This window comes from Streptomyces sp. NPDC004667 (genome assembly GCF_040609475.1).
In the GTDB taxonomy this organism is placed as follows: Bacteria; Actinomycetota; Actinomycetes; order Streptomycetales; family Streptomycetaceae; genus Streptomyces.
Genome location: NZ_JBEXKC010000056.1, coordinates 1 through 51,632, shown reverse-complemented (window position 1 = coordinate 51,632; position 51,632 = coordinate 1). Strand labels below are relative to the sequence as shown.

48 protein-coding genes are annotated in these 51,632 nt (G+C 72.4%); 22 read left to right on the top strand and 26 right to left on the bottom strand.

The window, feature by feature from the left end:
* Positions 1-126 precede the first annotated feature (126 nt).
* The gene (locus tag ABZW32_RS27010; RefSeq protein WP_356220412.1) at positions 127-972 is read right to left on the bottom strand and encodes a DUF3626 domain-containing protein; all 846 of its coding nucleotides are present in this window, start codon (positions 970-972) and stop codon (positions 127-129) included.
* 49 nt (positions 973-1,021) lie between these two features.
* Between ABZW32_RS27010 and ABZW32_RS27005 the strand changes: the two genes are divergently transcribed.
* Positions 1,022-1,579 (top strand): GNAT family N-acetyltransferase, encoded by a 558-nt coding sequence (locus ABZW32_RS27005; protein ID WP_356220410.1) that lies wholly within the window; start codon positions 1,022-1,024, stop codon positions 1,577-1,579.
* A gap of 7 nt (positions 1,580-1,586) precedes the next feature.
* On the opposite strand, the gene ABZW32_RS27000 is transcribed toward ABZW32_RS27005, so the two are convergent.
* The 6 genes from ABZW32_RS27000 to ABZW32_RS26975 form a co-directional block, all read right to left on the bottom strand.
* Positions 1,587-3,257, bottom strand: a complete 1,671-nt coding sequence (locus tag ABZW32_RS27000) for a type VI secretion protein (RefSeq protein ID WP_356220407.1) — start codon at positions 3,255-3,257, stop codon at positions 1,587-1,589.
* A 2-nt stretch (positions 3,258-3,259) separates the two neighbouring features.
* Positions 3,260-4,678: an ATP-binding protein gene (locus tag ABZW32_RS26995; RefSeq protein WP_356220405.1), complete on the bottom strand. Its 1,419-nt coding sequence runs from the start codon at positions 4,676-4,678 to the stop codon at positions 3,260-3,262.
* Between the two features lie 20 nt (positions 4,679-4,698).
* Positions 4,699-6,261, bottom strand: a complete 1,563-nt coding sequence (locus ABZW32_RS26990) for an SCO6880 family protein (RefSeq protein WP_356220402.1) — start codon at positions 6,259-6,261, stop codon at positions 4,699-4,701.
* Complete coding sequence (locus ABZW32_RS26985) at positions 6,258-7,586, bottom strand: hypothetical protein (protein WP_356220400.1); 1,329 nt, start codon at positions 7,584-7,586, stop codon at positions 6,258-6,260. Before ABZW32_RS26985 ends, ABZW32_RS26990 begins: the two co-directional genes overlap by 4 nt.
* Complete coding sequence (locus tag ABZW32_RS26980; RefSeq protein ID WP_356220398.1) at positions 7,576-8,400, bottom strand: hypothetical protein; 825 nt, start codon at positions 8,398-8,400, stop codon at positions 7,576-7,578. The genes ABZW32_RS26985 and ABZW32_RS26980 overlap by 11 nt, the downstream gene beginning before the upstream one ends.
* Positions 8,401-8,502: 102 nt before the next feature.
* Positions 8,503-8,811: a hypothetical protein gene (locus tag ABZW32_RS26975; protein WP_008742356.1), complete on the bottom strand. Its 309-nt coding sequence runs from the start codon at positions 8,809-8,811 to the stop codon at positions 8,503-8,505.
* 377 nt (positions 8,812-9,188) lie between these two features.
* Here ABZW32_RS26975 and ABZW32_RS26970 point away from each other — a divergent pair, with 377 nt between their 5' ends.
* A complete protein-coding gene (locus ABZW32_RS26970) occupies positions 9,189-9,758 on the top strand; it encodes a hypothetical protein (RefSeq protein WP_356220395.1) in 570 nt (189 codons plus the stop codon).
* Between the two features lie 241 nt (positions 9,759-9,999).
* Here ABZW32_RS26970 and ABZW32_RS26965 read toward each other — a convergent pair whose 3' ends face one another.
* Entirely contained in the window at positions 10,000-10,830 is an 831-nt protein-coding gene (locus ABZW32_RS26965) for a pentapeptide repeat-containing protein (RefSeq protein ID WP_356220393.1), read from the bottom strand.
* A 112-nt stretch (positions 10,831-10,942) separates the two neighbouring features.
* On the opposite strand from ABZW32_RS26965, the gene ABZW32_RS26960 reads away from it, so the two are divergent.
* From ABZW32_RS26960 to ABZW32_RS26940, 5 genes are all read left to right on the top strand, one after another.
* Complete coding sequence (locus ABZW32_RS26960; RefSeq protein ID WP_356220390.1) at positions 10,943-11,551, top strand: LysE family transporter; 609 nt, start codon at positions 10,943-10,945, stop codon at positions 11,549-11,551.
* Positions 11,552-11,657: 106 nt separating this feature from the next.
* A complete protein-coding gene (locus ABZW32_RS26955; RefSeq protein WP_356220387.1) occupies positions 11,658-12,452 on the top strand; it encodes a thioesterase family protein in 795 nt (264 codons plus the stop codon).
* 106 nt (positions 12,453-12,558) lie between these two features.
* Positions 12,559-14,247: a serine/threonine-protein kinase gene (locus ABZW32_RS26950; protein WP_356220385.1), complete on the top strand. Its 1,689-nt coding sequence runs from the start codon at positions 12,559-12,561 to the stop codon at positions 14,245-14,247.
* A gap of 61 nt (positions 14,248-14,308) precedes the next feature.
* A complete protein-coding gene (locus tag ABZW32_RS26945) occupies positions 14,309-15,331 on the top strand; it encodes a bifunctional lytic transglycosylase/C40 family peptidase (protein WP_356220382.1) in 1,023 nt (340 codons plus the stop codon).
* Between the two features lie 201 nt (positions 15,332-15,532).
* Positions 15,533-16,231, top strand: coding sequence for a phosphatase PAP2 family protein (locus tag ABZW32_RS26940; protein ID WP_356220379.1), 699 nt, complete (start codon positions 15,533-15,535; stop codon positions 16,229-16,231).
* Positions 16,232-16,371: 140 nt separating this feature from the next.
* On the opposite strand, the gene ABZW32_RS26935 is transcribed toward ABZW32_RS26940, so the two are convergent.
* Positions 16,372-16,623, bottom strand: a complete 252-nt coding sequence (locus ABZW32_RS26935; RefSeq protein WP_356220377.1) for a hypothetical protein — start codon at positions 16,621-16,623, stop codon at positions 16,372-16,374.
* Positions 16,624-16,841: 218 nt separating this feature from the next.
* Positions 16,842-16,994, bottom strand: a complete 153-nt coding sequence (locus ABZW32_RS26930; protein WP_356220375.1) for a hypothetical protein — start codon at positions 16,992-16,994, stop codon at positions 16,842-16,844.
* 264 nt (positions 16,995-17,258) lie between these two features.
* Between ABZW32_RS26930 and ABZW32_RS26925 the strand changes: the two genes are divergently transcribed.
* Together ABZW32_RS26925 and ABZW32_RS26920 are read left to right on the top strand one after the other, a co-directional pair.
* On the top strand, positions 17,259-18,071 hold the full coding sequence (locus tag ABZW32_RS26925; RefSeq protein WP_356220373.1) for a hypothetical protein: 813 nt from the start codon (positions 17,259-17,261) through the stop codon (positions 18,069-18,071).
* Between the two features lie 147 nt (positions 18,072-18,218).
* Positions 18,219-18,371, top strand: coding sequence for a hypothetical protein (locus ABZW32_RS26920; RefSeq protein WP_167456795.1), 153 nt, complete (start codon positions 18,219-18,221; stop codon positions 18,369-18,371).
* 90 nt (positions 18,372-18,461) lie between these two features.
* Here ABZW32_RS26920 and ABZW32_RS26915 read toward each other — a convergent pair whose 3' ends face one another.
* Entirely contained in the window at positions 18,462-18,821 is a 360-nt protein-coding gene (locus tag ABZW32_RS26915; RefSeq protein WP_356220371.1) for a metal-sensitive transcriptional regulator, read from the bottom strand.
* Between the two features lie 196 nt (positions 18,822-19,017).
* Here ABZW32_RS26915 and ABZW32_RS26910 point away from each other — a divergent pair, with 196 nt between their 5' ends.
* Together ABZW32_RS26910 and ABZW32_RS26905 are read left to right on the top strand one after the other, a co-directional pair.
* Positions 19,018-19,638: a DUF47 family protein gene (locus tag ABZW32_RS26910; RefSeq protein WP_030240555.1), complete on the top strand. Its 621-nt coding sequence runs from the start codon at positions 19,018-19,020 to the stop codon at positions 19,636-19,638.
* Positions 19,639-19,643: 5 nt separating this feature from the next.
* Positions 19,644-20,642, top strand: a complete 999-nt coding sequence (locus ABZW32_RS26905; protein ID WP_356220368.1) for an inorganic phosphate transporter — start codon at positions 19,644-19,646, stop codon at positions 20,640-20,642.
* A 143-nt stretch (positions 20,643-20,785) separates the two neighbouring features.
* Here the strand turns inward: ABZW32_RS26905 and pstB are convergent, their stop codons facing one another.
* The 6 genes from pstB to ABZW32_RS26875 form a co-directional block, all read right to left on the bottom strand.
* Positions 20,786-21,562: a phosphate ABC transporter ATP-binding protein PstB gene (pstB, locus tag ABZW32_RS26900; RefSeq protein WP_266840607.1), complete on the bottom strand. Its 777-nt coding sequence runs from the start codon at positions 21,560-21,562 to the stop codon at positions 20,786-20,788.
* 30 nt (positions 21,563-21,592) lie between these two features.
* Positions 21,593-22,675, bottom strand: coding sequence for a phosphate ABC transporter permease PstA (pstA, locus tag ABZW32_RS26895; RefSeq protein WP_356220366.1), 1,083 nt, complete (start codon positions 22,673-22,675; stop codon positions 21,593-21,595).
* Positions 22,675-23,664, bottom strand: coding sequence for a phosphate ABC transporter permease subunit PstC (pstC, locus tag ABZW32_RS26890; protein WP_356220364.1), 990 nt, complete (start codon positions 23,662-23,664; stop codon positions 22,675-22,677). Before pstC ends, pstA begins: the two co-directional genes overlap by 1 nt.
* A 128-nt stretch (positions 23,665-23,792) precedes the next feature.
* On the bottom strand, positions 23,793-24,935 hold the full coding sequence (pstS, locus tag ABZW32_RS26885) for a phosphate ABC transporter substrate-binding protein PstS (RefSeq protein ID WP_356220362.1): 1,143 nt from the start codon (positions 24,933-24,935) through the stop codon (positions 23,793-23,795).
* A gap of 676 nt (positions 24,936-25,611) precedes the next feature.
* On the bottom strand, positions 25,612-26,556 hold the full coding sequence (locus ABZW32_RS26880; protein ID WP_356220360.1) for a CHAD domain-containing protein: 945 nt from the start codon (positions 26,554-26,556) through the stop codon (positions 25,612-25,614).
* On the bottom strand, positions 26,537-28,897 hold the full coding sequence (locus ABZW32_RS26875) for an RNA degradosome polyphosphate kinase (RefSeq protein WP_356220359.1): 2,361 nt from the start codon (positions 28,895-28,897) through the stop codon (positions 26,537-26,539). Before ABZW32_RS26875 ends, ABZW32_RS26880 begins: the two co-directional genes overlap by 20 nt.
* 1,472 nt (positions 28,898-30,369) lie before the next feature.
* On the opposite strand from ABZW32_RS26875, the gene ABZW32_RS26870 reads away from it, so the two are divergent.
* The gene (locus tag ABZW32_RS26870) at positions 30,370-31,458 is read left to right on the top strand and encodes an alpha/beta hydrolase (RefSeq protein WP_356220356.1); all 1,089 of its coding nucleotides are present in this window, start codon (positions 30,370-30,372) and stop codon (positions 31,456-31,458) included.
* A gap of 16 nt (positions 31,459-31,474) precedes the next feature.
* Here ABZW32_RS26870 and ABZW32_RS26865 read toward each other — a convergent pair whose 3' ends face one another.
* The 3 genes from ABZW32_RS26865 to ABZW32_RS26855 form a co-directional block, all read right to left on the bottom strand.
* The gene (locus tag ABZW32_RS26865; protein ID WP_356220354.1) at positions 31,475-31,891 is read right to left on the bottom strand and encodes a PIN domain nuclease; all 417 of its coding nucleotides are present in this window, start codon (positions 31,889-31,891) and stop codon (positions 31,475-31,477) included.
* A complete protein-coding gene (locus tag ABZW32_RS26860) occupies positions 31,888-32,139 on the bottom strand; it encodes a type II toxin-antitoxin system VapB family antitoxin (RefSeq protein WP_356220352.1) in 252 nt (83 codons plus the stop codon). The genes ABZW32_RS26865 and ABZW32_RS26860 overlap by 4 nt, the downstream gene beginning before the upstream one ends.
* Positions 32,140-32,261: 122 nt before the next feature.
* The gene (locus ABZW32_RS26855; protein ID WP_356220350.1) at positions 32,262-33,482 is read right to left on the bottom strand and encodes an amidohydrolase family protein; all 1,221 of its coding nucleotides are present in this window, start codon (positions 33,480-33,482) and stop codon (positions 32,262-32,264) included.
* A 155-nt stretch (positions 33,483-33,637) separates the two neighbouring features.
* On the opposite strand from ABZW32_RS26855, the gene ABZW32_RS26850 reads away from it, so the two are divergent.
* From ABZW32_RS26850 to ABZW32_RS26840, 3 genes are all read left to right on the top strand, one after another.
* Complete coding sequence (locus tag ABZW32_RS26850) at positions 33,638-36,733, top strand: BTAD domain-containing putative transcriptional regulator (RefSeq protein ID WP_356220346.1); 3,096 nt, start codon at positions 33,638-33,640, stop codon at positions 36,731-36,733.
* A gap of 207 nt (positions 36,734-36,940) precedes the next feature.
* Complete coding sequence (locus ABZW32_RS26845) at positions 36,941-37,141, top strand: hypothetical protein (RefSeq protein ID WP_356220344.1); 201 nt, start codon at positions 36,941-36,943, stop codon at positions 37,139-37,141.
* A gap of 401 nt (positions 37,142-37,542) precedes the next feature.
* Complete coding sequence (locus ABZW32_RS26840; protein WP_356220343.1) at positions 37,543-38,277, top strand: class I SAM-dependent methyltransferase; 735 nt, start codon at positions 37,543-37,545, stop codon at positions 38,275-38,277.
* On the opposite strand, the gene ABZW32_RS26835 is transcribed toward ABZW32_RS26840, so the two are convergent.
* Entirely contained in the window at positions 38,278-40,230 is a 1,953-nt protein-coding gene (locus ABZW32_RS26835; protein WP_356220340.1) for a sialidase family protein, read from the bottom strand. It abuts the gene before it with no gap.
* A 179-nt stretch (positions 40,231-40,409) separates the two neighbouring features.
* Here ABZW32_RS26835 and ABZW32_RS26830 point away from each other — a divergent pair, with 179 nt between their 5' ends.
* Positions 40,410-41,588, top strand: a complete 1,179-nt coding sequence (locus ABZW32_RS26830; protein ID WP_356220338.1) for an alpha/beta hydrolase — start codon at positions 40,410-40,412, stop codon at positions 41,586-41,588.
* Between the two features lie 15 nt (positions 41,589-41,603).
* Here ABZW32_RS26830 and ABZW32_RS26825 read toward each other — a convergent pair whose 3' ends face one another.
* The gene (locus tag ABZW32_RS26825; RefSeq protein WP_356220336.1) at positions 41,604-43,235 is read right to left on the bottom strand and encodes a FadD3 family acyl-CoA ligase; all 1,632 of its coding nucleotides are present in this window, start codon (positions 43,233-43,235) and stop codon (positions 41,604-41,606) included.
* 436 nt (positions 43,236-43,671) lie between these two features.
* On the opposite strand from ABZW32_RS26825, the gene ABZW32_RS26820 reads away from it, so the two are divergent.
* Genes ABZW32_RS26820 through ABZW32_RS26810 form a run of 3 tightly spaced genes read left to right on the top strand, consistent with a single transcriptional unit; the run spans position 43,672 to position 46,059 of the window.
* Positions 43,672-44,823: a lipid-transfer protein gene (locus tag ABZW32_RS26820; RefSeq protein WP_356220333.1), complete on the top strand. Its 1,152-nt coding sequence runs from the start codon at positions 43,672-43,674 to the stop codon at positions 44,821-44,823.
* Between the two features lie 10 nt (positions 44,824-44,833).
* Positions 44,834-45,286 carry an OB-fold domain-containing protein gene (locus ABZW32_RS26815; protein WP_356220331.1) on the top strand — a complete coding sequence of 151 codons (453 nt, stop codon included), beginning with the start codon at positions 44,834-44,836 and terminating at the stop codon, positions 45,284-45,286.
* Positions 45,283-46,059: an enoyl-CoA hydratase/isomerase family protein gene (locus ABZW32_RS26810; protein ID WP_356220329.1), complete on the top strand. Its 777-nt coding sequence runs from the start codon at positions 45,283-45,285 to the stop codon at positions 46,057-46,059. Before ABZW32_RS26815 ends, ABZW32_RS26810 begins: the two co-directional genes overlap by 4 nt.
* Here the strand turns inward: ABZW32_RS26810 and ABZW32_RS26805 are convergent, their stop codons facing one another.
* Entirely contained in the window at positions 46,060-46,692 is a 633-nt protein-coding gene (locus ABZW32_RS26805) for a hypothetical protein (RefSeq protein ID WP_356220327.1), read from the bottom strand. It lies immediately after the preceding gene.
* Between the two features lie 271 nt (positions 46,693-46,963).
* Between ABZW32_RS26805 and ABZW32_RS26800 the strand changes: the two genes are divergently transcribed.
* The gene (locus ABZW32_RS26800; RefSeq protein ID WP_356220324.1) at positions 46,964-47,407 is read left to right on the top strand and encodes an SRPBCC domain-containing protein; all 444 of its coding nucleotides are present in this window, start codon (positions 46,964-46,966) and stop codon (positions 47,405-47,407) included.
* Positions 47,408-47,416: 9 nt separating this feature from the next.
* Here ABZW32_RS26800 and ABZW32_RS26795 read toward each other — a convergent pair whose 3' ends face one another.
* Positions 47,417-48,232, bottom strand: a complete 816-nt coding sequence (locus ABZW32_RS26795; protein WP_356220321.1) for a class I SAM-dependent methyltransferase — start codon at positions 48,230-48,232, stop codon at positions 47,417-47,419.
* A gap of 86 nt (positions 48,233-48,318) precedes the next feature.
* Here ABZW32_RS26795 and ABZW32_RS26790 point away from each other — a divergent pair, with 86 nt between their 5' ends.
* The gene (locus tag ABZW32_RS26790; RefSeq protein WP_356220318.1) at positions 48,319-49,047 is read left to right on the top strand and encodes a GntR family transcriptional regulator; all 729 of its coding nucleotides are present in this window, start codon (positions 48,319-48,321) and stop codon (positions 49,045-49,047) included.
* A 100-nt stretch (positions 49,048-49,147) separates the two neighbouring features.
* Positions 49,148-49,570, top strand: a complete 423-nt coding sequence (locus ABZW32_RS26785; RefSeq protein WP_356220316.1) for an ATP-binding protein — start codon at positions 49,148-49,150, stop codon at positions 49,568-49,570.
* A gap of 116 nt (positions 49,571-49,686) precedes the next feature.
* Here ABZW32_RS26785 and ABZW32_RS26780 read toward each other — a convergent pair whose 3' ends face one another.
* Both ABZW32_RS26780 and ABZW32_RS26775 read right to left on the bottom strand, forming a co-directional pair.
* Positions 49,687-50,184: a peptidylprolyl isomerase gene (locus tag ABZW32_RS26780; RefSeq protein WP_356220415.1), complete on the bottom strand. Its 498-nt coding sequence runs from the start codon at positions 50,182-50,184 to the stop codon at positions 49,687-49,689.
* Between the two features lie 89 nt (positions 50,185-50,273).
* Positions 50,274-51,632: PQQ-binding-like beta-propeller repeat protein (locus ABZW32_RS26775; RefSeq protein WP_356220313.1), on the bottom strand; the 1,359-nt coding region annotated here is incomplete at its 5' end.

Here is a 51,632-nt window from a genome sequence, read left to right as displayed (position 1 = left end):
GGTACTGCAGGGGGGACCCTGTGGGAGAGTAGGACGCCGCCGAACAATCATTGTGGGAAAGCCCCGCACCTTATGGTGCGGGGCTTTTCTGCGTTTACGGGCCGGTTATCAGGTTCAGTTTCAGGTTCAGTTTGAGTTTTGGCAGAGGCCGAAGCGGGCCAGGTAGTGCCAGACGCGCTTCAGGGCCTGCTCGTCGTGGTCGCCGGTACGGGCCGCCTCGCCGAGGATGCGGGGGGTCAGGACGCCGGCCACCGCGATGGATTCGCCGAGGTCGACGAATTCCTGGCCGCGGTAGTCGGGGTGCCGCCGTAGTTCCGTGACGGTCAGGCGGAAGCCCGGATGCCATTCCGTGGGGCAGGGGAGGGCCGCCGCTGCCGCCTCGATCTCGGTGTCGCGGTAACTGGGGTCCAGTACGAGGGCGGAGACGTCGCGGTCCAGCCGGACCGGGGTGTGTACCTGGGCTTCGACGTAGTCGTCCAGGGCGTCCTGGTCGTCGGCTTCGGCCAAGGCGATCAGGGACATGCGGGTGGCGACCCCGAACGATTCCGGCTCCAGATAGCTGTCCGGGTAGCAGAAGGTGGTCCGGGAGAGGGTTTCCGGGGCGAGGCGGAAGTGGGCCGAGCCGAAGCGGGGGGCGGCGCCGGCCGCGGAGTGGCGGAAGTTGAGGGCGCCGTACACCGGGCGGGCCTCGGCCGGCGCGGCGTCGTAGGCGCCGCCGAATATGCGGCTCTCCCACTGCCAGCGCGCTCCGCCGGGATGGGCGGTGAGTCCGCCGTTGCTGGTGCCCGTGACGAACTGGGAGCGGTACACGCCGTCTTCGGCCAGGGCCGTGAGCACCGGACGGTCGTTCAGGGAACGGTCCGGGTGGAAGTTCAGGGTGACCGTGAGCCTCGGGTCCAGGGCGGGGCCCGAGGCGAGCGCGGTGACGTGCGCGATCGCGCGGGTGTGGGGTTCGGGGTGTGGCTGGTGCATGGGTGCAGTCTGCAACAGCCCTGTGGGGGTGGGTGGTTAGGATCCGGCCATGACACAGCATGCGATACGTACGGTGCGGGCCGATGAGTGGGAGAAGGCCAAGGAGCTGAGGATCTCCGCATTGCGGGATCCGGCGGCTCCGGTGGCCTTCCTGGACACGCTGGAGGACGCGCGGGCCCGGCCCGACGAGTACTGGCAGGGGCGGGTCGCGGGGGCGGCGAGCGGGCGGGCGGCCCGGCAGTTCGTCGCCGAGGCGGCCGACGGGCGATGGGACGGCTCCGTCACCGTGCTGGTCGAGGAGGGCGGGACGGCCGACTTCTTCGGGAACCCCGTCGAGGCCTCGCAGGGGCATCTGGTGGGGGTCTTCGTACGGGAGGAGCAGCGCGGGACCGGGCTGACCGAGGCCCTGTTCACGGCCGCGCTGGAGTGGGCCTGGTCGTTGGAGGGGCCCGAGCTGGCCCGCGTACGGCTCTTCGTGCACGAGGAGAACGCGCGGGCCGGGGCGTTCTACCGGCGCTACGGGTTCGAGGCGAGCGGGCTGACCGTGCCGGTGCCCGGGGACTCCGGGGCGCGGGAGCTGGAGTACGGGGTCGCGCGGCCGGCGTAGCGGCGGTTCAGGGGAGGTCGGCCCGGGGCCAGTGGGCCCGGGCCTGTTCGCGGCTGCGGCACAGGGCGAGGAGCGGGAGCGTCTCGTCCGTCAGCAGTTCCGGGAGCTGGGGTACGGGCGCCACGGCCGCGACGTCCTCCAGGACCAGGGTCAGTGGTGGGTCGAGCCGACCGGCGGATGACCGTACGGCCACGCGCCGGCCGTGCTCGACCACGCTGGAGGCGAGTGCGGTCAGCAGGGGCATCGCACCCGGGCGGGTCCGGGGGTCTTCGAGGGGTTCGCCCACCACGTACAGGCTGCCCCCTTCGGCGAGGAACGATGCGAGGGTGAGGGCATCCGTGCGGTTCGGGGTGCAGGCCTCGCGGATGTGGATCGAGGTCAGGCAGGACAGGGCCCGGGCGGTGAGGTACTGGGCCTGTTCACGGCGTTCGGGGTGCCCGGTGAGGGCGCTTTCGAGTTCGCCGGCGGCTCCGGGGGCGGCCTGGAGGTGGGTGCGCAGGATGCGGACGGGGTCCTGGGCGGAGTTGCCCTGGGCCCAGCGGTGCAGCTGCTTGAAGGGGCGCTCGTCGAGGGCGGCCGCCTGGAGCCAGCTGCGCAGGAGGGTCTCGGCGGTGTCTGCGACGGCCGCGTCCAGGCGGGCCTGGGGGCGTACGGGGGCCAGCAGGGCGATCGCGCGTGCGGCGGCGGTGTCGCGGTCGGCGCAGCCTTCTGCGGGGTTCCAGTGCATGCGGGCCGGGGTGTCGCACAGGTGCGAGGGGTCGTAGAGCAGGACCGGTCCGAGTTTCGCCCGTGCGTCCTTGGTATCCGACCAGAGGGCGGGGGACGAGGTGACGACGAGGACGGCGCCCTCGGCGGAAGCGATGGCCTGCGCGGCGAGGCGGTGGCGTTCCGCGGGGGTGGCGTAGGTGAGGCGGGCGGGGGTGGTGTGCGGGGTGGGTGAGGTGGGTGTGGTGGGTGCGGTGAGGTGGCCGGTCGGTGCCGGTGCCGGGGCCGCGGGCTTCGGGGCGTAGCCGAAGCCGTAGCGGTAGGCCTCGTCGACGGGGGCGGGGCGGGGCCGGGTCGGTGGGACGCCGGCCTCGGGCACGGGGATGGGTGCGGGCTCCTGGGCCGGGAACGGATCCGGAGTCGCGATCGGTGCCGGGGCCTGGGCCGGCGCTGGAGCGTGGGTCGGGGTGTGGATCGGGGTGTGGGCTTGGGCCGGAGCCGGGGTGTGAGCCGCGAGTGGATCCGGAGCCGGGATCGGGATCGGGGCCTGGGCCTGGGCCTGGGTCTTGAGGTCGGGGTGCGGGGGTGCTGCTGTGGTGGGGGCCGGGTTGTGGCGGCGGGCCTTGGTGCGGGCGACCACGCCCAGGGTGAAGATCGTGAGGACCAGCATCACGAGCAGCTGGCTGATGAACAGGCCCCAGAACAGGCCCCACCCGGACAGCGCCGCCGGGGCGGTGTCGGGCCAGGCCGCCGCGATGTCGTGGGGTTGCGCTATCAGGGCGCGGACGGCCCCCGGGGTGCGGGTGAAGGTGACCGTGGACGGCCAGGCGCCCTTCGAGAAGAGGGCGGCCAGGCCGGTGGCCGACCAGACCAGGACGGCGAGGCCGAGGAGGAAGGCCAGGAGGCCGACCAGGACTCCGTCGGGGATGCCGCCGGCTCGCGCCGGGGGCTCCGTACGTCTGGGGTCGGGCACGGTCAGGCCACCGTGGCGGCCGAGCCGGGGCCGGCGCCCCGCTGGCGCTCGATGTACAGGGCGCGTTCCTCCGCTTCGAGTTCGGCGGCCAGCAGGTCCTCGGGGAGCTGCTGGGGGGTGGAGGACTCGGTCATCGCGCGGTCGGTGTAGACGAGGGGGCGTTCGGTTTCGGTGATCAGGTGTTTGACGACCTGGACGTTGCCGTTGACGTCCCAGACGGCGATGCCGGGGGTGAGGGTGGGGATGATCTCCACCGCCCATCGGGGGAGGCCGAGGACCCGGCCGGTGGCGCGGGCCTCGTCGGCCTTCTGGGCGTAGATGGTGCGGGTCGAGGCCATCTTGAGGATGGCCGCGGCTTCGCGTGCGGCGGCGCCGTCGACGACGTCCGAGAGGTGGTGGACGACGGCGACGAAGGACAGGCCGAGGCGGCGGCCGAACTTGAGGAGGCGCTGGAACAGCTGGGCGACGAAGGGGCTGTTGATGATGTGCCAGGCCTCTTCGACCAGGAAGATCCGTTTTTTCCGGTCCGGGCGGATCCAGGTGTGTTCCAGCCACACGCCGACGATCGCCATGAGGATGGGCATGGCGATGGAGTTGCGGTCGATGTGGGAGAGGTCGAAGACGATCAGGGGCGCGTCGAGGTCGATGCCGACGGTGGTGGGGCCGTCGAACATGCCGCGCAGGTCGCCGTCGACGAGGCGGTCGATGACGAGGGCCACGTCGAGGCCCCAGGCCCGGACGTCGTCTATGTCGACGTTCATGGCGAGGGCGGATTCGGCTTCGGGGTGGCGCAGTTGTTCCACGATGTCGGTCAGGACGGGCTGGCGGTCCCGGATGCTGTCCACGACGTAGGCGTGGGCGACCTTGAGGGCGAAGCCGGAGCGTTCGTCGAGGCCGTGGCCCATGGCGACTTCGATGATGGTCCGGAGCAGCGCGAGCTGGCCGGTCGTCGTGATCGCCGGGTCGAGGGGGTTGAGGCGGATCCCGTCGTCGTTGGCGGCGATGGGGTCCAGGCGGATGGGGGTTATCCCCAGCTGCTGGGCGATCAGGTTCCACTCGCCCACGCCGTCCTCGCCCTGGGCGTCGAGGACGACGACCTGGCGGTCGCGGAAGCGGAGCTGGCGCAGGACGTACGTCTTTTCGAGCGCCGACTTGCCGTTGCCGGATTCGCCGAGGACCAGCCAGTGGGGGGCCGGGAGTTGCTGGCCGTAGAGCTGGAAGGGGTCGTAGATGTAGCCCTTGCCGCTGTAGACCTCGCGGCCGATGATGACGCCGGAGTCGCCGAGTCCGGGGGCGGCGGTGGGCAGGTAGACGGCCTGCGCCTGGCCGGTGGAGGTACGGACGGGCAGGCGGGTGGTTTCGACCTTGCCGAAGAGGAAGCTGGTGAAGGCGTCCGTCAGGGCGGACATGGGATCTCGCATGGGGCGGCCGTTCCCTCCAGCTAGCGTCGGATGCCGGTGGCGAACGGCAAGGTGTTGACGAAGGCGCGGTGGTGCTCGCGGTCGCACCATTCGAGTTTCAGGTAGGACTTGCCTGCGGAGGCGCGGATGGTGCGCTTGTCGCGGGCGAGGGCTTCCGGTGAACGCGAGGACACCGTGATGTACCCGACGAGGTTGACTCCGGCAGCGCCGCTGGCCAGATCTTCACCCCTCTGGTCGAGCCGGCCGTGGGCGGCGATGTCGCGCGGGTCGACGGTGCGGTTCATCTTGGCGGCGCGGCTCGCGTCGGCCTCGTCGTTGGTCTTCTCGGTGAGCATCCGCTCGATGGCGACTTCGGTGGGTTCCAGGTCCATGGTGACGGCGACCGTGCGGATGACGTCGGGGGTGTGGACGAGGAGGGGGGCGAGGAAGTTCACGCCGACCGGGGTCATAGGCCATTCCTTGACCCACGCGGTGGCGTGGCACCAGGGGGCGCGGGTGGAGGACTCGCGGGTCTTGGCCTGGAGGTAGGTCGGTTCGACGGCGTCGAGTTCGGCGGGCCAGGCGTTGCGCTTGGTCATGGCCTGGATGTGGTCGATGGGGTGGTCCGGGTCGTACATGGAGTGCACGAGGGAGGAGAGGCGGCCCTGGCCGAGGGGTTGGCGGACGCGGATGTCGGCCTCGGCGAGGCGGGCGCAGATGTCGGTGAGCTCGCGGGCCATGACGATGGCGAGGCCGGCGTCGCGGTCGAGCTTGCGGCCCTTGTGGGGGGTCGAGGCGCGGGCGATGGCGACGGCTTCGGCGGCCAGGTCGCGGGTGAAGTGCATGCAGGCGACGAGGTAGGCGCGGTGCTGCTCGGAGGAGGTGGAGACCATCGACTGGAGCTGGTCGTAGGAGTCGCGCAGCCAGCCGGGGGCCAGGGTGTCTCCGCGCTGGGCGACGTCCTTGGCGTGGGCGTCGGGGTCGGCGGGGAGGGTGCGGGCGAGCATCTGGAGGCGGGTGACGAAGCCGTCGCCGTTGGCGACGTGCTTGAGGAGGGTGCCGAAGCGGTCGACGAGGGCTTCCTGGTCCTCGCTGTCGCGCAGGCCGACGCCGGGGCCCTCGATCTCGATGGCGGCGGTGACGGTGCGGCGGTCGGCGTGGAGGAGTACGGCGATCTCGTCGGGGCCGAAGGGGGCGGCGAGCCAGTTGATGCGGCCGATGCCGGGGGGCGGGCCGACCTCGACCTCGCGGCCGTCGGCGGCGCGGGTGCCGGATTCCATGACGGCGGAGCGGTAGGTGGTGCCGCGGCGCAGGGTGCGCTTGTAGCTGCGGCTGATCTCGAACCACCGGTAGAAGGTGCGGCCCTTGTAGGGGACGTACACGGCGGCGAGGGCGAGCATGGGGAAGCCGGCGAGGCTCACGATGCGCAGGGTGAGGTCGGGGACGAGCAGTCCGCTCATCATGCCGAAGAACGCGCCGACGATGATCAGGGCGATCTCGCCGGTTTCGCGGTTCTTGCCGACGATCGCGTTCGGCCTGGCGCGGCCGATGAGATACGTGCGGCGGGGCGCGATCGGGTGGAGCTGGTGGGACTGGGTCGTCAACGCCCGTCACCTCCTGTGTTTCCTGAGTTCCTCGTACTCGAGCCAGTGCGGGGCGGGGGTGCGGCGGAGGGGACGGTTCCGCCGCCGGACCCGCTGCCGGAGCCGCGACTGCTGTGGGCGGCCATGCCTCCGGAGATCTGGTTGGCGTCGCCTCCGGTGGAGCCGCCGGAGGCGCGGTGGGCGCCACCGCCGCGGCTGCTGTGGGTCTTGATGCCCTGGGAGACGAGGGAGGCCGGGGAGCTGATGACGGCGGCGGCCTGGGCGCCGTCGGTGGCCTTGGAGCGGTTGCTGCGGGCGGAGGCGATCTCGTCGCCGAAGCCGGGGACGAAGCGGTAGATCATCGCGGAGGCGAAGATCGCCAGGAGGATGATGGCGAGGCCGGAGACGACGGCGGAGAAGGCGTCGGGGCCCTTCTCGCCGGCGAGGGCTCCGGCGAGGCCGAGGACGATGACGATGACCGGCTTGACGAGGATGACGGCGATCATGATGCCGGCCCAGCGGCGGACGTGGCCCCACATGTTGCGGTCGACGAGTCCGGCGTAGACGACGGTGCCGAGGAGGGCGCCGACGTAGAGCAGGGCGGCGCGGATGACGAGCTCCAGCCAGAGCACTCCGGCGGCGAGGACGGTGACGAGGGCGACGACGATCAGCATGATCGGGCCGCCGCCGATGTCGCTGCCCTTCTTGAGGGCTTCGGAGAAGGAGCCGAAGAAGACGTCGGTCTGGCTGCCGGTGGCGGAGGCGATGACCTCGGTGACGCCGTCGGTGGCGGAGACGACGGTGTAGAGGATCAGGGGGGTGAAGGCGGAGGCGAGGACCGTGAGCCAGAGGAAGCCGATGGCTTCGGAGAGGGCGGTGGTGAGGGGGACGCCGCGGACGGCGCGCTTGGCCACGGCGAGGAGCCAGAGGACGAGGGTGAGGATGGTGGAGGCGGCGAAGACGACGGCGTACTGCTTGAGGAAGGCGGGGTTGGTGAAGTCAACGTTGGCGGTGCTTTTGACGGCTTCGCTGAGCTTGTTGACGATCCAGGCGGCGGCGTCGGCGCAGCCCTTGGCCAGGGAGGCGAGGGGGTTGAGGGCGTCGGTGGGGTCGTTGCTCAGTCCGGGCTTGGAGCCGCCCGAGGCGCCGTCGCCCTTCTCGCAGTAGTCCTTGGCCGACCCGATGAGGAGCTTGCAGTCCTCATTGGCCCGTGTTGTCGCCGAGGGGCTTGGCGACGGGGAAACCGGCGGGCTGGGCGCGGCGTAGGAGCGGGTGGCAAGTGCTGCGACGGCCAGGTGGGCGGACGCGATGACTCCGGCCGTCCGGAGCCGGAGGCTAGCGGGCATAGGTGAACCCTCCGAACTCCTTGGTGGCCTTGCTGATGTCGTCGGCGGATGAGGCGGCGACGTCGCCGGGGACCGGGGCCGGGCCGTCCTGCTGGCTGTCGGCCGTGACCTTCCAGTCCTCACCGGACCAGGCGAGCTCGAAGGTCCAGGTCTTCCAGGTGGTGCGGACCGGGTCGGTGGACTTCTCGCCGGACATGCCGATCAGGCCCGTCGCCCAGACCGAGATCTTCGCCGTGGTCGCCGAGTAGCTGTCCACGCGGGTGCCGACGGGCACGGTGCGGCTGATGAAAGTGTTCCCCTGCGGCGGGTTGCCGTTGGCGTCGAGCCCGAGCTTGGAGAGGAACGCCGTCGAGTACGCGGAGTCCTGGGGCCCCTTGAGTCGGTTTGCCGCCTCGGGCGTGTACACGGAGTCGGTGATCGCGTGCCGGGCGTCCTTTTTGAACATGCCGTCGGAGCCCATCACGGTGGCGTAGTTCGCCGCCGCCGACTGCGCGCCCTGTTCGTCGTGGGCGAAGCCCTTGGGGATGCCCGCGGTCTTGGTGGTGACCGGGGACGTGCCCGTCGGGGCCGTGGACGTGGTGGTCGGGGGTTTGTCCGAGGAGGCGTTGCCGCCCGGGGAGTCCGAGGACTGGTTCGCGAACGCGATGGCGGCGACGAGCAGGACCACGACGCCGACCACCGTCACCAGGCCGCGGGAGGCGCGGGGGGTGCGGCGGGGGGTGCCGTAGGGGTCGGAGGGGGAGTCGGGGAGGCGGGTGCGGGTCTGGCCCGTGCCGCCGACGTCGCCGCCGCCGTAATGGTCGTCGTTGCTCATTGCGTGTCCGCCCCCTCCGCGTCGTACGACGGTAGCGCTCGTTCCCGCTCAGGCGCGGTGTGGTGATTCGTCATCAGGGTGCGGCCGGCCGCGCCGGTTCGGCTAGACGGCCATTCCGTAGACGATCGTGAAGAGGGTGCCGAGGGAGCCGATGATGAAGACTCCGGTGAGGCCGGCCACGATCAGGCCCTTGCCCTGTTCCGCGCTGAAGGTGTCGCGCAGTGCGGTCGCGCCGATGCGCTGCTTGGCCGCGCCCCAGATGGCGATGCCGAGGCAGAGGAGGATCGCTACGGCCATGACCACTTCGATCATGACCTTCGCTTCGTTGCCGAGACTGCCGAACGGCCCCCAGTTCGGGGCGATTCCGCCGATGATGGTGGTGATGTCGCCCTTTTCGGCTGCCAGGATCATGTAACTCACCGCCCCTGTATGGGTAGTTCCGGTAGCCCGTGCCCGACGGCAGGGGTCACGCACTATCTTCGCTGATGAAACCGCCGCCGTCGTCGACTTGGCGGCTCTCTTTACCCGATCTCCTGGCGTGCGCCCCTCCCGCGCGCCCTGACCTGGTCACTCTGTGTATCACGGTGGGTGACCCCGGGCAATGATTGTCCGCCCGGCGTGCGCGGGGCCGGGTGAGGGGCGGCCGTTCGGCGCAGTGGGGCGCGTGTCGTTGGGCCGTCCCGCTGATATTTGTCCGACATTCCGTCAGTCTTTCCATCTTTGCGGCGGGTTGGGGGGAGGCTCGCGGTCGTTGGCCGTGACGACGTGACGATGTGAGGAGGAGCCTGATGGGTTCCGCGATGGAGCCGGGCCGCAGGGCCCGGCTGGCCGCCGGGGTGGCCGTGGCGTTGCTGTGCGGGCTGGTGGCCGTACCGGTGCAGGCGGTGGCCGCGGAGGCCGGGCCTGAGTACGGGTACGAGTACGAGTACGGGCACGGGTGCGGGAAGGACGACGACCGGGCCTTCAGGGGCGGGGGGTGTACCGGGCCGCGCGGGCCCAAGGGGCCGAAGGGCGACCGGGGTCCGAGGGGTGAACGGGGTCCGGCCGGGCCGCACGGGCCGTGTGCGGACGTCGACACCGCTTCGGGGCCGGGGACCTCGGAGTTCAGTGCCGTGCTGAGCCGGGGGAGGGCGTACCTCGGGGCGAGGGCCACGCCGACGGCCCCCTACTACTGGCAGGACCTGACGCGGGCCAGGACGCCGGGCTTCCCGCGCGACGCGTGCGGGGTGTCGGTGCGGGTGGGCGGTCCGCGGGTGTACGTGAAGGTGCTCACCACGGGCGGGGACATCTACGAGAACTCGTGCACGACGGCGTTGGTCTGCACGCTGGGCTGGACGGCGGTGGTCCGGCCCTACTGACGCCGGCCGTCCCGGGGGCGGCGCCGTGACCGGAGTCGGGGCCGGGCGCGGCGCCGTTCGGTGTCGCTGGGCGTCGCTGGGCTGGGCGGAGGCGTAGTGGAGTGTCGGCTTCCGGTTGGGTCGCTCACCGTACGGGGGCAAGGGCGGGCGGGAGCGCGAGGGGCGCACGCGCGCACGGCGGGAGCCGGGCGCGGCGTCGGGTGCGGTTCCGGGCGTCGGCCGCTGCGCCGGGTCGGCCGGTCTACTGCCAGTGGGACGGGCGGGTGAGGGACGGGGGGATGCGGGTGGCGGCGTCGCCCCGGGCGGCGTTCAGCTGGGCCTGGGTCAGGAAGAGGGCGTCGCGCAGGTCGGCTCCGCGGAGGTTCGTGTCGCGGAAGTCGGCGCCGATCAGGTCGGCGGTGCGCAGGTCGGCGCGGCCGAGGTCGGCGGCGATCAGGTAGGCGCCGCGCAGGTTGGCGCCGCGCAGGTCGGCTCCCGCGAGGCGGGCGCCCATCAGGTCGGCCCCGCGGTGGTTCTTGCGGCGGCCCGGGGCCTTGGCGCGCACCAGCTCGCTCGCCTTGAGGAGGAGGGGGTTGATGTCCTGGCGCAGGCTGCCTACGTCGAGGCCGGTCAGCTCCTCGGCGTCGGCCCGGGTGAGGGCCTCGGTCCGGGCCAGGGCCGTGCGCAGGTCCGGGTGGACGGGGGCCGCGGCGGGGAGGGCGAGCGCTTCGGCGACGTAGAAGAGCAGCTCGTGCAGCTGCCGCATGACGGGGAAGACCTCGAACATCTCGGTCCGGGTCCCGGGGTGTGCGCGCCAGTCGCGGCCGCCGAAGGTGACCTGGGAGACCTGCTGGCCCGCGCCGAAGCAGTCGAACACGGTGCAGCCCTGGAAGCCCTGGTCGCGCAGCCGGGTGTGGATGCCGCAGCGGAAGTCCTGCCGGAGGTTCGCGCAGGGGGTCCCGGCGGACTTGTTCACGGCGAAGTCGTTGGACTTGGCGAAGGGCAGGGCGACGCAGCACAGCGCGAAGCAGTTGCCGCAGTCGGCCTGCAGGACGGGGAGCGGGGGGTGCGCGGGGCGGGGGGTGGCGGACACCCCTCCATTGTCACCGCAGGGGAGGGCGCGGCGTGCCGGGGAGTCGGGCGGGGCGGCCGGTTCGTGGCCGGAGTGCCTTGATCCGCGGGGCGGTGGCGGTGAGCATCTGTACATGACAGAAGTGATCGCAGTTGCCGTCATCACCCTGCTCGCGGTGATCAGTCCGGGCGCGGACTTCGCCATGGTGGTCAGGAACAGCTACCTGTACGGCCGGCCCACCGGGCTGTTTGCGGCGGCCGGGGTCGCGGCCGGCGTGCTGGTGCACGTCTCGTACACGATGCTGGGCGTCGGGCTGCTGATCGCCTCGTCGACCGCCCTGTTCACGGCCATCAAGCTGGCGGGTGCCGCGTACCTGGTGTGGATCGGGATCCGTACCTTCCGGGCGCCGGACACGCTGACCGTGGACCTCGAGTCGAAGCCGGGGCTGAGTCCGCTGGGTGCGCTGCGGTCCGGGTTCCTGACGAACGTGCTGAATCCGAAGACGACGTTGTTCGTGGTGTCGACGTTCACGCAGGTGGTCGATCCGGGGACGTCGGCGTGGCAGCAGGTGGGATACGGGCTGTTCATGTCGGCCGCGCACCTGGTGTGGTTCGGGGCGGTGGCGCTGTTCTTCTCGGACTCGCGGCTGCGCGACCGGATGCTGAAGGCGCAGAAGGCACTGAACCGGGCGATCGGGTCGGTGCTGGTGGGGCTGGGGGTGGGGCTGGGCTTCGCGCGCTGAGCGAACGCCGGGCGCATGCCGGGCGAACGCCGAGCGGGCGCTGAGCGGGCGCCGGGCGGGCGCGGGGCTGGTGCCCCGGGGTTACCTGTGGGTAGCGTGCAGCGGCATGGACGCTGAGGACGGGTTCTACGAGCGGATCGGTGCGGGGCGGTTCGTGGCGGGCGAGGCCACGCGCGGGCCGTGGGACGCGGGCGCGCAGCACGCCGGGCCGCCGGCCGCGCTGCTGGCGCGGGAGATCGACGAGCGGGCGGGCGCCCGGGAGGACATGCGGATCGCGCGCGTCACGTACGAGATCCTGCGGCCGGTGCCGATCGGCGCCCTGGAGATCACCACGAGCGTGCTGCGGGCGGGCCGCAACACCGAGCTGGTCGAGGCGGCCCTGACGCCCGAGGGCGCCTCCGGCCCGGTGATGCTGGCGCGGGCACTGCGGATCAGGGTGGCCGGGGAGCCGGTGCCCGCGGTGGTCCCGGGGGCGGTGGTGCCGACTCCGGGGGAGGCGGTGGCGTCGCCGTTCTTCCCGGTGCCGTGGGAGACGGGCTACCACTCCTCGGTGGAGGCCCGCTTCACCGACGGGGCCTTCACCGAGCCGGGGCCGGGGACCTGCTGGATGCGGATGCGGGTGCCGCTGGTGGCGGGGGAGGCGGTCCGGCCGCTGGACCGGGTGCTGGTGGCCGCCGATTCGGGCAACGGCATCAGCGCGGTGATGGACTTCGGCCGGTTCGTGTTCGTCAACGGCGACCTCACCGTGCACGTGCACCGGCACCCGGTGGGGGAGTGGGTCTGCGTGGAGTCGCGGACCAGCGTGGACGCGGCGGGGATCGGCCTGGCCGACGCCCGGCTGCACGACGAGAAGGGGCCGATCGGGCGGGGCGCGCAGAGCCTGTTCGTGGCGGAGCGCTGACCTCGACCCCACCGGGCCGTTGCGGGCCGGGCTCGGGTCGGCGCATCCCGGTCCGAGTGCCAACCCGGCTTCTGCGCACGGGAGTCGGTGTGGCAATCTCGGTCGGATGGAGGCGCTCAGAGAGACCGACCCCGCGTACGTCGGCGCGCACGCGCTGCTGGCCCGCCTCGGGGCGGGCGGGATGGGGCAGGTGTACCTCGGGCGGTCGCCCGGCGGGCGGCTGGTGGCCGTCAAGGTCATCCGTGACGAGATCACCGGGCATCCCGAGGCGCTCGCCCGGTTCCGCCGGGAGGCGGAGACGGTCCGCGCGGTGCGCTCCGCGTACACGGCGAACCTGATCGACGCCTCGCTGGCGGCGCCGCCGTTCTGGCTGGCCACCGAGTACGTGGCGGGCCCGACGCTCGGCCACGCGATCGGCGCGCGGGGTGCGTTGCCCCCGCAGACCTGCCGGCGCCTGGGCGCGGCACTGGCCGAGGGCCTGGCGAGCGTGCACGCGTACGGGGTCACGCACCGGGACCTCAAGCCGCAGAACGTCATCCTGGGGGCGCAGGGGCCCCAGCTCATCGACTTCGGCATCGCGCGCGGGGTCGGCGCGACCGCCCTCACCCAGGACGGCCAGGCACCGGGGACCCCCGGGTACACGGCTCCCGAGGTGCTGCTGGGCGGAGAGACGGGAGCGGCGGCTGACGTCTTCGCCCTGGGCGCGACGCTGGCGTACGCGGCCACCGGGCGCCCGCCGTTCGGCACCGGGGTGGCGTCGACCGTGGGCTACCGCGCGGTGCACGAGCCGGTCGACGTGGCCGGTGTGGAGCCGGGACTGGCTGCGCTGATCGAGGCCTGTGTGGCGAAGGATCCCGCCGCGCGCCCGGATCCGGCGGAGCTGATCCGGCGCTGCGACGTGCGGGACGCCCTGGTGGACGACCCGGTGTACATGGCGCTGGGGGCGCTCGGCGAGCCCGTGCCGTTGCACGAGATGCGGACGCAGGGGCCCGGGTACCCCTACGTCCCCACGCAGTCGGTCGGGCCGGCGGTGCCGGCCCGCAAGGCCGGCCGACGTGTCGGGCTGTGGGCGGCCGGAGGCACGGCCGTGCTCGTCGCGCTTTCCCTGGCGGCCTGGAGGCTGCTCCCGCTCGACGGGACCGGGGGCCGGGAGGGCGGGGGCCGGAGCGGGGGAGCGGCAGGTGCGTCCACGTCCGCGCCACAGAGCCCGGCGGCCTCCGCGGGCAGCGGCGCGGCCACGCCCGCCGCGTCCAAGGGAACCGTCAAGCCCCCGGCCCAGTACATCGAGGGCAACCAGATCTCGCACTACTTCTGGAAGCCTTCGACCGACCCCGACCTGGCCGCCCACGGGCAGGGGCAGTGCAACCAGCCCGCGGAGCAGAAGGCGCCCGGCGCGGACATGCAGACGAGTACCGCGGTTTCCGGGAAGTCCGTGGCGATCGAGATGCGGATCAAGTACGGGGACATGAGCCAGACCAGGCCCGAGCCGTACTACGTGTCCGTGGCCGTCCGCTCCCCGCACGACACGGACCCGGAGACGGGCATGCCCTTCAAGGTGGACAACAAGAGCGTCGGTTTCACGAGCAAGCCGGTCGACATCTACGGCAAGTGGCCTTCGGGGGAGTTCCTGACCCTCAGGTACCCGGAGGATTTCGCGGAGCACGTGGGGGGCAGGACGTACCCCGGCGTGCCCCTCGCCAACGACCCGGGGGACTGGACGCTGGTCTTCTATCACGTCGAGGATGACCCGACGAAGTACACGAGCATCAACTGCTCGGGCTTCCGAGTGGGGTAGTCGTATCGGCGACACGAGCGAATCACCCATGAAAGTGACGGGGATGGGGGAGTGTTGACGGATGCGCAGATTCTGGATGGCTGGCGGAATCGGGTTCGGGCTCTGTCTGGGCTTCCTCGTGATCATCGTTGTGGGTACGTACTCGGCCGCGGCGGGGCTTTCGGGGGCGGCGGGCGGCGGCCGGCCGCTGGGGCTGGCGAAGGGTGCCGTGCCCGCGAAGTACCAGGACCTGGTGCAGAAGTGGGGCGCCCTGTGCCCGGCGCTCACGCCCGCGCTGCTCGCCGCGCAGCTGTACTCCGAGAGCGGGTGGGACCCGAGGGCCGTCAGCCCGGCCGACGCGCGGGGGATCGCACAGTTCATCCCCGGAACCTGGGCCGGCCACGGTATCGACGGTGACGGCGACGGCGACCGGGACATCTGGGATCCCAATGACGCGATCCCGTCGGCGGCCTCGTACGACTGCCAACTGGCCAAGGACGTCGCCGGGGTTCCCGGTGACGCCACGTCCAACATGTTCGCCGCCTACAACGCGGGCGCGTACGCGGTCATCAAGTACGGCGGGGTGCCCCCGTACAAGGAGACCGAGGGGTACGTGAAGTCGATCACCGATCTGGCGAAGAGCTTCGCCCGGCCCGTCGGCCGGGTGGCGCCGTCGCAGCAGGCCGCCGGGGCCATCTACTTCGCGCAGAAGCAGCTCGGGACGCCCTATCTGTGGGGTGGCAACGGGACGCCCGATCAGAACGGGCGGTTCGACTGTTCCGGGTTGACCAAGGCGGCGTACGAGACCGTGGGGATCGAGCTGCCGCGCGTGGCCAACGACCAGTACAACGCCGGTTCGCACCCCTCGCGGGCCGAACTGCTGCCCGGTGATCTCGTGTTCTTCTCCGACGATCTGACGAACTCTCGCGAGATCCGGCACGTCGGCATGTACGTGGGCGGCGGGTACATGATCAACGCCCCGTACACCGGCGCGGTCATCCGCTTCGACAAGATCGACACTCCCGACTACTTCGGTGCCACGCGGGTGACCAAGGACGGGGCCGCGGCCCTTCCGGAGCGGGCGGCGGCCACTCCGGCGGCCTAGCGACACTCCGTGAACCGCAGGCCTTGAGCTGCGACGACGAATCACTCTTGGATAACGTTGGAGTGATCATTCGGTGGAGAGTGGAACGTACCTGCCAGAACGGGCGTTCCATGAGCACGAGACTTGATCGGCGGGGGGTTTGGAGGGGCGCACACCGGCGTGCGCCCACAGGGGACCTAGGCAAGCAAGGGGCCGCGTCGCATGGCTGGACTCACAACAGGTGGGCCGAATGTGGATGTCAGCCTGCTGTACGAGATCAACGCCCTGGCCCGGCACGCCCCGGGCTGGTTCGACCGGGGCGTCGCGCTCGTCGGCGGGTACGGGCTGCCGCTGGCCATGGTCCTGCTGGTGCTGTGGTGTTGGCGCGGGGCCCGGCGGCAGGACGAGACGACGGCCGCCGATTCCTTCGCCGCGCTCGTCTGGGCACCGCTCGCCGCCGCCATCGCCCTGCTCGTGAACGTTCCGCTGCGCGGGTTCGTCGCGCGCCCGAGGCCCTTCGTCCAGCACGAGGGGCTGGAGGTGCTCGGCGGGATGACCGGCGGGCCGGGAGCCGGTTACTCCTTCGTCAGCGGCCACGCCACCCTGATGATGGCCCTCGGCGTCGGGGTGTTCCTGGCCAACCGCCGGCTCGGGCTCGTCGGCATCGGGCTCGCGCTCGCCGAGGGACTGTGCCGGGTCTACCTCGGCGTGCACTACCCGACCGACGTCATCGGCGGGTTCGCGCTCGGCACCGCCGTCGTGCTGCTCCTCGCGCCCCTCGCCATGGCCGCGCTGACCCCGCTGGTACGGGCGCTCGCGCGCGCGCCGCGGGCGGGGCGGCTCGTCCGGGCCGGGGAACGGGTCGTGGCGCGGCCGGTGGAGCTCGCGCAGCGGCCGGCCGAGAGCGACCTCGCCGCGTAGCGGGGGCAGCGGCGGCGGAAGCGGGCGCGGTCAGCCCGCGTACGCGTTCCACAGCGCGAGCAGGACCGCGGCCAGCAGGCACAGGACCGCCGCCCCGAAGCACAGCCGCACCGCGGCCGGCCGGGGGCGGGGGCGGGGACTCACCGGTCGCCGTCCCCGGCGCCCCCGTTCCCGCGGCCCGCGCCGGAATCCTCCGGGTCGTCACGGCGGTAGCGGGACCGCAGCCACAGCCCGGTGGCCACGGCCGCGGCGGTGGTGACCCCGATCGCCAGCGCCACGTCCCCCGGGCCGTCCGCCGTGCCCACGGGGCGGGCCCAGGCCGCCGCGGCCGGGGTGAGCGCGATCAGCAGGGCCCAGAGGAGGGCCGCGAGGCGGGGTGCGGTTCCTGGCATGACTCCAGGGCAGCCGGTCCCGGGCCACCCGGCCACCCGGGCAGTCCGAACGGGCGACACACCCGGAGAGCACGACATACGCGGAGACGCGAGACACCCGGAGAGCACTACACACCCGGAGACGCCAGACACCCGGAGACGCGAGACACCCGGACGCCAGACACCCCGACGCGGGGCGCCCGCGCGACGTCGGGCCCGGCGCCCCACCCCGCCCGGGTCTACTCCGCGCTGTGCCGGGTGGCGTCCCTGCGGGCCAGGTCGCGGGAGCGGCGGGCCGGGCCGGTCCAGCCGCAGCTGCAGACGGCCAGGCAGAAGGAACCGCGTTCCGCGGTGCTGGTGATGTGGCCGGGGGTCGGCTGCACGGAGTCCACGCGGTCCACGGGGTGACGCGGAGCCGGCGCAGCGGTAAACGGAGGGACCTCAGTCGCCTGGGTGTGCGGATCCACGTTCCCACGGTACCCGGTCGAACCGTGCCCGGTACGGGTCTCGGCCAGTGCCCGGCCGTGACGGGAAACCCTGGACCTCGTTAACCGGAGCGGGTGGGGGCCTCGGGCAAACAGCGGTCACGCGTTGGGGGTTGGCAGGCGATGGTGGTGCACCAGCACAGGCGGCGGCGAAGGCGTGCGGGTGGGGCGGTGCTCGCGGTCTGCGTGGCGGTGACCGTCGCCGCCCTCGGCGGATGCGGGGCCGCGAGCGGTACGGGAACCGGAACCGCGGCCGCGGCCGGCGACGACCGGCCGCCGGGGGATCCCGGCGCGGCCGTCCGCGGGGCCGCCGACGCGCTCGTGGCCACCGGCAGCGCCCGGGCCCGTACGGCCATGGAGATGGCCACCGGCGGCACCCGGGTCACCATCCGCGGCGAGGGCGGCGTCGACTTCAGGAAGCGGATGGGGCAGCTGCTGGTGATGCTCCCCGCCGACGTGACCGGCAAGCCCGAGCACCGGCCCATCACCGAGCTGCTCGTCCCCGGCGCGCTCTACATGAAGAACCGGGGCGCCGGGGTGCCCGACGACAAGTGGGTCCGGCTCGACACGTCCGCGCTCTCCGACGGGAACCTCGTCACGGGCGGGGCCACCGATCCGCTGGCCGCCGCCGAGCTGCTGCGCGGCGCGCGGGAGGTGACGTACGTCGGCCTCACCGAGGTGTCGGGCACCAAGGTGCGGCACTACCGGGGTACGACGGACATCGGGCGGGCGGCGCAGAGCGCCTCGCCGGGGGTCAAGGGAGCCTTGGAGGCGGCGGCGAAAGGGTTCGGCAAGGACAGCGTGCCCTTCGACGCCTACCTGGACGAGGAGGGGCGCCTGCGGCAGGTCAGGCACCGTTTCACGTACGTCAAGAATGGCGTGATCGATGTCTCCTCGACCACGCTGCTGTACGGGTTCGGTACGCCGGTGACCGTCGTATTGCCCGCAAGCGGGGACATTTATGACGGGAAGATCGCCGACTAGCCGGTCCGGCGGGCCCGGACCGTGCGTCCGGGCCATGACCCCGCTATCCGGAAATGGTCCATCCGTGTCATGTGCGGCACGACGTGCGGTCCCTACGCTGGGAAGCCGAGCGCCGACGGGCGAGGGCGGCAGAGAGAGGTGACACGCGTGACTCCCGCGGGCGGTACGACGGTGCAGGACCACGTGGCACTCGCCGAGATCGAGCTGTGCGGTGAGCTGATCATCGCGGCCTCGACGGCCGTGGAGGAACGACTGAGTCAGGACCGGATCGACGAGGTTCTGATGGGTATCTGTCTCTAGTCCCCCATACCCGGCCCCATACCCGGCCCCATACCCGGCCCCGGTCCCCGGAGCCCGGCGGAGCCGCGGGTGCGGCGCCGCCGCCGGGGGTCAGGTGCGCAGGAGGCGGGCGATGGCCTTCGTGGCCTCTTCCACCTTCGCGTCGATCTCGGTGCCGCCCTTGACGGCCGCGTCCGCGACGCAGTGGCGCAGGTGCTCCTCCAGCAGCTGGAGGGCGAAGGACTGGAGGGCCTTCGTGCTCGCCGAGACCTGCGTGAGTATGTCGATGCAGTAGACGTCCTCGTCGACGAGCCGCTGGAGGCCGCGGATCTGGCCCTCGATGCGGCGCAGCCGCTTGAGGTGCTCGTCCTTCTGGTGGTGGTAGCCGTGGACGGCTCCGCCCTCGTGGGTCAGGGTGCCGGGGGCGGTGCCCGTCTCGGCTCCGGAGCCCTCCACCTCGATGGTCGTCATGGGTCCTCCCGTGGTCCGGAATGAGGGGTGCATACCCCTCATGGGTATAGGGTACTTCGCCCCTGTCCGAGGGACAGGGGTCCATCTCGCCCACTGTGCCCGATGGAGGACACTGGGGAACCGCGCCGGTTAGCCGTGGCCGGGGGATACGCCTAGCATCAGCCTGACCGAATCCAATGCATCCCGAGGACCTCACGTGCGATTTCGTCTGACCCCCAGGGAGACGAGCTTCTACGACATGTTCGCCGCATCCGCGGACAACATCGTCACGGGCTCCAAGCTCCTGATGGAACTGCTCGGAGCGGATCCCTCCGCCCGGGCCGAGATCGCGGAGCGGATGCGGGCGGCGGAGCACGCGGGGGACGACGCGACGCACGCGATCTTCCACCAGCTGAACTCCTCCTTCATCACCCCGTTCGACCGTGAGGACATCTACAACCTCGCGTCGAGCCTCGACGACATCATGGACTTCATGGAGGAGGCCGTCGACCTGGTCGTCCTCTACAACGTGGAGGAGCTCCCCAAGGGCGTCGAGCAGCAGATCGAGGTGCTGGCGCGGGCGGCCGAGCTGACCGCGGAGGCCATGCCGCACCTGCGGACCATGGACAACCTCACCGAGTACTGGATCGAGGTCAACCGGCTGGAGAACCAGGCGGACCAGATCCACCGCAAGCTGCTCGCCCAGCTCTTCAACGGCAAGTACGACGCCATCGAGGTGCTGAAGCTGAAGCAGATCGTCGATGTGCTCGAAGAGGCCGCCGACGCGTTCGAGCACGTCGCGAACACGGTGGAGACCATCGCGGTCAAGGAGTCCTGAACCACGTGGACACCTTTGCTCTGATCGTGACCATCGGTGTCGCGCTCGGCTTCACCTATACGAACGGCTTCCACGACTCGGCGAACGCGATCGCCACCTCCGTCTCGACGCGGGCCCTGACGCCGCGCGCGGCGCTGGCGATGGCCGCGGTGATGAACCTCGCCGGTGCCTTCCTGGGCAGTGGCGTGGCCAAGACGGTCAGTGAGGGCCTGATCGAGACGCCCCACGGCAACCGGGGCATGTGGATCCTCTTCTCCGCGCTGGTCGGCGCGATCGTCTGGAACCTGATCACCTGGTACTTCGGCCTGCCCTCGTCCTCCTCGCACGCGCTGTTCGGCGGGATGGTGGGCGCGGCCCTGGCCGGCGGGACCGAGGTCATCTGGTCCGGGGTGATCGACAAGGTCGTCATCCCGATGTTCGTCTCGCCCGTGGTCGGCCTCGTCGTCGGTTACCTGGTCATGGTCGCCATCCTGTGGATGTTCCGCCGGGCCAACCCGCACAAGGCCAAGCGGGGCTTCCGCATAGCGCAGACGGTGTCGGCGGCCGGCATGGCGCTGGGCCACGGCCTCCAGGACGCCCAGAAGACGATGGGCATCGTGGTGATGGCCCTGGTCATCGCCGATGTGCAGAGCGCGGGCGCGCCGATCCCGATCTGGGTCAAGGTCGTCTGCGCCGTGATGCTGTCGCTGGGCACCTACGCGGGCGGCTGGCGCATCATGCGCACCCTCGGCCGCAAGATCATCGAGCTGGACCCGCCGCAGGGCTTCGCGGCGGAGACCACCGGTGCCTCGATCATGTTCGGCTCGGCCTTCCTCTTCCACGCGCCGATCTCCACGACCCACGTGATCACCTCGGCGATCATGGGCGTGGGCGCGACCAAGCGCGTCAACGCGGTCCGCTGGGGCGTGGCCAAGAACATCATCCTGGGCTGGTTCATCACCATGCCGGCCGCCGCCCTGGTGGCGGCGCTCAGCTTCTGGATCGTGGACCTCGCCCTGCTGTAGTCGCGGCGCGCGGGTACGAAAGCGGGCCGGCTCCCCCCACCCAGGGGGAGCCGGCCCTTTTCTTTCGCCTTGCGGTGGCACCGCCATGCAGCACCGCAGGACGTACGGGTCACGCGGCGGAGCCGCGTGAGGTCTGGTCCGGTCTAGCCGAAGCGGCCGGAGATGTAGTCCTCGGTCGCCTGGACGGACGGGTTGGAGAAGATCCGGTCCGTGTCGTCGATCTCGATCAGCTTGCCCGGCTGGCCGACGGCGGCCAGGTTGAAGAAGGCGGTGCGGTCCGAGACGCGGGCGGCCTGCTGCATGTTGTGCGTCACGATGACGATCGTGAAGCGCTCCTTCAGCTCGCCGATCAGGTCCTCGATCGCGAGGGTGGAGATCGGGTCCAGGGCCGAGCAGGGCTCGTCCATCAGCAGGACCTGGGGCTCGACCGCGATGGCGCGGGCGATGCACAGACGCTGCTGCTGACCGCCGGAGAGGCCGGAGCCCGGCTTGTTCAGGCGGTCCTTGACCTCGTTCCAGAGGTTGGCGCCCTGGAGGGACTTCTCCACGATGTCGGTCAGCTCGGACTTCTTGTAGCGGCCGTTCAGGCGCAGGCCCGCCGCCACGTTGTCGAAGATCGACATGGTGGGGAACGGGTTCGGGCGCTGGAAGACCATGCCGACCGTGCGGCGGACCGCGACGGGGTCCACGCCGGTGCCGTAGAGGTTCTCGTCGTCCAGCAGCACCTTGCCCTCGACGCGGCCACCGGGGGTGACCTCGTGCATGCGGTTCAGGGTGCGCAGGAAGGTGGACTTGCCGCAGCCGGAGGGGCCGATGAAGGCGGTCACGGAGCGCGGCTCCACGGTCATCGAGATGTCATCGATGGCCTTGTGGGTGCCGTAGAAGGCGGACAGTCCGCTGACGTCGATTCGCTTCGCCATGAGGGGTCACTTCGCTTTCAGGGGGTCGCGTCAGCGACCGGTCTTCGGGGCCTTCCAGCGGGCGATGCCGCGGGCCACCAGATTGAGGATCATGACGAAGGCGATCAGGACGAGCGCTGCGGCCCAGGCCCGGTCGTAGGAGGCGTCACTGCCGACCTTGTACTGCTCCCAGATGTAGAGGGGGAGCGAGGACTGGGCACCTTCGAAGGGGTTGCCGTTGATCAGCTGGGTACCGAAGACCAGCAGCATGATCGGGGCGGTCTCGCCGGCGATGCGGGCGACGGCCAGCATGAGGCCGGTGGCGATGCCGCCGATGGCGGTGGGGAGCACGACCTTGAGGATCACGCGCCACTTCGGTACACCGAGGGCCAGGGCGGCCTCGCGCAGCTCGTTCGGGACGAGCTTGAGCATCTCCTCGGTGGAGCGGACCACGACGGGCATCATCAGGATCGACAGAGCCATCGCGCCGGCGAAGCCGGAGGGGCCGAAGCCGAGCGCCAGGTTCCAGGTCGTCAGGATGAACAGGCCCGCGACGATGGAGGGGATGCCGGTCATGACGTCGACGAAGAAGGTCACGGCCTTGGCGAGCTTGCCCTTGCCGTACTCCACCAGGTAGACGGCGGTCAGCAGGCCGATCGGCGCGGCGATCAGGGCGGCCAGGGCGACCTGCTCGATGGTGCCGAGCAGCGCGTGGTAGACGCCGCCGCCCGGCTCGAAGCTGGTGACGCCGTTCATCGAGTGCGTGAGGAAGTCGGCGCTGAACGCCTTCAGACCCCGGCTGACGGTGATCCAGATCAGCGAGAGCAGCGGGATGACCGCGAGGACGAACGAGACCCACACGAGGGAGGTCGCGATCCGGTCCTTGGCCTGGCGGCGGTTCTCGACCACCGCGCTGGCGGTGTACGTGATCACGACGAACAGGATCGAGGCGATCAGGCCCCACTGGACCTTGCTTTCGAGGCCGGCGACGGCACCGATGCCGCAGCCGAGGGCGATCGAGAGGGCCGCGATGCCGGCCGGGGCCCAGCGGGGCAGGCCGCCGCGGGTCAGGCGGGCGGGAGCGGCGGACTTGTGGGCCGGTGCCGGCCGCTGGTCCTGGAGTGCGTGGCTCATCAGGCGTTCGCCCCCGAGAAGTCCTTGCGTCGGGCGATGATCAGCCGGGCTGCGCCGTTGACCAGCAGGGTGAGCAGGAAGAGCACCAGGCCGGAGGCGATCAGCGCGTCGCGGCCGAACTCGTTGGCCTCGTCGAACTTCGCGGCGATGTTCTGCGCGAACGTGCCGCCGCCCGGGTCGAGGATGTGGCCGGAGATCAGGAAGCTCGGGGAGAGGACCGTGGCGACGGCCATGGTCTCGCCGAGGGCGCGGCCGAGGCCGAGCATCGAGGCGGAGATGACGCCGGAGCGGCCGAAGGGCAGCACCGACATGCGGATGACCTCCCAGCGGGTCGCGCCGAGGGCCAGGGCGGCCTCCTCGTTCATGCGCGGGACCTGGAGGAAGACCTCGCGGCTGACGCTGGTCACGATCGGCAGGATCATGATCGCGAGCAGGATGCCGACGGTGAAGAGCGAGCGGGCGACGCCGACCTGGGTCTTGTCGAAGACGTAGGTCCAGCCGAGGTACTCGTCGAGCCAGAGGTTCAGCCCGTTCAGCTGCGGCACCAGGAAGAGGGCGCCCCAGATGCCGTAGATGATCGACGGCACGGCGGCCAGCAGGTCGACCACGTACGCGATGGGGGCGGCCAGCTTGCGCGGCGCGTAGTGCGAGATGAACAGGGCGATGCCGACGGCGATCGGAACCGCGATGGCCATCGCGATGATCGAGCTGACGACGGTGCCGAAGAGCAGGACGGCGATGCCGAAGACGGGAGGGTTCGCCGACGCGTTCCAGTCGAAGGTGGTGAGGAAGTTCCCCTCGTTCTTCGACAGGGCGATCGAGGCGCGGTAGGTGAGGAAACCGGCGATCGACGCCATGATCACCAGGAGCAGGATGCCGGAGCCCTTGGAGAGCCCCGCGAAGATCTTGTCACCGGCGCGGCCGGTGGACCTTCCGCTCTTGGTGACCGGCGGAGCCTGGTCTATCTGCGTGGGTGTGGTGGAAGCCATGGTCTTTCCGGTCTGGGTGGGGGGCAATGCCCCCTGGCGGCGGTGCACCGGATCCCCTGGGTGGAGGGGAGGGTCCTCCGGGCCGGGCCGATCGGACGGGATCGGCCCGGGCCCTGAGGCTCAGTGGTTCAGGACAGCGAGTTGATGGCCTCGCGGACCTTGGTGATGATCTCGGCCGGGATCGGCGCGTAGCCGTTGTCGGAGAGGACCTTCTGGCCCGCGTCCGAGGCGGTGTAGTTCAGGAAGGACTTCACGGTCGGCAGGGTCTCGGCCTTGTTGCCCTTGTCGCAGACGACCTCGTACGTGACCAGGACGATCGGGTACGCACCGTCGGCCTTGGTGGTGTAGTCGAGCTTCAGGGCCAGGTCGGAGCCGGTGCCGGCGATCTTGGCGGCGGCGATGGCCTTGGAGGCGCTCTCGGAGGAGGCCTTCACCGGGGCGGCCGCGCCGGTGTTGATGTCGACGGTCTTGATGTTCTGCGAGCTGGCGTAGGAGAGCTCGAAGTAGCCGATCGCGCCGTCAACGGCCTTGACCTGCGAGGCGACACCGGCGGAGCCGGAGGCGGCCTGGCCACCGGGGGCCGGCCACTTCTTGGCGGCCTCGTACGTCCAGGCGTCGGGGGCGGCGGCCTTGAGGTACTTGCCCAGGTTCTCGGTGGTGCCCGAGTCCTCGGAGCGGTGGAACGCCTGGATCGCGGTGGAGGGAAGCGTGACGCCGGGGTTCAGCTTCTTGATCGCCTCGTCGTCCCACTTCTTGATCTTGTCGTTGAAGATGTTGGCGATCGTGGCGGCGTCGAGGTTCAGCTTGTCCACGCCGGCGACGTTGAAGCCGAGCGCGATCGGGCCGCCGACCATCGGCAGGTCGATGCCCTGACCGCCGGTGCAGACCTTCTTCGACTCCTCGACGGCGTCGGGCTTCAGCGCGGAGTCCGAGCCGGCGAAGCCGACGGTGCCCTGGTTGAAGGCCACGATGCCCTCACCGGAGGAGGAGGACTTGTAGTTGACCTCGACACCGGAGCAGGCGGCCATGTAGTTCTTCACCCACAGGTCGACCGCGTTCTTCTGCGCGGAGGAGCCGGAGGCGAGGAGCTTGCCCTTGGCGCCGTCGCACTTGACGTCGCCCGGGGCCGGGGCGGAGGCCTTCGGGGTGTTGCCACCGGCGTCGGTCTTGGTGTTGTCGTCCGAGCCGCACGCCGTGAGGACCAGGGCGCCGGACACGACGAGGGCCCCGAGGGCGGAGGCACGAAGCCGGTTCTTGCGCTGAAGCTTCACTTTCGGGTGTTCCTTCCGAGGAGCCGCCGGCCGCTTTCTGGATCGGGGCGGCGTGCGAAGAGGACTACGGGGTCGTGTGGTGCGGGCGCCTTGGTTTTCCCGGCGGCTCGCACCGTGCGGTACCGAAATTAGGCAGAACAGGTGAAGCGGTCGACGGGGGTTGGTGAACGGACGGTGAACCATGGCGGACGGCCCGGTGCGGATGGGGTGGTTTGTACCCGGGCGTAATCGGGCGTTATCCACCCGTTATCCCGCCGTGACTTTCGCGGGGCCGCCGACAGGGTGGCCGGAATTCGCCGTTGCCGCCGCTGGGGGCGGGGACCGGTGCGGAGGCCTGCGGCGCGGTGAGGCCCGCCGTGCGGTGAGGCCCGCCGTGCGGTGACCTCCGTGGTGCGGTGAGGTTCGTGGTGCGGTCACGCTCGTGGTGCGGTCACGCTTTGCGGTCACGTTCGTGGTGCGGTGAGGTTCGGAGCACGGTGACGCCCGCGGGTACGGGGGCCCGCGGGTGCGGAGGCCCGCGGGTATGGGGGCCCGCGGTACGGAGGTCCGCGGTACGGGGGCCCGCGGTGCGCGGGGGCCCCTGCGCGCAGGGGTCCTCCCTCCACCTTTCCACCGTTCCGCCCGCCCCGCCCCCGGATCCGGGGGCGGGGCGGGCGGGGCGGGCTCGGGGAGCGCGTCAGGAGGCCGTGGGGACCGGGTGCCAGATGTGGTGGAACGAGAGGCGGGCCGCCAGGGCCGCGTGGCGCTGGTCGGCGTGCAGGACGCCCAGGGCGTAGGCCGTGGCCGGGGCGATCCGGGGAGTGCGGGCGGCCGTCGCCGAGGCGGTGGCCGCCTCGGAGGCGTCGCGGTGCACGTCCAGTGCCCGGCCCGCCGCGGCGAGCCGGGTCACGTCCCCGCCCAGTGCCTCCCGGGCGTACCGGTGGACCCGCAGCAGGCGGCGCACCTCGTGCCAGGAGCCGTCCGCGTGCGCCGAGTACGGGGTGCTCTCGCCGGTGTCGGGCAGGGCGGCGACGGCCGTGCCCAGCCGGTCCTCGGTGACCGCCGCGAGCGGCACCAGGACGTCCTCCACCCGGCCCCGCGCCGCGACCGCGTCGAGCGGCACCTCCGAGGCCAGCACGGCGACGGCGTCGGCGACCGCGTGGAAGCGGGAGGAGCCGAGCGCCTGGAGGGTCGTGGAGTGGGCGCGGGTGCGCGCCAGCGTGAGCTGGCGCTCCAGCAGGGCGCCCGCGCGCGCGGAGCCCACGGTGAGCGCCCCCGCGGAGGCCCCGGTGCCGCGGGGCGCCGGGACCTCGGGTGAGGCGGAGAGCCGTTGCAGGGCCTCCATGAGGCGGGACAGCCGGGCGGCGTACGCGTGCTCGTCGGCCAGGGTGGAGGAGAGCCAGACGAGCTCGGTGCGCAGGGAGTCCGCCCACGCCGACTCGGTCACCACCCGGAACGTGCCCAGCGAGCCCGCGATGCGGCGCGCGGCCCCCCGCAGGCCGCGCGCCGCCTCGCCGCTTTCCGCCGCGTCGGACCCGCTTTCCTCGTGCACGCGCAACCCCCGCAGGAACGCGGTGGCCTGGGAGCGCAGGTACGCGCCGAGCACGTCACCTGCGGTCGGGTCATGGTTTGGCTGAGCCACGCCGGCGCCTCCGGGCGTCTATGAGCATCTCCTGAACGTGCCGCAGCGGTTGGCCCTCGGCGTCGGTGCTGTGCCGGGTCCATTCGCCGTCCGGTCCCAGGTGCCAGGAGGAGGTGGCGTCGGACATGCCCGTCTCCAGCATCCGGTCCAGGGCCGCGCGGTGGGCGGGGTCGGTGACCCTGACCAGTGCCTCGATGCGGCGGTCGAGGTTGCGGTGCATCATGTCGGCGCTGCCGATCCACACCTCGGGCTCGCCGCCGTTGCCGAAGGCGAAGACCCGGGAGTGTTCCAGGAAGCGGCCGAGGATCGAGCGGACCCGGATGTTCTCCGACAGCCCCGGAACCCCGGGCCGTACGGCGCAGATGCCGCGGACCCAGATGTCGACGGGGACGCCCGCCCGGGCGACCCGGTACAGGGAATCGATGAGGGCCTCGTCGACGATCGAGTTCATCTTGAGCCGGACGTACGCGGGCCGGCCCGCCCGGTGGTGGTCGGCCTCCTTCTCGATGCGCGAGACGAGTCCGTCGCGCAGCGACTTGGGGGCGGTCAGCAGCCGGCGGTAGGTCTCGCGGCGGGAGTAGCCGGACAGCCGGTTGAACAGGTCGGAGAGGTCCGCGCCGACCTGCGGGTCGGCGGTGAGCAGGCCGAGGTCCTCGTACAGGCGGGCGGTCTTGGGGTGGTAGTTGCCGGTGCCGACGTGGCTGTAGCGGCGCAGGGTGTCGCCCTCCTGGCGGACGACGAGGGAGAGCTTGCAGTGGGTCTTGAGGCCGACCAGGCCGTAGACCACGTGGCAGCCGGACTCCTCCAGCTTGCGCGCCCACTTGATGTTGGCCTGTTCGTCGAAGCGGGCCTTGATCTCGACGAGGACGAGGACCTGCTTGCCGGATTCGGCGGCGTCTATCAGGGCGTCGACGATCGGCGAGTCGCCCGAGGTGCGGTACAGCGTCTGCTTGATCGCGAGGACGTCCGGGTCGGCGGCGGCCTGTTCCAGGAAGGCCTGCACGGAGGTGGAGAACGAGTCGTACGGGTGGTGCAGCAGCACGTCGCGCTCGCGCAGCGCGGCGAAGATGTCGGGCGCGGACGCGGACTCCACCTCGGCGAGGTCACGGTGCGTGCCGGCGACGAACTTCGGGTACTTGAGCTCGGGCCGGTCGAGGGAGGAGATCCCGAAGAGGGCCGTCAGGTCGAGCGGGCCGGGCAGCGGGTACACCTCGGCGGCGGAGATCTTCAGTTCCTGGACCAGGAGGTCCAGGACGCCGGGGTCGATGGACTCCTCGACCTCCAGGCGCACCGGCGGGCCGAAGCGGCGCCGCATGAGCTCCTTCTCCAGGGCCTGGAGGAGGTTCTCGGCGTCGTCCTCCTCCACTTCGAGGTCCTCGTTGCGGGTCACGCGGAACATGTGGTGCGCGAGCACCTCCATGCCGGGGAAGAGCTCCTCCAGGTGCGCGGCGATGACGTCCTCCAGCGGGACGTAGCGCTGCGGGGAGGCCTCCAGGAAGCGGGACAGGAGCGGCGGGACCTTGACGCGGGCGAAGTGGCGGTGGCCGCTGACGGGGTTGCGCACGACGACGGCCAGGTTCAGGGACAGGCCGGAGATGTACGGGAACGGGTGCGCGGGGTCCACGGCCAGCGGGGTGAGCACCGGGAAGATCTGGTTGCGGAACAGGGTGAAGAGGCGGGCCTGCTCCTTCTCGGTGAGGTCGGGCCACCGGATGAGGTGGATGCCCTCCTCGGCGAGCTGCGGGGCGATGTCCTGCTGGTAGCAGGCGGCGTGCCGGGCCATGAGCTCGCGCGAGCGGGTCCAGATCAGGTCCAGCACCTCACGGGGCTGGAGGCCCGAGGCCGAACGGGTGGCGACGCCGGTCGCGATGCGGCGCTTGAGGCCGGCGACGCGGACCATGAAGAACTCGTCGAGGTTGCTCGCGAAGATCGCCAGGAAGTTCGCGCGCTCCAGCAGCGGGGTGGCCGGGTCCTCGGCGAGTTCGAGGACGCGCTCGTTGAAGGCGAGCCAGCTGCGTTCGCGGTCCAGGAAGCGGTTCGCGGGCAGCTCGCCGCTGTCGTCCCTGTCCTCGTAGGCGTCGAGATCGGCGTCGAGGTCGGGATCGAGGTCCGCCGCGTGGGGGCGGTGCGCGGCTATGGAGCCGAGGCGCGCCCGCGTCCGGGCCGTCTGCGCCTGGGCCTCGGCCTTGGCCTGCGCGGGTGTCTGCGCGGCGCTCGGCCGGGTGAGGGCCGACGCGGGGGCCGCGGCATCGGCGGGGCCGGTGGTGGCGGCGTTGCGGGACGGCTGCTGGGCGGGGACCTCGGTGGGGCCCGCGGGGCTCGCGCTCGGCTTGTGGCTCATGTCTCCATTCTTCCGCGCACGGGGGAGGACAGGCGCGTCGGAAGTGTCCGCCGTCAGGCGGAGGCGGTGCTGCATGTCCGGAGACTGGCAAGCGCGTCTTAATGCCCGGTTAATGGCGTATGGCTTCCAGGCTCCGGCTGGCGCACGGTTGGTCGGGGTCGGGGTCGGGGTCGGGGTCGGGGTCGGGGGGTGGCGGGACTCGACCTGGCCGGTGTCAGGGAGGGTATGGGGGTTTCCCGTCAGTCTCACTGTCCTTCCGTGTCGGGCCGGGCTGTCAAGGGCGCTCCCTTCGGTCGCGTCGCTTCGCGATGGCCTTCGGCCACCCTTGACAGCCCGTCCCGCCACGGAATGCCAAAGACTGTCGGGAAACCCCCAAAAGAACGGTCACGGGGGAACGAGGGGAGGAGCGGGCACCTCAGCGACCCTCGACCCCTCCCCGCCTGGCCAGACCCGACACACGGGCCCATTTCCATCGGTTCCCGGGCCGGGCGCCGCCAGACCACACGAAACGGCGACCAGACCGCCCGGCCATGACATCAGGACGGCATACGCGCCGGATCGCTACGCGCTTCACTCGGTATAGCGTCCGGCGACCGTCCGGGGCTGGACATAAGCCGCCCAAGACGGCCGGTTGGCGTGGTTGGCGTGCGACTGACGACCGGCAGGGCCCTCCAAGCACCCAGAAAGGCCGCCAAGGGCCACCGAGGACCGCCGATGGGCCCCGAACGACCGCCGATGGGTCCCGAAGGACCGCCGATGGGCCCTGGTGGGCGCCGAAGAGGTCCCGAAGGGCCCTTCCCGCACCCAAGAGACGTCTTGCCGGACTCTGACGACGACTTCGTCGTCCGCAGAGTCCGTCAGGGCGCACCAGCGCCCCTCCAGGACCCGTCCAGCGCCCCAAAAGGAACAAACAGTCCGCGCTCGCTGGGGCAGACAACCTGCGCTCGCGTGAGAGACCAAGAACCACGGGCCGTGGGCGGTCTATGTCCAGCCCCGGACGGTCGCCGGACGCCAAGCCGAGGGAAGCGCGTAGCGATCTGACGCGCCTGGGGCCCGCTGGACGGCCTGGTCATCATGTCGGGCGGTCTGGCACGGCCCGGGGCTCGGGCCGATGAGGGATTCGGGCCGGAGTCTCGGGACTGGGCGGAGACGGCTCGCACATCCCTGATCTGCCCGTCCCTCGCTCATGAACCCGTGGACCGTTCTTTTGGGGGTTTCCCGACAGTCTTTGGCATTCCGTGGCGGGACGGGCTGTCAAGGGTGGCCGAAGGCCATCGCGAAGCGACGCGACCGAAGGGAGCGCCCTTGACAGCCCGGCCCGACACGGAAGGACAGTGAGACTGACGGGAAACCCCCAGCCCTTCCCTGATACCGACCAGGTCGAGTCCCGCCACCCCCCAACCCCCTTTACAACCCCCCGCCTTCACGTATGATCCCCCTCAACGCCAAAACCGTATCCGGGGGACACAGTAATGATCGACACCGCCACCACCACCGCCATCACCGCCGCCGCCCTCGCCGCGCCCGTGGTGGGGCTCTTCGTCCATCGGGCCGTGCGCCGGGGCGGTCATGACCGGCTGATGCGGATCGGGACGCCGGGTGGCATCGACGAGCAGGGCTTCGTCCGGATCGGCGGGATCGAGCAGTGGATCTCGGTGCGCGGCGAGGACCGGGCCAACCCCGTCCTGCTGGAGATCCACGGCGGGCCGGGCGCGGCCAACTCGCCCTACGGGGCCCGCACCCGGTCGTGGGAGAAGCACTTCACCCTGGTGCGCTGGGACATGCGCGGCGCCGGGCTGACCTTCGCGCACGGTGGCGCGGACGGTCAGGGGGAGGTCACCTTCGAGCGGCTCTACGAGGACGCCGTCGAGGTCACCCGGCACGTCCTGGCGCGACTGGGCGTGGAGCGGGTGGTGCTGATGCCGAACTCCTTCGGCACGGTGTTCGGGCTGCGGCTGGCCCGCAACCACCCCGAGCTGTACTCCGCGTACGTCGGCACCGACCAGAACATCCAGGAGGCGGGCCGGGACACCTCCGCCTACGACGCCACCCTGGAGCGGCTGCGGGCCACGGGGAAGGCCAAGGACGTGGCCACGGTCGAGGCGATGGGGTCCGACCCCCGCCGGTGGACCCCGTCGCAGCGGTCCTCGTACGACAAGCTGTGCGCGGGCAGCGACCCGCTGACGCTGGACACCGTGAAGAAGGTGATCGTGGGCTCGCTGTGGCTGTCGCCGCTGTACTCGCTCGGGCGGGTGAAGGCCTACTTCAAGGGGCAGGGCCTCTCGGAATCCGTCACCGAGGGGACGGGGGACTTCGACGACTTCGCCGACGGGACCCGTTTCGAGATGCCGTTCTTCGTCTTCCAGGGCGAGCGGGACGTGATCACGCCGGCCGCCCGCGCCCGGGAGTTCTTCGACGCGGTCGAGGCGCCGGTGAAGGCGTTCGAGCTGATCGGGGGCGCGAGCCACTTCGCGGCGCTGCGCCGCCCCGAGCGGTTCCTGGAGCTGCTGCTCCAGCACGTCCGCCCGGCGGTGACGGCCGGGCGGAACGCCACCGCCTGAGCGGCCCGGCCGGAGGTCAGTCCGCCGCGCCCGGCGGCACGACCCACCGCATCGGCTGGCCCGTGACCTTGGCGATCATGTCGTAGTCGCCGTCGTAGTGCAGCACGGTCGCCTCGTGGAGCTCGGCGGTCGCCGCGATGACCAGGTCCGGCACGGACACCGCTCGCCAGGTCCCGGCCTCGATGAGCAGGCTCTGGACCTCGACGGCCCGGTCCCACGCCTCGTCGTAGGTGGGGAGCCAGTCGAAGCCCCGGAGCTCCTCTCGGATCTCCTGGGCCTCGGCCCGCCCGCGGGCGCTGTGGAGCACCTCCAGCTCAATGACACCGCACAGGGCCAGGAGGCCCGCATTGTGCAGGGGGTCGAGCACCTTCCGGACCGTCGGCTTGGGGTAGCGGGCGAGCGCGGACTTGTCGATGAGGAAGCGAGTGCTCATGCCGCCTTGTCCTGTGCGGCCGGAGCGGGCGGCTCGGCGGATGCGGCCGGAGTGTCCGGCTGCTCGACGGGACCGGTCAGGTCCGGCAGCCGCCCCTCGGCGAGGCGGCTGAAGAAGGCCTCCCGCTTGCGCCGGTTCACGACGTCCTGAAGGGCCGCGTTGACGGTGGCGACCTTCGTCTTCGTCCCGAAGAGCTCGGCGGCCTCCGCCAGCAGGGCGTCGTCCACATCGATCACGGTTCTGGCCATGCGGGACCTCCTCGGCGCGGGGCGAGCTGCCCTCGCCACACTTAAACGATATCAAGATCAACCACGAGAGATATCGTTTCTGCTGCCCAGGAGCCCCGCCACCCCAGCCACCCCCACCCCCCTCACGCCCCCGCCCAGAGCCCCTCCCCCGTGAGCCCCAGCAGGTCGATCGCGTTGCCGCGCACGATCCGGTCGACCACGTCCGGTGCCAGGTGACCCATCTGGGACTCGCCCACCTCCCGGGACTTCGGCCAGGTGGAGTCCGAGTGGGGGTAGTCGGTCTCGTAGAGGACGTTGCCGACCCCGATCGCGTCCAGGTTCCGCAGGCCGAACGCGTCGTCGAAGAAGCAGCCGAAGACGTGCTCGGCGAAGAGCTCCGACGGCGGGCGGTGGACCTTGTCGGCGACGCCGCCCCAGCCCCGGTTCTCCTCCCAGACCACGTCGGCGCGTTCCAGGATGTACGGGATCCAGCCGATCTGGCCCTCCGCGTACATGATCTTCAGGTTCGGGAAGCGTTCGAACTTGCCGCTCATCAGCCAGTCGACCATCGAGAAGCAGCAGTTGGCGAAGGTGATGGTGGATCCGACGGCCGGCGGGGCGTCCGCCGAGGTGGAGGGCATGCGCGACGAGGAGCCGATGTGCATGGCGATGACCGTGCCGGTCTCGTCGCAGGCCCGGAGGAAGGGGTCCCACTCGTCGGTGTGGATCGAGGGCAGTCCCAGGTGCGGCGGTATCTCGGAGAACGCGACCGCCCGGACCCCGCGCGCCGCGTTGCGGCGGACCTCGGCGGCGGCGAGGCGGGCGTCCCAGAGGGGGACGAGGGTGAGCGGGATGAGCCGGCCCCGCGCCTCGGGGCCGCACCACTCCTCCACCATCCAGTCGTTGTAGGCCCGCACCCCGAGCAGTCCGAGCTCACGGTCCTTGGCCTCGGTGAAGGTCTGGCCGCAGAAGCGCGGGAAGGTGGGGAAGCAGAGGGCGGACTGGACGTGGTTGACGTCCATGTCGGCGAGGCGGTCGGGAACCGAGAAGGAGCCCGGGCGCATCTGCTCGTAGGTGATGACTTCCAGTTTGATCTCGTCGCGGTCGTACCCGACCGCGGTGTCGAGGCGGGTGAGCGGGCGGTGCAGGTCCTCGTACACCCACCAGTCGCCGATCGGTCCGTCGTCCCCCTTGGACCCCATGACGGGGGCGAACTTCCCGCCGAGGAAGGTCATTTCCTTGAGGGGGGCCCGGACGATCCGGGGCCCGGTGTCTCGGTATTTGGACGGGAGCCGGTCCCGCCAGACGTGAGGGGGCTCCACCGTGTGGTCGTCCACCGAGATGATCTTCGGGAAGGTCTCCATGCCCTCCACCGTAGCGCTGATCTGACGAACCGTCAGCTACCTGTCCCACACTCGCCGTTGTGACGAGGAGTGACCGCCTCCGCTGCGGGCTGACGTGTGCGCGCAAGACAGGGCAGACTGACCCTTAAACCGACGGAAGGCAGGGGGGACGACAGATGGACGGCATACCGGCCATCCCGCACCAGCGGAACCACCCCGAGGCAGCCCGGTCCCGGAACTCCGCCGACGTGCCCGCAGCCCCCGAGCCCCCCGCCCCTCCCGAGAGCCCGGCCCAGGCCCCCGCGGCCCCGCACGCCACGGAGCCCCCGCACGCCGCGGAGCCCCCGCACGCCCCACGGACCCCGGAGCCCTCCCCCGCCGACAACCGGTTCGCCGTACTCGGCCCCGTCCGCGCCTGGCGCGGCCCCGAGGCGCTGCCCTCCGGCAGCCCCCAGCAGCGCGCCCTGCTCGCCGTACTGCTGCTGCGCGACGGCCGCACCGCGACCGCCCCCGAGCTGATCGACGCCATCTGGGGCGAGGACCCGCCCCCGCAGGCCCTGGCCACCATCCGCACGTACGCCTCCCGGCTGCGCAAGGTGCTCCACCCCGGGCTGCTCGTCAGCGACGCCGGCGGCTACGCGATCCGGCTGCGCCACCAGGAGGCCCTCGACCTCGGCATCGCCCGCAGCCTCGCCGCCGACGCGGAAACGGCCCGCTCGGCCGGCGACCGCGCCCTGGCCCGCACCCTCCTCGCCCGCGCCCTGGACCTCTGGGACGGCGAACCCCTCGCCGGAGTCCCCGGCCCGCACGCCGACACCGAGCGGACCCGCCTCGCCGAATGGCGCCTCCAGCTGCTGGAGACCCGCCTCGACCTGGACCTGGAGGTCGGCCACCACGCCGAGGCCGTCTCTGAGCTCACCGCCCTCACCGCCGCCCACCCCCTGCGGGAGCGGCTGCGCGAGCTCTTGATGCTGGCCCTGTACCGCAGCGGCCGCCAGGCCGAGGCCCTCGCCGTGTACGCCGACACCCGCCGCCTCCTCGCCGACGAACTCGGCGTCGACCCGCGGCCCGAACTCTCCGCCCTCCAGCAGCGCATCCTGAACGCGGACACCGAACTCGCCCGCGCCGAGGCCCCCGTCACCGCCGCCGCACCCGCACCCGTAAGGCCCGCGCAATTGCCCGCCACCGTCCCGGACTTCACCGGCCGCGCCCCCTTCGTCAGCGAACTCGGGGAGATCCTCGCCGGCGCGGAGGGCCAGGTCATGGCCGTCTCGGCGCTCGCGGGCATAGGCGGTGTCGGCAAGACCACCCTCGCCGTGCACGTCGCGCACGCGGCCCGGCCCCACTTCCCGGACGGCCAGCTCTACGCCGACCTCCAGGGCACCGACCCCCGCCCCGCGCAGCCCGAGGCCGTCCTCGGCTCCTTCCTGCGCGCCCTCGGCACCCCCGACAGCGCGATCCCCGACTCGGCCGCCGACCGGGCCGCCCTCTACCGCACGGTCCTCGACGGCCGCCGCGTCCTGGTGCTGCTCGACAACGCCCGCGACGCCGCCCAGGTCCGGCCGCTGCTGCCCGGCACCGCGGGCTGCGCCGCCCTCGTCACCAGCCGGGTCCGGATGTCGGGCCTCGCCGGGGCCCATCTCGTCGACCTCGACGTGATGAGCCCCGAGGAGGCCCTGCAGCTGTTCACCCGCATCGTCGGCGCCGAGCGGGTCGGCGCCGAACGCCAGGCCGCCCTCGACGTCGTCGGCGCCTGCGGGTTCCTCCCGCTCGCCATCCGCATCGCCGCCTCCCGGCTCGCCGCCCGCCGCACCTGGACCGTCTCCGTCCTCGCCGCCAAACTCGCCGACGAACGCCGCCGCCTCGACGAGCTCCAGGCCGGCGACCTCGCCGTCAAGGCCACCTTCGAGCTGGGCTACGGCCAGCTGGAGCCCGCCCAGCAGCGCGCGTTCCGCCTCCTCGGCCTCGCCGACGGCCCCGACATCTCCCTCTCCGCCGCGGCCGCCGTCCTCGACCTGCCCGAGCACGACACCGAGGACCTCCTCGAAGCTTTAGTCGACTGCTCCCTCCTCGAATCGGCCGCGCCCGGCCGCTACCGCTTCCACGACCTCGTCCGCCTCTACGCGCGTGCCTGCGCCGAGCGCGACGAGCAGCCCTCCCAGGGGCAGGACGCCGCCCTCGACCGGCTCCTCGACTTCTACCTGGCCACCGCCTCCCGGGTGTACGCCGTCGAGCGTCCCGGCGACCGGCTCCCGGCCCACCTCTCCCCCACCCGCCACCCCGGCCTGGTCCTGACCGAGCCCCGCGCCGCCCTGGACTGGCTGTTCGCCGAGGCCGACCCGCTGCTGGCCTGCGTACGGCAGGCGGCCGGACGGCCCGCCGCACTGCGCCGGGCCGTGGACCTGCTGTGGGCGGCCAAGGACCTCGCCGAGTCGGGAGCCAACTCCAAGCAGTACGAGTCCGCCGCGCTGACCCTGCGCGAGGCCGCGCGTGCGGCGAAGGACCCGCGGGCCGAGGGCCGCGCCCGGACCACCCTCACCATGGTCCACCTCGTCGCGGGCCGCTTCACCGAGGGCGACGAGGAGGCCCGCCAGGCCATGGACCTGGCCCGCGAGGCGGGCGACCCGCTGCCCAGCTGCTGGGCGCCCAACGACCGCGGGATCATCGCCCTCTACCAGGGCCGGCACCGCGACGGCGAGCGCTACCTGCTGGAGGCCATCGAGAACTTCCGGGCCGACGCGAACGTCATCGGCGAGGCCAGCGCCCTGTGCAACCTGTCCCGGATCCACGTCGAGCTGGGCCGCCTGCCCAGCGCCATCGACCTGGCGCAGCAGGGCATCGCCATCTACGACCGGATGGGCCTGACCCTGCGCCTGGCCAACGGCCGCTACGCGCTGGGCATCGCGCTGACCCAGGCCGGACGGCTGCGCGAGGCGCTGACCCAGCTCGGGGAGGCGCTGTCGCTGTTCCACGACAACCGCCAGCCCCTGTGGGAGGGCGTGACGCACTTCCGGCTCGCCGAGGCGCACCTGGCGGCCCGGCGGCCCACCCTGGCCGCCAAGCACGCCGAGCAGGCGATCGCGCTGCGCGGGATCGGCGGGGAGTGGCGCCGGGCGACGGTGCTGACCGTGCTGGGCAAGGCGTTGCGGCGGCTCGGCCAGCCGGACCGGGCGCAGGCCTGCTGGCGGGACGCGGAGACGGTGTTCACGCAGCTGGGTTCGTCCGAACTGGCCGAGGTGCAGGCGCTGCTGGCGGCGGAACTGGCCGCCTAACGGGGGTGGATGCGGGTCCCGGGCCGGAACCGGCCCGGAGCCGGGCCTGATGGACGGCCGCGTTCATCGTTCGTTTATCGCCACCCGCCATGATGGACGCATCGACCCGGTGCGTCGGGGGGACGCCCGGGCCGGCTGGAGGACTACCCGTTCGGCGGTCCGCGGGGGAATCGCCGAACGGGCCCGACTCATCCATCAGGAGATCCGATGACGACGAACGAGAACAGCCTGCCGCTCGACGGCGACATCAGACCGCTCGACAACCACGCTTCGGGCGTCGGGATCAATCCGCTGGATCCGATCGACCCTCCGGCCCCGAAGCAGCCGGGCGAGAAGCCGCTCGACAACCACGCCTCGGACGAGGAGATCCTGACGCTGGACAACCACGCGTCCGGCTCCCTCCCGTAGCACCAGCGCCCTTCGGGCAGCACGGCACGACGTACGGGGGAAACGTACGGGGGACCCGCGGGCGGGCGTACAGGGGGAACGTACGGGGGCCGCTCGCGGGACGTACGGGGGAAGTACGGGGGAAACGTACGGGGGATCCTCCCCCGGGGGAACGTACGGGGGACGTACGGGGGACCCGCGGGGGAAGACGTACGGGGGAAGACGTACGGGGGAGCAACACGGGGGAACGGCGGCCGCGGTGGCCAGGAGGGGGACCACCGCGGCCGTCGCACGCCCGCGTCCGGGCGGGGTCCGGCCCGGAGGGGGTGATCCCTGCCGCGCGGCAGCGGAACGGCGCTTCCGGGGCGGCGGACCCTCTCGGAAACCGGCCCCCGCAGCCCGCCGGTGACTACGCTGGCCGTGTGTTCACCTCCCAGGGCCCGAGCCTGCGCGAACTGGCCGTCCAGGCCCTCTCCTCCGTCGAGCACGGCTACGACCTGCTCGCCCCGAAGTTCGACCACACCCCGTTCCGCACCCCGGAGCGGATGCTCGACGCCGTCGAGGAGGCCCTCGCCCAGCGGGAGGGTTCCTTCTCCGACGGGCTCGACCTGTGCTGCGGCACCGGCGCGGGCCTGCCGATGCTGCGCCGCCTGTGCCGGGAGCGGGTCACCGGGGTCGACCTCAGCACGGGCATGCTCGCCGAGGCCGCACGCCTGCACCCCGAGGGGGTGGACCTCCTGCGGGGCGACGCGCTGGCGCTGCCGGAGGCGCTCACGGACTCGTACGACCTGGCGGTGAGCTTCGGGGCCTTCGGGCACTTCCTGCCGGCCGAGCGGCCCGCCCTCTTCGAGGGCGTGTACCGGGCGCTGCGGCCCGGCGGGGTCTTCGCCTTCCCCGTGGGCGCCCCGATCCCGCTCTCCTCACCCCTGTGGTGGGCGGTGGCCGGGTTCGACGCGGCGATGCGGGTGCGCAACGCCGTGTGGCGGCCGCCCTTCGTCATGTACTACCGCACCTTCGCGCTGGGCCCCGTCCGCGCGGACCTGGCGGCGGCGGGCTTCGGTGTGGAGACGGTCCCGCTGGAGCACTTCGGGTACCGGGAGGACGGCAGCCCGCGGTGGCGGCTGCTGCTGGCCCGCAAGCCCGGCGCGGCCGGCTGATCAGCGGATCCCGTCGAAGGCGAGCCGGACCCGTTCCTGGTCGGTGACGTCGCTGCCGTCGCGCAGCCGGGCCGTGTCGTTGCCGGACAGGGCCCGCCCGTAGATCCGTACGTCGTCCAGGGCGCCCGCGTAGAAGGCCTTGTAGTCGGGCTGCGTGCCGATGTGGATCGTGAAGGCTCCGGTGGGCCGGAAGTCGGGCCGGCCGGGGCCCAGTGGCGCGGTGGCGGCCCGTGCGCCGTCCACGGACAGTTCGAGGCGGTCGCCCGCGCGCTGGAAGACCACGTGGTGCCAGGCGTCGTCGTCGGTCCGGGTCGCGGTGGCCACGGAGACGGGACCCGTCCCGTCGTTGACGGTGGCTTCGAGGCGGCCGGTCTCCGGGTCGGCCTCGATGCGGAACTGCTTGGCGGCCGGGCCCTGGCCGTAGGCCCACAGCAGCGGCTGGCGCAGGCCGCTCTCCCGGTCCTGGCCGCGGGTCTTGTACTTGACCCAGGTGGCGACGGCGAAGTCCCCGTCGCCCACGCGCAGTGCGTCCGGGCAGTCGGTCAGGCGCAGGAAGTCGTCCTTGCCGTCGAAACGCATGGTCTTGCCGCCGTCGGGCCGGTTGCCGAGGCGGGGCGCGCCGTGGACGACGGCGTCGTGGTGGCCGGCGCTGGTGTCGGCGGTGCGGCGGGGGGTGAGGTCCTCGGCGGCGGCGCGCAGTTCCCGGGGGCCGAAGGCGGTGAACTTGATGTAGCCGTGCGGGGTGCCGTTGGCGGTCTCGTAGAGCATGCCGATCCGGTCGCCGGGCAGGACGGCCATGTCGGAGTAGCCGGCGCGTTCGCGCAGGACGACGGCGCCGTTCTTGGACCAGGTGCGTCCGCCGTCCTCGGAGGTGCGTACGGCCAGGGTCCAGCGGTCGGAGAACTCGGCGCCGGGGCGGCTGGGTGCCGACAGCAGGAGGGGGCCGCCGGGCAGTTGGAGGAGGGAGCCGGAGGCGGGCGGTGCGATCAGCCCGGTGACGGGTTGGAAGCCGGGGGCGGGGAAGGCGGGGGCGGCGGCGTCGTCGACGAGGGCGGCGATGCGGTGGTCGTCGGTGCCGCAGGTGGCGGTGGAGCGGGCGTTGACGTAGATCCGGCCGTCGGGGAGCTGGGTGAGGGCGGGTTCGTTGGGGGCGGGGGTGCCCTCGGGGGCGCCCCAGCGGGCGCCGGCCTGCCAGGTGAGGCCGCCGTCGTCGCTGTAGAGGAGCTGGGCTCCGGATTCGTTGGACTCGGTGCGGTAGTCGGCGCCGACGACGAGCCGGCCGGGGCGGTCGGGGCGGGTCGGGGTGAGCTGGATGCCGTGCCCGGGGCCGACCGAGACCCAGGCCCAGTCGGCGCCCTTGAGCTGGGGCTGCGGGTTGGGTTCGGTGCTCCAGTGGACGCCGTCGTCGGTGCTGTGGGCCAGGCGCAGTTCGCGGGGGCCGCGGACGCGGTTGCCTGCGGCGTCGGGGGCCCAGGTGCTGTAGGCGTAGAGGAGGGAGATCCGGCCGGAGGCGGAGTCGACGACCGGGGCGGGGTTGCCGTAGGCGCCGGGGTCGCCGGTGCCGCGGAGGACCTCCATCGGGCCCCAGGTGCGGCCTTCGTCGGTGGAGCGCTTCATGACGAGGTCGATGTCGCCGATGTCGTTGCAACTCGCGGTGCGGGCCTCGGCGATGGCCAGCAGGGTGCCGTCCTTGGTGGTGGTGAGGGTGGGGATGCGGTAGCAGTCGTAGCCCTCGGTGAAGGCGCTGAAGGGCGCGGACACGGCGGCGGTCAGCCCGCGGCGGCCTCCCCCGCCGCCGTCGCCGCCGTCGCCCTGGCCGTCCGGGCCGGCGGGCGGGTCGGGCAGGAGGGCCAGGAGCAGGACCACGGCGAGGGCGGCGACGGTCCCGGCCACCGCCCACAGCCGGGCCCGGGGACCTTGGGGGAATCGGACAACCGGCTGGTTCGCGCTCACCCGTGCAGGCTAACGCGGGTGCGATCACCACAACCGCCCCGGGGATGTCACCCCGGGGATGTACGGCCGGTACGGACGTAGATCCACGGGCCGATGGCAGCCGCGTCCGCCCGCCCTAGCGTTCGAGGTGTCGGCCCGGACCGGGCCGGACTCCACGGAACAGGGACGGAGAGCACGCGATGCGACGCAGGGTACTGATGGGTGCGGCCGTTGCCGCCTTGCTGGCGGGCACGTGCGGCACCACGGCCGCCCACGCCGACACCCCGGCGGGGCGGCCGGCGGCGCAACCGGCCGGGCAACCGGCCGGGCAACCGGCTGCGGACGCCCTCACGTTGCCCGCGCCCTCGGGGCAGCGGCCGGTCGGCAGGACGACCCTGCACCTGAGGGACGAGGGCCGGACCGACCCCTGGGTGCCGACGGAGAAGCGGGAACTGATGCTCTCCCTCTGGTACCCGGCCACCGCCCCCTCGGGCACGCCCGCGCCCTACATGACGTCCGGGGAGTCCGAGCGGTACGCCGAATCCACCGGACTGGGCCTGCCGAAGGACCTGTTCACCGAGGTGGCGGCCCACGCGACCGAGGACGCCCGGCCGGCGCGGGTGCGCGGCGGGCTGCCCCTGGTCATCCTGTCGCCCGGCTTCGGCATGCCGCGCGCCACCCTCACGGGCCTGGCCGAGGAGCTGGCGAGCCGCGGTTACGCGGTCGCGGGGATCGGGCACAACTACGAGGCCGACGGCATCACCTTCCCCGACGGGCACACGACCTCCTGCGTGGCGTGCCGGTTGGAGGACCGGGACAGGGTCTTGGAGAAGGTCGGCGCCGTCCGCGCCGACGACATCTCCTTCGTGATCGACGAGCTGACCGGGAAGCGGGCGGCCCGGGACCGCGGCGTGTCCCTCGATCCCGGCCGGATCGCCGTCGTCGGGCACTCGGCGGGCGGTTTCAGCACCGTCCCGGCCATGCTGAAGGACCCCCGGGTCAAGGCGGGGGTGAACATCGACGGCAACTTCCGCTACCCGGACCACGAGACGCCCGTGAACCGGCCGCTCCTGATGCTGGGCAACCCCGGCCACGTACCCGGCGGCCAGGACGGCACCTGGGACGCGACCTGGAAGCAGTTCACCGGCTGGAAGCGCTGGCTGAGCGTCGACGACACCCAGCACCTCTCCTTCACCGACCTGGCGCCGCTGGCCAAGCGGCTCGGCAGGCCCCTCCAGACACTGGACGGCGACCGCGTCGACACCGTCACCCGCGGCTACGTGGCCGCGTTCCTCGACACCCACCTGCGGGGAAGGGACGCCCCGCTGCTGGACGGCCCGTCGGCCGGCTTCCCCGAGGTCCGCTTCCACCGGCCGTAGGACCGCCGTCGCGGTCTACCGGCGGGCCCTGAGCTCGGTCTTGAGGACCTTGCCGCTCGCGTTGCGCGGGAGGCCGGCGACGAATTCCACCTCCCGCGGCACCTTGTAGTTGGCCATCTCCCGGCGGGACCAGGCGATCAGGTCGTCGGCGGTGAGGGTGGAGCCGGGGCGCCGCACCGCGTACGCCTTGCCGACCTCGCCGAGGCGGGGGTCGGGGATGCCGACGACGGCGACGTCGGCGATGTCCGGGTGCAGACCGAGGAGCTGCTCGATCTCGGCGGGGTAGGCGTTGAAGCCGCCGACGATGAACATGTCCTTGATCCGGTCGGTGATGCGCAGGTTGCCGTCCGCGTCGAGGACGCCGACGTCGCCGGTGCGCAGCCAGCCGTCGGGGGTGATGGCCCCGGCGGTGCCGTCCGGGTCCTCGAAGTAGCCCCGCATCACGTGGTGTCCGCTGACCCACACCTCGCCGGGGGTGCCGTCGGGCCGTGCGGTCCCGTCGGGGGCGGCGATCCGCAGGCGGGTGTCGGGGATGGGGCGTCCGGAGGTGTCGGAGACCACCTCTGCCGGGTCGCCCCGGCGGCACATGGTGACGATGCCGCTGGCCTCGGAGAGTCCGTAGGCGGTGAGCACGGTGGCGATGTGCAGTTCGGCGCGGAGCCGCTCGACGAGCTGGAGGGGGACGACGGCGGCCCCGGTGACGACCAGGCGCAGGGCCGACAGGTCGTGGTGGTCGCGCTGGGGGTGGTCGAGGAGGGACTGGTGGAGGGTGGGCGGGCCGGGGAGTACGGAGATCCGCTCGGCGGCGACGTTGGCGAGGACGGTGTCCACGTTGAAGACGGGCTGCGGGACCATCGTGGCGCCGCGCATCAGGCAGGCGATGATCCCGGCCTTGTAGCCGAAGGTGTGGAAGAACGGGTTGACGATGAGGTAGCGGTCGCCCTCGCGCAGGCCCGCGAGTTCGCTCCAGACGGCGTAGCAGCGCAGGGTCTGGGCGTGGGTGATGACGGCGCCCTTGGGGCTGCCGGTGGTGCCGGAGGTGTAGATGATGTCGGAGGGGGCGTCGGACGGTATCGCCTCGGCGCGGGCGCGGACGGCTTCGGCGGGGACGGCGTCGCCGTCGGCGAGGAAGTCCTTCCAGGTGCGGAAGGACTCGGGGGCGTCGTCGGCGAGGACCACGACCTGTTCCAGGTGCGGCAGGCCGGGCAGGGGTCCGGTGCCGGTGCCGTCGGCGGCGGCGCGGCGCAGGGAGGCCACGTAGGAGGTGCCGAGGAAGGTGCCGGTGACGAAGAGCAGGCGGGCGCGGCTGCGCTGGAGCACGTGGGCGGCTTCGGCGCCCTTGAAGCGGGTGTTGAGGGGGACGAGCACCGCGCCCGCGCTGACGGCGCCGAGGGCGCTGACGATCCAGTCGAGGGTGTTGGGCGCCCAGACGGCGACGCGGTCGCCGGGTTCGACGCCGGCGGCGAGGCAGGCGGCGGCGGCGTGTTCGATCCGTTCGCCGAGCTGCCGGTAGTCGAGGCGCAGGCGTCCGTCGACGACGGCTTCGCGGTCGCCGTAGCGGGCGGCGGCGTCCCGGACGAGGCCGGCGATGGTGCCCCAGCGGAGGTCGCCGCGGGGGTCGGGGACGTCGGCACACCCCTCGGCCACGGATCCGGCCGCCTCCGCAGCACCGGCCTGGGCACCGGCTGCGACCTCTGGCCCCCGACCACCGCCCCCGGCTTCCGGCCCGGCCCCGGCATCAGCACCGGCGCCGTCGGCGCCCCCAGTCACGGATCCGGCCCCGGCGTCGCCCGCGACCGCGTCCCCGGCCGCCCCCGCCTCCCCGGCCGCCCCCGAGCCTGCGGCCGCCGCCCCGGCTGCGGGTCCGGCTGCGCCCCCGGCCCCCCGGCCACCGGCCCCGACTTCAGCCCCGGCCGCCGCCCCGGCCCCCGCCCTGGCTCCGGTGCCCCCGCCCCGCCCGAACCCCTCCGCGCCCGCGACTTCGCCCATCGCCCGCCCCTCCCCGCGATCCCAGTAGCTGACTATCCGTCAGATTAGCTGTAGCCTTCGCGGCTGTCAGTACTGGCACACCCCGGAGGTGGCGATGGCGGCAACGCTCAAGGACGCTACGGCAATCGTCGGCATCGGCCAGACCGCCTTTGCCAAACAACTGCCCGCGTCCGAAAAGGAATTGGCCTGCCGCGCCATCCTCGCGGCGCTCGCCGACGCCGGCATCGCCCCCGCCGAGGTGGACGCCTTCGCCTCCTACACCATGGAGGAGACCGACGAGGTCGAGGTCGCCAAGGCGATAGGCGCCGGCGACGTCACCTTCTTCTCCAAGGTCGGCTACGGCGGCGGCGGCTCCTGCGCCACCGTCGGCCACCTCGCCGCCGCCGTCGCCACCGGCCAGGCCACCGTCGGCGTCGCCTGGCGCTCCCGCAAACGCGGCTCCGGCCCCCGCCCCTGGAAGAACACCGCCGTCCAGCTCCCCACCCCCGGCCAGTGGACCCGCCCCTTCGGCCTGCTGCGCCCCGCCGACGAGATCGGCATGCTGGCCCGCCGCTACATGCACGAGTACGGCGCCACCCGCGACCACCTCTTCAACGTGGCGATGGCCTGCCGCAACCGGGCCAACGAGAACCCGGCCGCGATGATGTACGAACGCCCGCTGACCCGCGAGATGTACATGACCTCCCGCATGATCAGCGAACCGCTCTGCCTCTTCGACAACTGCCTGGAGACGGACGGCGCCCTGGCCTGCGTGATCGTCTCCGCCGAGCGGGCCCGCGACTGCCGGCGCAAGCCCGTCTACGTGCACTCCGTCGCCCAGGGCCTGCCCGCCCAGCACCACGGGATGGTCAACTACTGGAACGACGACCCCCTCTCCGGCCCCGCCTGGACCGCCGCCCGCCACCTGTGGAAGCAGGCCGACTTCGGCCCCCAGGACGTGGACGTCGCCCAGATCTACGACGCCTTCACCCCCCTGATCCCGCTCTCCCTGGAGGGCTACGGCTTCTGCGGACGCGGCGAGGGCGCGGCCTTCACCGAGGGCGGCGCCCTGGAGATGGGCGGCCGGCTCCCGATCAACACCGGGGGCGGCGGCCTCTCCGAGGCGTACGTGCACGGCTTCAACCTGATCAACGAGGGCGTCAAGCAGCTGCGCGGCATCTCCACCGCCCAGGTGCCGGACGCCGCGACCTGCCTGGTGACGGCGGGCGAGGGTGTCCCGACGTCCGCGATCCTGCTGCGAGCCTGAGGAGCCGACCATGACGACGACCGCGCCCGCCGACGGGCTGCTCCTGCCCGTCCCCGACGAGGACGGCGCCCCCTTCTGGGAGTACGCCGCCCGGGGCGAACTGCGGATCCAGGCCTGCGCCGCCTGCGGCCGCCTGCGGTTCCCGCCCCGCCCCTGCTGCCCGCACTGCCAGTCCTTCGACAGCGAGTGGCGCCCGATGAGCGGGCGGGGCCGGATCTGGTCCTACGTACGGCCGCACCCCCCGCTGCTGCCCGCGTACGCCGCGCAGGCCCCGTACAACGTCGTCCTCGTGGAACTCGCCGAGGACCCCGGGATCCGGCTCGCCGGGAACCTGGTCACCTCCGCCGACGCGCCGCTGGACTCGGTGGACCCGGCCCGGCTGCGCATCGGGGCCAGGGTCCAGGTCGTCTTCGCCGAGATCGGCGGGGTGACCGTGCCGCGCTGGATCCTGGAGAGGACGTGACGCTGCGGGTGGAGCGGGAGAAGGAGACCGGGGTGGCCGTCGTCACCCTGGACCGGGAGCACCGGCACAACGCCATCGACCTGGACACCGCGGCCGAACTGGTGGCGGTGTGGCGGGAGTTCCGTTCGGACGAGGACGTACGGGCGGTGGTGCTCACCGGTGCGGGGACGGCCGCGTTCTGCACCGGGATCGACCGCTCGGCGCGGGTGCCGCAGCCCGCCTCCCCGTACTCGGTGGACGACCCGCTGATCGGCATCGGGCCGAAGGCCTGCGACCTGTGGAAGCCGGTGATCGCCGCGGTCAACGGCATGGCCTGCGGCGGGGCCTTCTACCTGCTGGGCGAGGCGGAGTTCATCGTGTCCTCCACCACGGCCACCTACTTCGACCCGCACACCTCCTACGGGATGGTCAGCGCCTACGAGGCCGTGTACATGGCGCAGCGGATGCCCTTCGGGGAGGCCGCCCGGATGTCCCTGATGGGCACGGCGGAACGGCTCTCCGCGCGGCGGGCCCACGAGATCGGCCTCGTCTCGGAGCTGGCGGAGCCGGGGGAGCTGCCGGAGGCGGCGCTGCGGTCGGCGCGGACGCTGGCCGGGTTCCCGACGGAGGCCGTGCAGGGGACGGTGCGGGCGCTGTGGTCGGCGAAGCGGGCCGCGCTGGCGCAGGCCCTGGACCAGGCGTCGGCGCTGATCGCCCTGGGGAACCTGTCGCCGGAGCGGCAGGCCGAGCTCTTCGGGTCCCGGCGGGCGGGGGCGGGGTTCCGCCTGCGCTGATCAGGGGCGGGGCGTGGCGGCGGCCTTGCCCGTGGCCTTCGGGCCGGTCTTCGGGGTGGCCTTGGAGCCGGGCTTGACCGGGCCGGGCGCGGAGGTGGGTGTGGGGCCGGGCGTGGCACTCGCGTCCGCGACCACGTGCACGGAGCTGATCCGGCACGCCGCCACGGCGCCGGCCCGGGCCCGGTCCTTCATGGCGATGACCGTCCTGCCGGTCCCGCGGGCGTTCAGGGTGACCCTGCCGGTGGCCGTCTCGATGACGGCTCCGCCCGCTTCCTCGCGGTACATGGACACCTCGAAGGTGGCGGCCCGGTCGAGGAGGGAGGTCACCTCGATGGTGGTGGACGGCTGGGTCACGTCACCGCAGGAGATCAGGGTGGTGGTGGCGGGGGCTCCGGTGGGCGAGGCCGAGGCGGCCGGGGCGGCGTCGGTGCCGCCGCTGCCGGAGCTCTTCTTGCCGCTGGTCTTACTGCTGCTCTTGCCGCTGCTCTTGCCCGTGCCGGAGCTCTTCGAGCTGGAGCAGCCGCCCCCGCTGTTGCCGCTGCTCCCGCCATGGGTCGAGAACCCGGTCAGGCTCAGGACCACCACCGCGAGCACCGTGCCGAATCTGATGCGACGTCCCGTTCCAGCCAGCATGGCGTGACCCCTCCCCCTGAGACCGATGGCGGGTCACGCTATCAAGCCCGGCCCCGACCGGCTCGAACGCCCGCCCGACGTATCGGCACACACCGCCCGACAACCGGAATGCCCTACCTCACTCTCTGCGCCACCAGCGAAGACGTCCCCGGGACGCACCTCACGACCCCCTGAACCGTGGTTCCATCCCGGGACACCCGAACCCGGCGGCACCCCCACTTCCCCGCGTCCCTTCGGTGAGCACACGACCACCACGAGGAGCACGGCACCAGTGCGCACCATCGCCACCGAGATCATCATTGACGCGACGCCCGAAGAGGTCTGGGCGACGCTGATCGACCTGCCCCGCTACTGCGTCTGGAACCCTTACATCCGCCAGGCCGTCGGCGAGGTGGTGCCCGGCACCCGGCTGGAGCTGACGGCGTACCCGGAATCGGGGAGGCCGGCCACCTTCCGCCCGACCGTCCTGCTGGTCGCGCGCAACGTCGAGTTCCGCTGGGCCCACCGCCTCCCGGTCCGCGGGCTCTTCGACCGCCAGCACTACCTCCGCCTCGCCGAGGGCCCGAACCGCACCACCCGTCTGGAACACGGCGAACGCTTCCGCGGCCTGCTCGTCCCCTTCCGCACCAAGGCCCTGAACGCCACCGCCCGCAACCTCACGACGATGAACGAGGCCCTGCGCACCCGCGTGGAATCGGCCCGCAGCACCCCGTAACGGCTACGGCTACGGCACCGTGGCCACGGCGAGCATGTGCGAGCTCGCGGCGAGCAGGTCGGGGTGCGGCTCGGCCAGTCGGGCCGCGGCCAGGGCGGCCTCGAACAGCCTCGATTCCGCCAGCCCCTCCCCGCTGTGCTGTTCGGCCGCCTTCAGCGCGGACCAGGCCGGACCCTCGACCCCGTACACGACCGGCGTGCGGAGACCGGCCTCCCGCATCTCCCCGTGCAGGCTCTCGCCGGTGTGGAAGTAGGCACTGGTGAAGCCCTTGCGGCCCGCTTCGTGGACCCCGCTGACGAGGACGTCGGCGACGGCGTCCCGCACCGCGCCGATCGCCAGCCTGGTGGTGGCGACGTGCTCGAAGAGGGACGCGTACCGCCCGATGGCGGCGGCCGCGACGACACCGCCGGGACGGACGACGCGGGCGGCCTCGCGCAGCGCCCGGATCCGGTCGCCGTGGTCGATCAGGTGGTAGAGCGGGCCCAGCACGAGCGCGACGTCGTAGGTGTCGTCCTCGGCCGTCAGCGCGCGGGCGTCGCCGATGACGCTGCGCAGCCCCGCGGCCCTGGCCTCCTCGACGTGCCGCGGTACCGGGTCGACGAGGTCGACGGCGTACCCGTCCTCGGCCAGCCACCGGGCGTGCGCGCCGGGGCCCGCCCCGATGTCGATGATCCGGGCGGGCGCGGCGGGAAGATGACGCCTCAGCAGCTCTTGGGTACGGACCATTTCGAGCACTCCGTCCGCGCTGGTGCTCAGCCGGTCGGATTCGTCGATCGTCTCGCTGTAGAAGGCGATGATCTCTGGGCCAACGGAGTAGGGAGGCATGCCCCGATTCTCGACGCTGGCCGCCCGGCGCGGTACCCCCTAGCCTGACCGGTCAACCGGTTGGCCCTTCGCATCGAGGAACACACATGCCAGTTCTGAAGTACGAGCAGATCGCGGACAGCCTGCGCCGCCGGGTCGCCGACGGCGAGTTCGGCCCCGGCGACCTCCTCCCCTCCAGCCGTGACCTGTGCGAGCAGTGGGCGGTCTCGCGGGCGACGGCCATCAAGGCGATGGAGGTGCTGAGAGCGGACGGGCTGGTGGTGCCCCACCAGGGCCGGGGGTTCGCCGTGACGCAGGCGCCGCTCGCCCGGCCTGCGGGCGGCCGGGGCGTGGGAACCGGCCGGCTCCGCGGAGCGGCCCCGTACCACCGTCTCGGCACCCCGGAGATGCTGGTGCCCCCGTCCCACATCGCCGATGCCCTCGACCTGGCACCGGGCCTGCGGGCCCTCCACCGGGCCCGGCTGGTGCTCACGGAGGAGGGCGGGCCCCTCTCGCACGTGGTCGCCTGGTTCCCGCCGGAGATCGCGGACGCGTGCCCGCGCCTGCACCAGAACGGGCCGATCGCCGAAGGCACGACGCACTACGTCCGCCGCACCACGGGACGGCTGCCGGTCAGCGGGACCGATGTGACGTCGGTGCGCCTGGCGACGACCGCGGAGGCGGAACTCCTTCAGGTGAAACGCCCCTGCGCCGTCGCGGTGGTCCTGCACACCGCCCATGACGCGGCCGGAGGGGTCCTGGTCTGCGAGGAAGGCGTCACCCCGGAGGGCCTGTGGGAGCGCACGGACAACTATGCGATGGGCCAGGGGGGTTGACTGGACCGGTCCACCGGTCCAATCTCTCGATGCACACACAAACCCCCGCGACCGCGCCAACGGTCCGGGGGCATGGCCAGCGCTTCGAAGGAGCGTCAGCATGGAGAATTTTATCGGTTTACCGGTGGGCCACGTCGAGGTGGTACGGCGATGGCGGCGCGAGACGCGGTGCGTACCGCTGGCACGGGCCGAACTCCGCAAGGCTCTGACCGCCTGGGGGCTCACCGAACTGGAGGGGGACGCGCTGCTGGTGGCGTCCGAGCTGCTCACCAACGCGGTACGGCACGCCGCCGCACCCCGGGACCGGGAGATCGAGACCCGGTACGTGCGGCGGAGCAACGGGGTGCGGATCGAGGTCCACGACGCGTGCGCCGGACAACCGCGTGCCAGAGTGCCGGAGCCCGACGCGGACGGTGGGCGGGGGCTGTTTCTGGTGGCGGCCGTCGCCGACCGTTGGGCCGTCGCGGCCCGTGGGGGTCCCGGCAAACAGGTCTGGGCCGAGCTGTCCGTGAAGGGACGGTGACCACGACCGGATGCCGGGAGGTCGGCAGCTGCGGACCGGCCCGCAGCACCCCCTGAAACGGCGGCGGCCCCGGCCCCCCGGTGAAGGGGGGCGGGGCCGGCCGGGGAAGGGGTGGGTCAGGCGGCGTCGACGGCGCCGGAGGCCGAGATCTCGACCTTGCCCTTGGGGGCGCCGGACTGGGAGCCCAGGGCCTCGATCTGGTCGACCAGGGCCTGGCCCTCGACGACCTCGCCGAAGACGACGTGCTTGCCGTCGAGCCACGGGGTGACGACGGTGGTGATGAAGAACTGCGAGCCGTTGGTGTTGCGGCCGGCGTTCGCCATCGACAGCAGGTACGGGCGGTCGTGCTTCAGCTCGAAGTTCTCGTCGGCGAACTTCTCGCCGTAGATGCTCTTGCCGCCGGTGCCGTTGTGGTTGGTGAAGTCGCCACCCTGCAGCATGAACTGCGGGATGATGCGGTGGAAGCCGGAGCCGGCGTAGCCGAAGCCGTTCTGGCCGGTGGCCAGCTCGCGGAAGTTGCGCGCGGTCTGCGGGACGACATCGTCGAACAGGTTGAAGACGATGCGGCCGGCCGGGGCGCCGTTGATGGTGATGTCGAAGAAGACGTTGCTCATGGGGTCCATCCTGTCACTCCTGGTGCCCTGCGCTACCTGGAGGGGGTCGCGTCGCCTTACGCGGACCGCGTAAGGCGACGCCGACGAGGTCAGGAGGACGTACGGGTACCCGTGCCCTTGGCCGCGTCCAGGGCGTACACGCAGCGGTCCTTGCTGCACGCGTACACCACGCCCGCCTCCGCCACCGGCGCACCGGTGATCTCGCCGCCCGTGGCCAGCTTCCAGCGGAGCTGGCCGCCCGCCGCGTCCAGGGTGTAGAGGCAGTGGTCGGCGGAGCCGAAGTGGACCCGGCCGTCCGCGACCGCCGGGGAACCGGTGATCTCGCCGCCCGCCGCGAACCGCCACTTCGGGGTGCCGGTGACCGCGTCGAGGGTGTACAGGGCGCTGCCCGCGCCCAGGTGCACGTTGCCCGCCGCGACCAGCACCGGGTCCGCCGCCGGGCGCGGCTCGGTGGCGATGCGCCAGCGGTCCTTGCCGGTGGCGGCGTCCAGGGCGTAGACGGTGCCCAGGTAGTCGGCGAGGTAGACCCCGCCGCCCGTGACGGCCGGGCCGGGGGCGAAGGCCGGGGGCGCCAGGAAGACGGCCGGGGCCTCGAAGTGCCAGCGGACCCGGCCCGACGCCCGGTCGACGGACAGGACGCGGGTACCGGCGCTGACGTAGACGTTGCCGTCGGGGGCCGGGGCGACGCGGACGGGGACGTTGCCGCAGGAGGCCGCGTCGCCGACCGGGTAGGACCAGGCCTCCTGGCCAGAGCGGGCGTCGAGGGCGCGCAGCCGGGCGTCCTGCCAGACGTAGACGGTCCCGTCCTGCAGGACGGGGGCCGCCTCCGGGGTCTCGAAGTCGGACTGCGCGCCGGTCAGCTCCCACAGCTTCTGGCCGTTGGAGGCCTCCCAGCCCTGTACGCCGCCGCCGCGCGTGGCGGTGATGACGGTGCCCCGCTCGGCGCGCAGGGCGTACACCCAGGCGTCGGTGGACAGCCGCCACCGCTCGGAGCCGTCGGTGGCGTCAAGGGCGTAGAGGGAGGGGCCGTCGGAGGCGTGGATGCGGCCGTCGGCCACGGCCATGGACCAGGCGACGTCGCGCGTCTTGAACTGCCGTCGGCCGCTGCCGACGTCCAGGGCGTGCACCTCGAAGGAGGTGACGTAGAGCAGGTCGCCCGCGACGGTCGGGGTGCCCCACACCTCGTTGGACATGCGGAAGCGCCACGGGCGCCAGCGGCCGCTGTCCGGGGACGGTCCGGGGGCCGGCACCGAGGCCGAGGAGGCGGGCGCCTGCGGGGCGGCGGCCGGAGTGCCCGCGGGCGGGCGGACCCAGCCGGTCGCGGAATCGGCGCCGGAGTGCCCGGCGGCGGCGGAGGCCGTGGCACGCGGGCCGGGCCCGATCGGCACCGGCGTCCGGGCCTGCTGGGCGGCCTTGAGCTGTTCCGCGGAGTTGGCGAGGGCGCCCGC

What these genes read in the sequence shown, in the direction of transcription:
- ABZW32_RS26950 (WP_356220385.1), top strand. Translation starts at nt 12,559, where the DNA reads ATGGAGGCGCTCAGAGAGACCGACCCCGCGTACGTCGGCGCGCACGCG.
- ABZW32_RS26845 (WP_356220344.1), top strand. Translation starts at nt 36,941, where the DNA reads ATGACGACGAACGAGAACAGCCTGCCGCTCGACGGCGACATCAGACCG.
- ABZW32_RS26860 (WP_356220352.1), bottom strand. Translation starts at nt 32,139, where the DNA reads ATGGCCAGAACCGTGATCGATGTGGACGACGCCCTGCTGGCGGAGGCC.
- ABZW32_RS26820 (WP_356220333.1), top strand. Translation starts at nt 43,672, where the DNA reads ATGGCGGCAACGCTCAAGGACGCTACGGCAATCGTCGGCATCGGCCAG.
- ABZW32_RS26780 (WP_356220415.1), bottom strand. Translation starts at nt 50,184, where the DNA reads ATGAGCAACGTCTTCTTCGACATCACCATCAACGGCGCCCCGGCCGGC.
- ABZW32_RS26805 (WP_356220327.1), bottom strand. Translation starts at nt 46,692, where the DNA reads ATGCTGGCTGGAACGGGACGTCGCATCAGATTCGGCACGGTGCTCGCG.
- ABZW32_RS26790 (WP_356220318.1), top strand. Translation starts at nt 48,319, where the DNA reads ATGCCAGTTCTGAAGTACGAGCAGATCGCGGACAGCCTGCGCCGCCGG.
- ABZW32_RS26970 (WP_356220395.1), top strand. Translation starts at nt 9,189, where the DNA reads ATGGGTTCCGCGATGGAGCCGGGCCGCAGGGCCCGGCTGGCCGCCGGG.
- ABZW32_RS26995 (WP_356220405.1), bottom strand. Translation starts at nt 4,678, where the DNA reads ATGCGAGATCCCATGTCCGCCCTGACGGACGCCTTCACCAGCTTCCTC.
- pstB (WP_266840607.1), bottom strand. Translation starts at nt 21,562, where the DNA reads ATGGCGAAGCGAATCGACGTCAGCGGACTGTCCGCCTTCTACGGCACC.
- ABZW32_RS26870 (WP_356220356.1), top strand. Translation starts at nt 30,370, where the DNA reads ATGATCGACACCGCCACCACCACCGCCATCACCGCCGCCGCCCTCGCC.
- ABZW32_RS26980 (WP_356220398.1), bottom strand. Translation starts at nt 8,400, where the DNA reads ATGAGCAACGACGACCATTACGGCGGCGGCGACGTCGGCGGCACGGGC.
- ABZW32_RS26975 (WP_008742356.1), bottom strand. Translation starts at nt 8,811, where the DNA reads ATGATCCTGGCAGCCGAAAAGGGCGACATCACCACCATCATCGGCGGA.
- ABZW32_RS26955 (WP_356220387.1), top strand. Translation starts at nt 11,658, where the DNA reads ATGGACGCTGAGGACGGGTTCTACGAGCGGATCGGTGCGGGGCGGTTC.
- ABZW32_RS26815 (WP_356220331.1), top strand. Translation starts at nt 44,834, where the DNA reads ATGACGACGACCGCGCCCGCCGACGGGCTGCTCCTGCCCGTCCCCGAC.
- ABZW32_RS26855 (WP_356220350.1), bottom strand. Translation starts at nt 33,482, where the DNA reads ATGGAGACCTTCCCGAAGATCATCTCGGTGGACGACCACACGGTGGAG.
- ABZW32_RS27010 (WP_356220412.1), bottom strand. Translation starts at nt 972, where the DNA reads ATGCACCAGCCACACCCCGAACCCCACACCCGCGCGATCGCGCACGTC.
- ABZW32_RS26875 (WP_356220359.1), bottom strand. Translation starts at nt 28,897, where the DNA reads ATGAGCCACAAGCCGAGCGCGAGCCCCGCGGGCCCCACCGAGGTCCCC.
- ABZW32_RS26850 (WP_356220346.1), top strand. Translation starts at nt 33,638, where the DNA reads ATGGACGGCATACCGGCCATCCCGCACCAGCGGAACCACCCCGAGGCA.
- pstA (WP_356220366.1), bottom strand. Translation starts at nt 22,675, where the DNA reads ATGAGCCACGCACTCCAGGACCAGCGGCCGGCACCGGCCCACAAGTCC.
- ABZW32_RS26935 (WP_356220377.1), bottom strand. Translation starts at nt 16,623, where the DNA reads ATGCCAGGAACCGCACCCCGCCTCGCGGCCCTCCTCTGGGCCCTGCTG.
- ABZW32_RS26865 (WP_356220354.1), bottom strand. Translation starts at nt 31,891, where the DNA reads ATGAGCACTCGCTTCCTCATCGACAAGTCCGCGCTCGCCCGCTACCCC.
- ABZW32_RS26940 (WP_356220379.1), top strand. Translation starts at nt 15,533, where the DNA reads ATGGCTGGACTCACAACAGGTGGGCCGAATGTGGATGTCAGCCTGCTG.
- ABZW32_RS26795 (WP_356220321.1), bottom strand. Translation starts at nt 48,232, where the DNA reads ATGCCTCCCTACTCCGTTGGCCCAGAGATCATCGCCTTCTACAGCGAG.
- pstC (WP_356220364.1), bottom strand. Translation starts at nt 23,664, where the DNA reads ATGGCTTCCACCACACCCACGCAGATAGACCAGGCTCCGCCGGTCACC.
- ABZW32_RS26960 (WP_356220390.1), top strand. Translation starts at nt 10,943, where the DNA reads ATGACAGAAGTGATCGCAGTTGCCGTCATCACCCTGCTCGCGGTGATC.
- ABZW32_RS27005 (WP_356220410.1), top strand. Translation starts at nt 1,022, where the DNA reads ATGACACAGCATGCGATACGTACGGTGCGGGCCGATGAGTGGGAGAAG.
- ABZW32_RS26985 (WP_356220400.1), bottom strand. Translation starts at nt 7,586, where the DNA reads ATGCCCGCTAGCCTCCGGCTCCGGACGGCCGGAGTCATCGCGTCCGCC.
- ABZW32_RS26785 (WP_356220316.1), top strand. Translation starts at nt 49,148, where the DNA reads ATGGAGAATTTTATCGGTTTACCGGTGGGCCACGTCGAGGTGGTACGG.
- ABZW32_RS26945 (WP_356220382.1), top strand. Translation starts at nt 14,309, where the DNA reads ATGCGCAGATTCTGGATGGCTGGCGGAATCGGGTTCGGGCTCTGTCTG.
- ABZW32_RS26830 (WP_356220338.1), top strand. Translation starts at nt 40,410, where the DNA reads ATGCGACGCAGGGTACTGATGGGTGCGGCCGTTGCCGCCTTGCTGGCG.
- ABZW32_RS26915 (WP_356220371.1), bottom strand. Translation starts at nt 18,821, where the DNA reads ATGACGACCATCGAGGTGGAGGGCTCCGGAGCCGAGACGGGCACCGCC.